Source organism: Pseudomonas sp. Pse1 (genome assembly GCF_024519635.1).
Taxonomy (GTDB): Bacteria; Pseudomonadota; Gammaproteobacteria; order Pseudomonadales; family Pseudomonadaceae; genus Aquipseudomonas.
In genome coordinates, this window is record NZ_JALJRO010000009.1 from 173015 (window position 1) to 230685 (window position 57671).

At 60.1% G+C, this 57671-nt stretch carries 50 protein-coding genes and 1 pseudogene (2 of these 51 running past the window's edge); 22 read left to right on the forward strand and 29 right to left on the reverse strand.

Annotated features, from left to right (window positions below; translation table 11 throughout):
• Positions 1-877 carry the 3' portion of a transglutaminase family protein gene (locus NR126_RS15660; protein WP_105754001.1) on the forward strand. Its footprint begins 11 nt before the window's first position, so 877 of the gene's 888 nt are visible here — the last part of the coding sequence; the start codon falls outside the window, past its left edge; the stop codon is at positions 875-877.
• A gap of 37 nt (positions 878-914) precedes the next feature.
• On the opposite strand, the gene NR126_RS15665 is transcribed toward NR126_RS15660, so the two are convergent.
• Positions 915-1100: a hypothetical protein gene (locus tag NR126_RS15665; RefSeq protein ID WP_256830582.1), complete on the reverse strand. Its 186-nt coding sequence runs from the start codon at positions 1098-1100 to the stop codon at positions 915-917.
• A gap of 68 nt (positions 1101-1168) precedes the next feature.
• Positions 1169-1756, reverse strand: coding sequence for a TIGR00730 family Rossman fold protein (locus tag NR126_RS15670; protein ID WP_256830583.1), 588 nt, complete (start codon positions 1754-1756; stop codon positions 1169-1171).
• Between the two features lie 343 nt (positions 1757-2099).
• Between NR126_RS15670 and azu the strand changes: the two genes are divergently transcribed.
• Positions 2100-2546 (forward strand): azurin, encoded by a 447-nt coding sequence (gene azu, locus NR126_RS15675; RefSeq protein WP_027617550.1) that lies wholly within the window; start codon positions 2100-2102, stop codon positions 2544-2546.
• A gap of 182 nt (positions 2547-2728) precedes the next feature.
• Here the strand turns inward: azu and nadE are convergent, their stop codons facing one another.
• From nadE to NR126_RS15690, 3 genes are all read right to left on the reverse strand, one after another.
• Positions 2729-3556: an ammonia-dependent NAD(+) synthetase gene (gene nadE, locus NR126_RS15680; protein WP_105753999.1), complete on the reverse strand. Its 828-nt coding sequence runs from the start codon at positions 3554-3556 to the stop codon at positions 2729-2731.
• 3 nt (positions 3557-3559) lie between these two features.
• Positions 3560-4786, reverse strand: coding sequence for a nicotinate phosphoribosyltransferase (gene pncB / locus NR126_RS15685; protein WP_027617552.1), 1227 nt, complete (start codon positions 4784-4786; stop codon positions 3560-3562).
• Positions 4787-4878: 92 nt separating this feature from the next.
• Entirely contained in the window at positions 4879-5778 is a 900-nt protein-coding gene (locus tag NR126_RS15690) for a LysR family transcriptional regulator (RefSeq protein ID WP_105753997.1), read from the reverse strand.
• A gap of 163 nt (positions 5779-5941) precedes the next feature.
• Between NR126_RS15690 and NR126_RS15695 the strand changes: the two genes are divergently transcribed.
• From NR126_RS15695 to NR126_RS15730, 8 genes and pseudogenes are all read left to right on the forward strand, one after another.
• On the forward strand, positions 5942-7432 hold the full coding sequence (locus tag NR126_RS15695; RefSeq protein ID WP_105753996.1) for an aldehyde dehydrogenase family protein: 1491 nt from the start codon (positions 5942-5944) through the stop codon (positions 7430-7432).
• Positions 7433-7558: 126 nt separating this feature from the next.
• On the forward strand, positions 7559-8842 hold the full coding sequence (locus NR126_RS15700; RefSeq protein WP_027617555.1) for an FAD-binding oxidoreductase: 1284 nt from the start codon (positions 7559-7561) through the stop codon (positions 8840-8842).
• Positions 8843-9203: 361 nt separating this feature from the next.
• Positions 9204-10337, forward strand: a complete 1134-nt coding sequence (locus tag NR126_RS15705) for an ABC transporter substrate-binding protein (RefSeq protein WP_027617556.1) — start codon at positions 9204-9206, stop codon at positions 10335-10337.
• Positions 10338-10562: 225 nt separating this feature from the next.
• Positions 10563-11477: a branched-chain amino acid ABC transporter permease gene (locus tag NR126_RS15710; RefSeq protein WP_027617557.1), complete on the forward strand. Its 915-nt coding sequence runs from the start codon at positions 10563-10565 to the stop codon at positions 11475-11477.
• Positions 11478-11480: 3 nt separating this feature from the next.
• Positions 11481-12787, forward strand: a pseudogene (gene livM, locus NR126_RS15715) (high-affinity branched-chain amino acid ABC transporter permease LivM).
• Positions 12780-13652 (forward strand): ATP-binding cassette domain-containing protein, encoded by an 873-nt coding sequence (locus NR126_RS15720; protein ID WP_027617559.1) that lies wholly within the window; start codon positions 12780-12782, stop codon positions 13650-13652. The pseudogene livM and the gene NR126_RS15720 overlap by 8 nt, the downstream one beginning before the upstream one ends.
• The gene (locus NR126_RS15725) at positions 13649-14365 is read left to right on the forward strand and encodes an ABC transporter ATP-binding protein (protein WP_027617560.1); all 717 of its coding nucleotides are present in this window, start codon (positions 13649-13651) and stop codon (positions 14363-14365) included. The genes NR126_RS15720 and NR126_RS15725 overlap by 4 nt, the downstream gene beginning before the upstream one ends.
• Before the next feature lie 738 nt (positions 14366-15103).
• Positions 15104-15871: an SDR family oxidoreductase gene (locus NR126_RS15730; protein WP_027617561.1), complete on the forward strand. Its 768-nt coding sequence runs from the start codon at positions 15104-15106 to the stop codon at positions 15869-15871.
• Between the two features lie 7 nt (positions 15872-15878).
• Here the strand turns inward: NR126_RS15730 and NR126_RS15735 are convergent, their stop codons facing one another.
• The 5 genes from NR126_RS15735 to ureE all read right to left on the reverse strand — a co-directional run bounded on the left by NR126_RS15735 (position 15879) and on the right by ureE (position 19548).
• Positions 15879-17012 (reverse strand): AGE family epimerase/isomerase, encoded by a 1134-nt coding sequence (locus NR126_RS15735; protein WP_027617562.1) that lies wholly within the window; start codon positions 17010-17012, stop codon positions 15879-15881.
• Positions 17013-17142: 130 nt separating this feature from the next.
• Positions 17143-17715 (reverse strand): HupE/UreJ family protein, encoded by a 573-nt coding sequence (locus NR126_RS15740; protein WP_027617563.1) that lies wholly within the window; start codon positions 17713-17715, stop codon positions 17143-17145.
• A 37-nt stretch (positions 17716-17752) separates the two neighbouring features.
• On the reverse strand, positions 17753-18367 hold the full coding sequence (gene ureG, locus NR126_RS15745; RefSeq protein ID WP_256830584.1) for an urease accessory protein UreG: 615 nt from the start codon (positions 18365-18367) through the stop codon (positions 17753-17755).
• A gap of 9 nt (positions 18368-18376) precedes the next feature.
• Positions 18377-19051, reverse strand: a complete 675-nt coding sequence (locus tag NR126_RS15750) for an urease accessory UreF family protein (RefSeq protein WP_256830585.1) — start codon at positions 19049-19051, stop codon at positions 18377-18379.
• On the reverse strand, positions 19048-19548 hold the full coding sequence (gene ureE / locus NR126_RS15755) for an urease accessory protein UreE (protein WP_027617566.1): 501 nt from the start codon (positions 19546-19548) through the stop codon (positions 19048-19050). The genes NR126_RS15750 and ureE overlap by 4 nt, the downstream gene beginning before the upstream one ends.
• Before the next feature lie 333 nt (positions 19549-19881).
• Here ureE and NR126_RS15760 point away from each other — a divergent pair, with 333 nt between their 5' ends.
• Complete coding sequence (locus NR126_RS15760; protein ID WP_256830586.1) at positions 19882-20400, forward strand: C40 family peptidase; 519 nt, start codon at positions 19882-19884, stop codon at positions 20398-20400.
• Between the two features lie 5 nt (positions 20401-20405).
• Here the strand turns inward: NR126_RS15760 and NR126_RS15765 are convergent, their stop codons facing one another.
• Complete coding sequence (locus tag NR126_RS15765) at positions 20406-21038, reverse strand: TetR family transcriptional regulator (RefSeq protein ID WP_027617568.1); 633 nt, start codon at positions 21036-21038, stop codon at positions 20406-20408.
• Between the two features lie 172 nt (positions 21039-21210).
• Entirely contained in the window at positions 21211-21552 is a 342-nt protein-coding gene (locus tag NR126_RS15770) for a hypothetical protein (RefSeq protein ID WP_027617569.1), read from the reverse strand.
• A 389-nt stretch (positions 21553-21941) separates the two neighbouring features.
• Between NR126_RS15770 and NR126_RS15775 the strand changes: the two genes are divergently transcribed.
• The 3 genes from NR126_RS15775 to NR126_RS15785 all read left to right on the forward strand — a co-directional run bounded on the left by NR126_RS15775 (position 21942) and on the right by NR126_RS15785 (position 25813).
• Positions 21942-24011, forward strand: a complete 2070-nt coding sequence (locus NR126_RS15775) for an AsmA family protein (RefSeq protein ID WP_256830587.1) — start codon at positions 21942-21944, stop codon at positions 24009-24011.
• Between the two features lie 223 nt (positions 24012-24234).
• Positions 24235-25053, forward strand: a complete 819-nt coding sequence (locus NR126_RS15780) for a hypothetical protein (RefSeq protein ID WP_105753989.1) — start codon at positions 24235-24237, stop codon at positions 25051-25053.
• Positions 25054-25105: 52 nt separating this feature from the next.
• The gene (locus NR126_RS15785) at positions 25106-25813 is read left to right on the forward strand and encodes a hypothetical protein (RefSeq protein WP_256830588.1); all 708 of its coding nucleotides are present in this window, start codon (positions 25106-25108) and stop codon (positions 25811-25813) included.
• Between the two features lie 45 nt (positions 25814-25858).
• Here the strand turns inward: NR126_RS15785 and NR126_RS15790 are convergent, their stop codons facing one another.
• Positions 25859-26389 carry a bacterioferritin gene (locus tag NR126_RS15790; protein ID WP_256830589.1) on the reverse strand — a complete coding sequence of 177 codons (531 nt, stop codon included), beginning with the start codon at positions 26387-26389 and terminating at the stop codon, positions 25859-25861.
• Positions 26390-26560: 171 nt separating this feature from the next.
• Here NR126_RS15790 and NR126_RS15795 point away from each other — a divergent pair, with 171 nt between their 5' ends.
• Positions 26561-27451, forward strand: coding sequence for a triacylglycerol lipase (locus tag NR126_RS15795; RefSeq protein WP_105753987.1), 891 nt, complete (start codon positions 26561-26563; stop codon positions 27449-27451).
• Here NR126_RS15795 and NR126_RS15800 read toward each other — a convergent pair.
• Entirely contained in the window at positions 27448-28323 is an 876-nt protein-coding gene (locus tag NR126_RS15800; RefSeq protein WP_256830590.1) for a DMT family transporter, read from the reverse strand. The genes NR126_RS15795 and NR126_RS15800 overlap by 4 nt on opposite strands.
• 95 nt (positions 28324-28418) lie before the next feature.
• On the opposite strand from NR126_RS15800, the gene NR126_RS15805 reads away from it, so the two are divergent.
• The 4 genes from NR126_RS15805 to NR126_RS15820 all read left to right on the forward strand — a co-directional run bounded on the left by NR126_RS15805 (position 28419) and on the right by NR126_RS15820 (position 35299).
• The gene (locus NR126_RS15805; RefSeq protein ID WP_256830591.1) at positions 28419-29201 is read left to right on the forward strand and encodes a helix-turn-helix transcriptional regulator; all 783 of its coding nucleotides are present in this window, start codon (positions 28419-28421) and stop codon (positions 29199-29201) included.
• 217 nt (positions 29202-29418) lie between these two features.
• Positions 29419-33750, forward strand: coding sequence for a dermonecrotic toxin domain-containing protein (locus NR126_RS15810; RefSeq protein ID WP_256830592.1), 4332 nt, complete (start codon positions 29419-29421; stop codon positions 33748-33750).
• Positions 33751-33873: 123 nt separating this feature from the next.
• Entirely contained in the window at positions 33874-34179 is a 306-nt protein-coding gene (locus tag NR126_RS15815; RefSeq protein WP_027617577.1) for a PsiF family protein, read from the forward strand.
• A 106-nt stretch (positions 34180-34285) separates the two neighbouring features.
• A complete protein-coding gene (locus NR126_RS15820) occupies positions 34286-35299 on the forward strand; it encodes an AI-2E family transporter (RefSeq protein ID WP_027617578.1) in 1014 nt (337 codons plus the stop codon).
• A 9-nt stretch (positions 35300-35308) separates the two neighbouring features.
• Here the strand turns inward: NR126_RS15820 and NR126_RS15825 are convergent, their stop codons facing one another.
• A complete protein-coding gene (locus NR126_RS15825) occupies positions 35309-36583 on the reverse strand; it encodes an Hsp70 family protein (protein ID WP_027617579.1) in 1275 nt (424 codons plus the stop codon).
• 292 nt (positions 36584-36875) lie between these two features.
• Here NR126_RS15825 and NR126_RS15830 point away from each other — a divergent pair, with 292 nt between their 5' ends.
• From NR126_RS15830 to NR126_RS15840, 3 genes are all read left to right on the forward strand, one after another.
• Positions 36876-37817: a DnaJ C-terminal domain-containing protein gene (locus tag NR126_RS15830; RefSeq protein ID WP_027617580.1), complete on the forward strand. Its 942-nt coding sequence runs from the start codon at positions 36876-36878 to the stop codon at positions 37815-37817.
• Positions 37818-37856: 39 nt separating this feature from the next.
• Positions 37857-38162: a chaperone modulator CbpM gene (locus tag NR126_RS15835; RefSeq protein ID WP_256830594.1), complete on the forward strand. Its 306-nt coding sequence runs from the start codon at positions 37857-37859 to the stop codon at positions 38160-38162.
• Between the two features lie 327 nt (positions 38163-38489).
• A complete protein-coding gene (locus NR126_RS15840; RefSeq protein ID WP_256830595.1) occupies positions 38490-43418 on the forward strand; it encodes an NEL-type E3 ubiquitin ligase domain-containing protein in 4929 nt (1642 codons plus the stop codon).
• Positions 43419-43476: 58 nt separating this feature from the next.
• On the opposite strand, the gene ureC is transcribed toward NR126_RS15840, so the two are convergent.
• From ureC to NR126_RS15910, 14 genes are all read right to left on the reverse strand, one after another.
• A complete protein-coding gene (ureC, locus tag NR126_RS15845; protein ID WP_256830596.1) occupies positions 43477-45177 on the reverse strand; it encodes an urease subunit alpha in 1701 nt (566 codons plus the stop codon).
• 88 nt (positions 45178-45265) lie between these two features.
• Positions 45266-45571, reverse strand: coding sequence for an urease subunit beta (locus tag NR126_RS15850; protein WP_027617584.1), 306 nt, complete (start codon positions 45569-45571; stop codon positions 45266-45268).
• Positions 45568-46104 (reverse strand): N-acetyltransferase, encoded by a 537-nt coding sequence (locus tag NR126_RS15855; RefSeq protein ID WP_027617585.1) that lies wholly within the window; start codon positions 46102-46104, stop codon positions 45568-45570. Before NR126_RS15855 ends, NR126_RS15850 begins: the two co-directional genes overlap by 4 nt.
• A gap of 6 nt (positions 46105-46110) precedes the next feature.
• Positions 46111-46644 carry a GNAT family N-acetyltransferase gene (locus NR126_RS15860; RefSeq protein ID WP_027617586.1) on the reverse strand — a complete coding sequence of 178 codons (534 nt, stop codon included), beginning with the start codon at positions 46642-46644 and terminating at the stop codon, positions 46111-46113.
• A gap of 9 nt (positions 46645-46653) precedes the next feature.
• Complete coding sequence (gene ureA / locus NR126_RS15865) at positions 46654-46956, reverse strand: urease subunit gamma (RefSeq protein WP_007907366.1); 303 nt, start codon at positions 46954-46956, stop codon at positions 46654-46656.
• 37 nt (positions 46957-46993) lie between these two features.
• Complete coding sequence (locus NR126_RS15870; protein WP_256830597.1) at positions 46994-47833, reverse strand: urease accessory protein UreD; 840 nt, start codon at positions 47831-47833, stop codon at positions 46994-46996.
• A 30-nt stretch (positions 47834-47863) separates the two neighbouring features.
• Positions 47864-48562, reverse strand: a complete 699-nt coding sequence (urtE, locus tag NR126_RS15875) for an urea ABC transporter ATP-binding subunit UrtE (protein ID WP_027617588.1) — start codon at positions 48560-48562, stop codon at positions 47864-47866.
• 27 nt (positions 48563-48589) lie between these two features.
• Positions 48590-49450 carry an urea ABC transporter ATP-binding protein UrtD gene (gene urtD, locus NR126_RS15880; protein WP_027617589.1) on the reverse strand — a complete coding sequence of 287 codons (861 nt, stop codon included), beginning with the start codon at positions 49448-49450 and terminating at the stop codon, positions 48590-48592.
• Positions 49447-50526: an urea ABC transporter permease subunit UrtC gene (gene urtC, locus NR126_RS15885; RefSeq protein WP_027617590.1), complete on the reverse strand. Its 1080-nt coding sequence runs from the start codon at positions 50524-50526 to the stop codon at positions 49447-49449. Before urtC ends, urtD begins: the two co-directional genes overlap by 4 nt.
• Positions 50526-52028, reverse strand: coding sequence for an urea ABC transporter permease subunit UrtB (gene urtB, locus NR126_RS15890; RefSeq protein ID WP_256830598.1), 1503 nt, complete (start codon positions 52026-52028; stop codon positions 50526-50528). Before urtB ends, urtC begins: the two co-directional genes overlap by 1 nt.
• Before the next feature lie 157 nt (positions 52029-52185).
• Positions 52186-53451: an urea ABC transporter substrate-binding protein gene (urtA, locus tag NR126_RS15895; protein ID WP_027617592.1), complete on the reverse strand. Its 1266-nt coding sequence runs from the start codon at positions 53449-53451 to the stop codon at positions 52186-52188.
• A gap of 353 nt (positions 53452-53804) precedes the next feature.
• A complete protein-coding gene (locus NR126_RS15900; protein WP_155953782.1) occupies positions 53805-53954 on the reverse strand; it encodes a hypothetical protein in 150 nt (49 codons plus the stop codon).
• A gap of 175 nt (positions 53955-54129) precedes the next feature.
• Positions 54130-55512 (reverse strand): PepSY domain-containing protein, encoded by a 1383-nt coding sequence (locus tag NR126_RS15905; RefSeq protein ID WP_256830599.1) that lies wholly within the window; start codon positions 55510-55512, stop codon positions 54130-54132.
• A gap of 102 nt (positions 55513-55614) precedes the next feature.
• Positions 55615-57671, reverse strand: partial view of a TonB-dependent copper receptor gene (locus NR126_RS15910; protein ID WP_256830601.1) — the 3' portion only. Its footprint extends 73 nt past the window's final position; the window shows 2057 of its 2130 coding nt (coding positions 74-2130); its start codon lies beyond the right edge, outside the window — the gene reads right to left on this strand; it ends in the stop codon at positions 55615-55617.

Here is a 57671-nt window from a genome sequence, read left to right on the forward strand (position 1 = left end):
TTATCAGATTCTTCATGACACCCACTACCACTACGACAGTCCGGTATCCCTGGCTCAGCAGCTCGCCCATTTGTGGCCACGCGCCTGCGCCTGGCAACGCTGTACCGAACAACAGTTGCTGATTAGCCCGGACCCGACGACTCGCCGAGACGAGCTTGATGTATTCGGTAATCCGCTGACGCGCCTGGCGTTTGAGCGACCGCACGATGAGTTGCAGGTCAATGCCCGCTTGAGTGTCGAGGTATTGGACCGTCCGACAGTGGATTTCCAACGATCACCGGCCTGGGAGGCGACTCGCAGCGCCTTGACCTACAGCGGCCGGGCTGTCACTGAGGACCTGCTGCAGGCCTGTCGTTACCGCTTCGAGTCGCCCTATGTGCACCTCAAGAGTAGCTTTGTCGAGTTTTCCCACAGTTGCTTTCCTCCGGGAAGGCCGTTGATGCTGGGCGTCCAGGCGTTGATGGAGAAGATCTTCAGCGAGTTTACCTTCGACGCCGAAGCCACACAGGTTGCGACACCCTTGGTGGAGGTGTTGGAGCGGCGACGTGGGGTCTGCCAGGATTTTGCCCACTTGATGCTGGCCTGCGTGCGTTCGCGGGGATTGGCGGCGCGTTATGTCAGCGGTTACCTATTGACGCAGCCGCCACCGGGCCAGCCGCGGCTGATCGGTGCCGATGCTTCCCATGCCTGGGTTTCAGTGTTCTGCCCGGAGTTGGGCTGGGTGGATTTCGATCCGACCAACAATGTGCAGCCTGCGCTGGAGCACATTACCCTGGCCTGGGGCCGGGACTTTTCCGATGTCTCGCCATTGCGCGGGGTGATCCTGGGCGGTGGCAGCCACGATCCGGAGGTGAGGGTGACGGTGATGCCTTTGTAGAAGCGGGGGCTTACCCACTTCTACAAAAGATCGCGATTCAGGCCTCGGGGGCCAGGTCTTTCGGTGCCTCTACCGTGTCATCTGCAACCACTTCACTGTCGGTGCCGGGGTTCAGTGCGTCTGTTTCGGCAGCCGCTTTCTTGCGTTGCAGCTTTTCCTCTTTCTTCTGCTCCTTGGCCAAGTCTCTCTGACGTTTGGCGAAGGAGTAATTAGGTTTGGCCATGGGCGATCCTCTGGGGTCGAAGGTGAGGTTGGGCGGCGCGTATTCTGCCTTTAAACAGGGGACAAGGGTTAGTTGGGTTTTTGTCCGTCCCATTTTGGCGTGACGACGGGCTGCCAGGTATCCAGCGCATCCAGCAGATCTTGCGGCGATTCGCTGGTTTGCAGCATGTCACGGTGATGGCTGCGAACGAAGCCTTCGCCGACGACATGATCAAGAAAAGCGGTGAGTTTGCTGTAGAAACCATTCACTTCCAGCAAGCCCAGCGGCTTACCGTGGTAGCCGAGCTGGCCCCAGGTCCAGACTTCGAACAGTTCCTCGAATGTCCCCAGGCCGCCGGGCAGGGCGATGAAGGCGTCGCTGAGTTCGGCCATCCGAGCCTTGCGCGCATGCATGCCGTCGACCACTTCCAGGCGAGTCAGGCCCTTGTGCCCGATTTCCTTGCTTTTCAGGCTTTCGGGAATAATCCCGATCACTTCACCGCCTGCCGCCAGCGCGGCGTCGGCGACAATGCCCATCAGGCCGACGGCGCCACCGCCATAGACCAGGGTCAATTGGCGTCGGGCCAGCTCTTTACCGAGGGCGATGGCGGCTTCGCGGTAGGCCGGGTTGGAGCCAGTGCTGGCGCCGCAAAACACACAAACAGATGTTAGAGACATGCCTTACTCCGTGATCAGGGACGAGCGCAGAGTAATGGTTGGCGCCGGGTGCTCCAAGGATTAATCCGCGCGCCGGGGTTCTTCGCAGGTGCCGCTGGCACCACAGGCGTAGGCCGCGAGCAGGCTGCATAACAGGCTGTTGATGAACATGATGGGTACTCCAGGCTTGGGTCGATGGGCTGATCTTAAGCTGGCGCGAGGTGTCTGGCTGGTAGATTGTGTCGATGGGTCCCATAGCCCGAAAGTTGTATACAATTCTTGATTCAGGTCATATGAACTTCTGGAATTTTCAGGCAGTCTCTACACCATACGGATTTTTTTAACCCTGCCTTGGAGATTCACCATGTTTGCCAAACTTGTTGCGGTATCCCTGCTGACGCTGGCCAGCAGCCAATTGATGGCTGCGGAATGCAAGGTCACCGTCGACTCCACCGACCAAATGTCCTTCAACAGCAAGGCCATTGAAATCGACAAGAGCTGCAAAACCTTCACCGTCGAGCTGACCCACTCTGGCAGCCTGCCCAAGAACGTCATGGGCCATAACTGGGTACTGAGCAAAGAAGCGGACATGCAGCCGATCGCCACTGACGGTCTGGCCGCCGGCATCGACAAGAACTACCTGAAAGACGGCGACGCGCGCATCATCGCCCACACCAAAATCATCGGTGCTGGCGAAAAAGACTCGGTGACATTCGACGTTTCCAAGCTCGATGCCAATGAAAAATACGGCTTCTTCTGCTCGTTCCCTGGCCACATCTCGATGATGAAAGGCACCGTGACCCTGAAGTAATCAGGCACACCGCGTCATCGCTCTTCGCTGGCAACCCAGCTCTCACAGGAATTTTCGGTGATCACACAATCTGTGGGAGCGGCCTTGCGCGAGAAGGGGCCATTCGCATCGACGCATGTTTTGGCCAAAGAAAAGCCCGCTGAAGCTCAACACTTCAGCGGGCTTTTTCATTCACTCACGCCTCAAGGCGCAAACGGCATCACGCGTTTGTGCTGGGTCTTGCGATAGGTGTCGCAGATGATCCGGAACGCTTCTTCGCGGACCGGCTCGCCGTGCAGGAAGGCGTCGATTTCGCCGTAGGTCACGCCATGGGACGCTTCATCCGGTTTGCCCGGGGACAGGTCCTCGAGGTCGGCGGTGGGTACTTTTTCCACCAGCGACTCGGGGGCGCCGAAGTGTCGGGCGATGGCCCGTACCTGGTTCTTCACCAAGCCACTCAGGGGGGCGAGATCGCAGGCACCGTCACCGAACTTGGTGAAGAAACCCATCACCGCCTCGGCCGCGTGGTCGGTGCCGATCACCAGGCCCTGGGCGGCGCCGGCGATGGTGTACTGAGCGACCATGCGCATCCGTGCCTTGGTATTGCCCAGGACGAAGTCCACCGCCGCCGCCGGCTTGCCTTCAAAGGCCGCGACTTCACTGGCCAGGGCCTTGACGGCCGGGCCAATGTTGACGGTGTGGCGCTCGTCGGGGGTGATGAAGTCCACGCAAGCCTGGGCTTCGTGTTCGTCGAATTGGGTCTGATACGGCAGGCGAACGGCAATGAACTTGTAGGACATGTCACCCGTGCGCTCACGCAGCTCGCGCATGGCACGCTGGGCCAGCAGGCCGGCGGTCAGCGAGTCGACGCCGCCGCTGATCCCCAGTACCAGCGTCTTGAGCCCGGAGTTGACCAGGCAATCCTGAATGAAACCGACTCGCCGGACGATTTCCGCTTCCAGGGCAGCCTGGTCGGCGAATGGCGGTTGAACCTTGAGCTGCTCAGCAATCTCACGCTGTACGGCTTGCATGAATTACTCCTTGCTTGAATGTGCGGATGGGGCGGCAGGTACTTGAAACACGTGTCGCAAATAGGCGACGAAATTCGGGTCCTTGCAGTGGGTCTTGCCCGGTTCATCGCTGATCTTGGCAACGGGCTGGCCATTGCAGGCAGCCATTTTAAGCACGATGCTCATGGGCTCGACACCGGGAATGTCGCAAGTCAGGTTGGTGCCGATGCCGAAACTGACATTGATCCGACCGCGCAGCGCCCGGAAGATCTCCAGCGATCGAGGCAGCGTCAGGCTGTCGGAGAATACCAAGGTCTTGCTCATCGGCTCGATGCCCAGCTTGTGGTAGTGGGCGATAGCTTTTTCAGCCCAGGCAATCGGGTCGCCGGAGTCATGGCGCAAACCGTCGAACAGCTTGGCGAAGTACAGATCGAAATCGTTGAGGAAGGCGTCAGTGGTGATGCAGTCGGTCAGGGCGATGCCGAGCAAGCCCCGGTACTCGCGGACCCAGCAATCGAGGGCGGCGCTCTGACTGTCGATCAGGCGTGGACCGAGTTGCTGGTGGGCCATGATCCATTCGTGGGCCATGGTGCCCAGGGGTTTCATGTCCAGCTCGCGGGACAGGTGCACATTGCTGGTGCCGACAAAACGACCGGGGAAATCGTGCTTGAGCACAGTCACCACTTCCTCCTGCACGCGGTAGGAAAACCTGCGCCGCGTGCCGAAATCAGCCACCTGCAATTCGCATAGTTCCTCGCTGCTGGCATTGGCGGTCAACCAGTCGAATTTGCGGTACAGCTGCTCGCGCGCCTGCTCCAGCACCACTTCGCGGTAGCGGTAGCGATTGCGCACTTCGCTAACAATCGCCAGCAACGGTACTTCGAACAGAATCACGTGCAGCCACGGGCCGCGCAGGCGGATAAACAGCTCGCCATTTTCGATGCCGGTATGGATGTAGCGCAGGTTGAAGCGAAACAGCCCGAGAAACCGCAGGAAGTCCGGCTTCATAAAGCTGATGCGCTCGAGAAAGCCCAATTGGTCGGCGCTGAGGCTCAACTCGGCGAGGCGTTCGATCTGAACGCGGATTTCCGCCAGATAAGGGCGCAGGTCCTCGCTGTTACGGCAGCGAAACTCCCATTCAACCTCGACGTTGGGGTAGTTGTGCAGCACCGCCTGCATCATCGTCAGCTTGTAGAAGTCGGTGTCGAGCAGGTTCTGCACGATGCGATCGGCAAACACACTCTCGCTCATAACGGGGATCTCCAGGCTGGCCGCAGCCTATGCCGTGATTCAGGGAATGGGCCCAGTGGCGCATATCCACGAGGCCCAAGGCCAGTGTTTTTTCAGTGGGGCGTCTCGACCTGCTCCAGCATCCACTTGACGAAGTCGCGCACCTTGGGGACTTCCGCCGAATGCTCCGGGTAGGCCAGGTAATAGGCATCGCTGCTGGGCATTGCATGCTGCCACGGAATCACCAGCTTGCCGTCGGCCAACTCTTCCTCCACCAGAAAGCGTGGCAGCAGGGCGACGCCGCAACCGACCTGGGCGGCGCGGATGCACATGTAAAAGGTCTCAAAACGCGGGCCGTGGTAGCTGTGCTCGGTCTGAAAGCCCTGGCTGGCGAACCAGTCGTGCCAGGCCTGGGGGCGCGAGGCGTTTTGCAGCAGGACCAGTTCACTGAGCTGGGTCGGATCGGTAAACGGGGTGGCAGGCAGGCTGCCCGGCGCGCACACCGGAACCAGCTCTTCGCCGAACAATTTCAGGCACTCGGTGCCCGGCCGTGAGCCCTGGCCGAAGAAAAATGCGAGGTCACTGTGGCCTTGCAGCAGATCGTCGGCTTCCTGTTCATTGCGCAGGTCGAGGTGAATCTGCGGATGGCGCAGGCGCCAGCCCTTGAGGCGAGGCACCAGCCAACGTGCGCCGAAAGTGGATGGCGTAGAGACCCGCAGGACTTCAGTCTCGCCGCCGTAGGAGCGCAGGTAATGCGTCGACATCTCGACCTGGGTGAGGATTTTTCGGACTTCGACCAGGTACAAATCTCCGGCCGGGGTCATCTGCAGGCGTCGACGTACCCGGCGAAACAGCAGATGCTGCAGCAACTCCTCGAGCTGGGCCACTTGTTTGCTCACGGCGCTTTGCGTCAGGTTCAACTCTTCTGCCGCACGGGTGAAGCTCAAGTGGCGGGTGACCGCTTCGAAGCACTGCAGGGCAGTGATCGAGGGCAAATGGCGTTTATTCAGCATGGGGAGTCCCTTGTTCTTGTCGCGGCGCTTTGCATGAATAAACGGAATGATATCTCGCTTAATGGTCGTTTGTTGCCACGTCTTCGTAGCGCTACAACTAGAGTCCTGATCAGCCGTGTGATTGCGGCTGCACACTTTCTGTCTTTTGCTTGAGGAGTGACCCATGGTTGCCGCATTGCTTGATCGTTTGGGAGTGAACCCGGCCCTGTACCAGAACGGCAAAGTGGCGGTGCATTCGCCCATCGATGGCAGCCAGATCGGCGCCGTGAACTGGGAAGGCGCCGCGCAGGTCGAGCAGCACATCAGCCGCGCCGATCATGCCTTCGAACTATGGCGCAAGGTACCGGCGCCGCGCCGTGGTGAGTTGGTCCGCCAATTGGGCGAGATCCTCCGTGAATACAAGTCCGACCTCGGTGAGTTGGTGTCGTGGGAGGCGGGCAAGATTACTCAGGAAGGCCTGGGTGAAGTGCAGGAAATGATCGACATCTGCGACTTCGCCGTTGGCCTGTCGCGTCAACTCTACGGCCTGACCATCGCCTCCGAGCGCCCTGGCCACCACATGCGCGAAACCTGGCATCCGCTGGGCGTCGTCGGGGTCATCAGCGCGTTCAACTTCCCGGTCGCGGTCTGGGCCTGGAACACCACGCTGGCGCTGGTCTGCGGTAACCCGGTGATCTGGAAACCTTCGGAAAAGACCCCGCTCACCGCCCTGGCCTGCCAGGCGCTGTTTGACCGCGTGCTGAAAAACTTCAGCGATGCACCACCGCACCTGAGCCAGGTGATCATTGGTGGCCGCGATGCCGGCGAAGCGCTGGTGGATGATCCTCGTGTGGCCCTGGTCAGCGCTACTGGCAGCACCCGCATGGGCCGCGAAGTGGCACCGAAAATCGCCGCACGCTTCGCCCGCAGCATCCTTGAGCTGGGCGGCAACAACGCGATGATCCTCGGCCCAAGTGCCGATCTGGACATGGCCGTTCGCGCCATCCTGTTCAGTGCGGTCGGCACCGCTGGCCAGCGCTGCACCACCTTGCGCCGGTTGATCGCCCACGAGTCGGTCAAGGAAGAGATTGTCACCCGCCTCAAGGCCGCGTATTCCAAAGTGCGCATCGGTCATCCGCTGGAGGGCAACCTGATCGGTCCGCTGGTCGACAAGCACAGTTTCGACAACATGCAGGACGCCCTGGAGCAGGCCTTGAGCGAAGGCGGCCGGGTGTTCGGTGGCAAGCGCCAACTCGAAGACCAGTTCCCCAATGCCTATTACGTCTCGCCGGCGATCGTCGAAATGCCGGAGCAGAGCGATGTGGTCTGCAGCGAAACCTTCGCCCCAATCCTGTACGTGGTCGGCTACAGCGACTTCGCCGAAGCACTGCGCCTGAACAACGCCGTGCCACAAGGCCTGTCGTCGTGCATCTTCACCACCGATGTGCGTGAAGCCGAGCAGTTCATGTCGGCGGTCGGCAGTGACTGCGGGATTGCTAACGTCAACATCGGCCCGAGCGGCGCGGAAATCGGCGGTGCCTTTGGTGGCGAAAAAGAAACCGGCGGTGGTCGCGAGTCCGGTTCCGACGCCTGGCGCGGTTACATGCGCCGCCAGACCAACACGGTCAACTATTCGCTGGAACTGCCGCTGGCCCAGGGCATTACGTTCGACTGATTAATGCTCCCCCTGTAGGAGCGAGCTTGCTCGCGATAGCGTCAGAGGCTGTGCCGACGTCATCGCGAGCAAGCTCGCTCCTACATTTGACAGGTGTATTTGTTGGGTTTCTGCTGGAGTCTGGCAATGCCGTTACGCGAAGAGTGCTTATGGGAAAAACTGACGCCGCAGCGGCCTGACCGAGCGGCGCTCAAGGGTGAGATAACAGCAGATGTCTGCGTGATCGGCGCCGGTTTCACCGGTTTGTCGGCAGCGGTGCATTTGCTTGAGCAGGGCAAGACGGTCTGTGTATTGGAGGCCCAGCGCTGTGGTCAGGGTGGGTCGGGACGCAATGTCGGGCTGGTCAACGCCGGCATGTGGATCCCGCCGGATGAAATCGAAGAAGGCTTTGGTGAGGCCATTGGCAGCCAGCTCAACCGCATGCTCGGCGCTGCACCGTCGCTGGTGTTCAGCCTGATCGACAAGTATAAAATCGACTGCCAGTTGCGCCGTGAAGGCACGCTGCACATGGCGCACAACGCGCGTGGCGAAGCTGATCTGCGCAGCCGCGAGGAGCAATGGAAGCGCCGCGGTGCTCCCGTGGAGTTGTTGACTGGGGCAGCTTGCGAGCAGGCGACCGGGACCAAAAAAATTGCCGCAGCCTTGCTCGATCGGCGTGCCGGCACGCTCAATCCGATGGCCTACACCAGTGGTCTGGCCAAGGCCGCAAGCGATCTGGGCGGTCGGTTGTTCGATCATTCACCGGTCACCCGCCTTGAGCGGCAGGGCCAGCGCTGGTCAGTGCAAACCGCTGCGGGTTCTGTGTTGGCCGAGCAAGTAGTGATCGCATCCAACGCCTACACCGAGGGCGACTGGACCGAGTTGCGGCGTAACTTCTTCCCCGGCTTTTACTATCAGGTGGCTTCGACGCCGCTGACCGAGGACGCTGCGCAGCAGATTCTGCCGGGTGGCCAGGGTTCCTGGGATACCCGCCAGGTACTCAGCAGCATTCGCCGCGACAAGGACGGCCGGTTGTTGCTCGGCAGCCTGGGCAACGGCAATCGCAAGCCGACCTGGTTTCTCAAGGCCTGGGCCGATCGGGTGCAGCAACACTATTTCCCGTATTTGAAACCGGTGGAATGGGAGTGCACCTGGACCGGCTGTATCGCCTTTACTCCCGATCATTTGATGCGCTTGTACGAGCCAGCACCAGGCCTGGTAGCTGTCACCGGTTACAACGGCCGGGGCGTGACCACCGGAACCGTGGTCGGAAAAGCCTTCGCCGACTACCTGTGTAACGGAAATCCTCAAGCGTTGCCCATCCCATTTGCACCCATGCAGCCGGTGCTGGGGGTAGGGGTGCGCAGTTGCCTGTATGAGGCTGGTTTTTCTCTGTATCACGCGGGCCAGTGCCTGCGGATTGTCATTTAAGCAGCGGAATCTGCTCGCGCCAGCGGCAGTTTTCGAAGTTGCGACTAGCCTGTAGTGGTGCGGGTTGTAGCAGTCGCGCACCAGCAGTGTGCAGTTCGGTGACGCGTGCTGTTACAGGTCGGTTGCACGTCGTTTCTGCTTATGGTTGCAATGGTGGCACGCGGAGGTTGCGCCAAAAATAAATAGTGGTTTTACCTTCTGCGTTTTAGACGGTTGCACGCCCAATGAAAATGGGCTCGAAACAGTCGAAATAACAATAAAGCAGCGACTTGTTAACGAATAAAAAACCGATGGCACGGCCCTTGCTCTAAGCATGGAGTGAAGTCGCAGTGCCAACTAAAAAACCTTGGAGCACCACCTCATGTCCCAGACGTTTTACAAAAAAGGCTTTCTGGCCCTCGCAGTCGCTACTGCGCTGGGTGTTTCGGCGTTTGCTCAGGCTGACATCAAGATCGGCGTTGCGGGACCCATGACCGGTGCCAACGCGGCATTTGGCGAGCAGTACATGAAGGGCGCACAGGCTGCCGCCGACGCGGTGAACGCTGCAGGTGGCGTCAATGGCGAGAAGATTGTGCTGGTCAAGGGCGATGACGCCTGCGAGCCAAAACAGGCGGTGACCGTCGCCAAGGACCTGACTAACCAGAAAGTTGCCGGTGTAGTCGGTCACTTTTGCTCCTCCTCGACCATCCCGGCGTCGGAGATCTATGACGAAGCGGGCATCATCGCCATCACCCCCGGTTCCACCAACCCGCAAGTTACCGAGCGCGGCCTGAGCGCCATGTTCCGTATGTGCGGGCGTGACGACCAGCAAGGCATCGTTGCCGGCGACTACATTGTCGACGTGCTCAAGGGCAAGAAAGTCGTGGTGCTGCACGATAAGGACACCTACGGCCAGGGCCTGGCAGATGCGACCAAGGCACAACTGGTCAAGCGCGGCGTGACGCCGGTGCTGTATGAAGGCCTGACCCGTGGCGAGAAAGACTTCAGCGCCGTGGTCACCAAGATCCGCGCCGCCGGTGCCGACGTGGTGTACTTCGGCGGCCTGCACCCGGAAGCCGGTCCGCTGGTCAAGCAACTGCGTACTGAAGGCCTGAAAGACGTCAAGTTCATGTCCGACGACGGCATCGTGACCGACGAACTGGTGACCACCGCCGGTGGCCCGCAATACGTCGACGGCGTGCTGATGACCTTCGGCGCCGACCCACGCATGCTGCCAGAGAGCAAGGCGGTGGTGGACGCGTTCCGCAAGGCTGGCACCGAGCCTGAAGGCTACACCCTGTATGCCTACGCCTCGGTCCAGGCACTAGCCGCCGGCTTCAATGGCGCCAAATCCAACAAAGGCGAAGACGCTGCCAAGTGGCTCAAGGCCAACCCGGTGAAAACTGTCATGGGCGAAAAAACCTGGGACGCCAAGGGTGACCTGAAAGTCTCCGACTACGTGGTTTACCAGTGGGACAAGGACGGCAAATATCACCAGTTGGAAAAACAGAAGTAAACGCGATCGGCTAGACGACATCGACTCCATGTAGGAGCGAGCCTGCTCGCGATGACGGACTGACAGGCGACATTTTTGTTGAATGTCCATCCGCTATCGCTGGCAGGCCAGCTCCCACAAGGGGATGTGGTGTTCTGCCTGACAGCGCTTCGACGTAAATCTGTATTTTTCCTAGAAGAACCGCACACCCAGGGTGTGCAGGTTCTCACTGCGTGAGATTGCGTTATGGATGGTATTTTCCTGCAGCAACTGGTCAACGGCCTGACCCTCGGGTCGGTCTATGGCCTGATCGCCATCGGCTACACAATGGTCTATGGCATCATTGGCATGATCAACTTCGCCCACGGCGAGGTTTACATGATTTCCGCTTACCTCGCGGCAATCAGTCTGGCACTGCTGGCGTACTTCGGTATTGAATCCTTCCCGCTGTTGATGCTCGGCACGCTGGTCTTCACCATTGTTGTCACCGGGGTGTATGGCTGGGTCATCGAGCGAATTGCCTACAAACCCCTGCGTAACTCGACCCGCCTGGCACCGCTGATCAGTGCCATCGGTATTTCCCTGATCCTGCAAAACTATGCACAAATCAGCCAAGGCGCTCGCCAACAGGGTGTTCCGACGCTGCTGACCGGTGCATGGCGCGTGGATATCGGAGAAGGTTTCGTACAACTGACCTACACCAAGATCTTCATTCTGGTCGCTGCATTCGCCGGTATGGCGTTGCTGACCTACATCATCAAGTACACCAAGCTCGGGCGCATGTGCCGGGCGACGCAACAAGACCGCAAGATGGCTTCGATCCTGGGCATCAACACCGACCGGGTGATTTCCTACGTGTTCATCATCGGTGCCGCCATGGCGGCGTTGGCCGGTGTGCTGATCACCATGAACTACGGCACCTTCGACTTCTACGCAGGCTTCGTCATCGGCATCAAGGCTTTCACCGCCGCGGTACTGGGCGGCATCGGCTCGTTGCCCGGAGCGATGCTCGGCGGAATCATCCTGGGGATCTCCGAATCGCTGTTCTCCGGCCTGGTCAACTCCGACTACAAAGACGTGTTCAGCTTCTCGCTGCTCGTTCTTGTTCTGGTCTTTCGGCCTCAAGGCCTGCTTGGCCGTCCTCTTGTGTCGAAGGTGTAAGCGATGTCTGCAACCCATAAGAAATCCATCGATATCAAACAAAGTGTGGTCGACGCGATTCTCGCCGGCCTGATTGCCCTCATCGTCTTCGGCCCGATTGTCGGGGTGGTGCTCGACGGCTACAGCTTCAATCTGGAACCGACGCGGGTGGCGTGGATCGTCGCCGTGGTCATGGCCGGGCGCTTTGCCCTGAGCCTGTTCCTGCAGACCAGCAAGGGCCGGCGGATTCTTGAAGGTTTCGAGTCCACCGGCTCTGGAGTACATGTGCTGGCGCCCGACTACAAGTCGCGCCTGCGCTGGATCATCCCGCTGGTGATCGCGATTGCCGTGATCTTCCCGTTCTTCTCCAACTCCTACCTGCTGGGGGTGGTGATCCTCGGCTTGATCTACGTGTTGCTGGGACTGGGCTTGAACATTGTGGTCGGCCTGGCCGGCTTGCTCGACCTGGGTTACGTGGCGTTCTACGCCATCGGCGCTTACGGTCTGGCGCTGGGCTACCAGTATCTGGGTCTGGGCTTCTGGACAGTGCTGCCGCTGGCGGCAATCACTGCCGCGCTGGCCGGCTGCATACTCGGCTTCCCGGTGTTGCGCCGCACGGTGACTACCTGGCAATCGTGACCTTGGGCTTCGGTGAAATCATCCGCCTGATCCTCAACAACTGGTTATCGCTCACCGGCGGTCCGAACGGTATGCCGGCGCCCTTGCCGACCTTCTTCGGCCTGGAGTTCGGCAAACGGGCGAAAGAGGGTGGAGTGCCGTTCCATGAGTTCTTCGGCATCGCCTATAACCCTGATGTGAAGTACTACTTCATCTACGCCGTGCTGTTCCTGGTGGTGCTGGCCGTGCTGTACATCAAGCACCGCCTGACCCGTATGCCGGTCGGCCGTGCCTGGGAAGCTCTGCGTGAAGATGAAATCGCTTGCCGGTCCATGGGCCTGAACCATGTACTGGTGAAGCTCTCGGCATTCACCATCGGTGCTTCGACCGCAGGCCTGGCTGGGGTGTTCTTCGCCACCTACCAGGGCTTCGTCAACCCGACCTCGTTCACCTTCTTCGAATCGGCGCTGATCCTCGCGATCGTGGTGCTCGGCGGCATGGGCTCGACCATTGGCGTAGTGATCGCCGCGTTCGTCCTGACCGTTGCTCCAGAGTTGCTGCGTGGCTTCGCTGAGTACCGGGTGCTGCTGTTCGGCATTCTCATGGTGTTGATGATGATCTGGCGGCCACGCGGGCTGATCCGGATCAGCCGGACGGGCGTGACCCCGCGTAAAGGTGCCATAGCGTATGAAAGGGGGCAGGGCCATGAGTGAAGTCGTACTCAGTGTAGAGAAGCTGATGATGCACTTCGGCGGTATCAAAGCCCTCAGTGACGTCAGTCTTAAAGTCCATCGCAACTCGATCTTCGCCCTGATCGGCCCCAACGGGGCCGGCAAGACCACGGTGTTCAACTGCCTGACCGGTTTCTACAAGGCGTCGGGTGGCAAGATCGAGCTCAACACCCGCGGCAAGCAAACCAATGTCATCCAGCTGCTGGGAGAATCGTTCAAGGCGACCGACTTCGTTTCGCCGAAAAACTTCGCCTCACGCCTGTACTACAAAATGTTCGGCGGCACCCACCTGGTGAACCGCGCCGGCCTGGCCCGAACCTTCCAGAACATTCGCCTGTTCAAGGAAATGTCGGTGTTGGAAAACCTGCTGGTGGCCCAGCACATGTGGGTCAACCGCAACATGTTGGCCGGCATCCTCAATACCAAGGGCTATCGCAAGGCTGAGAGCGATGCGCTGGACTGCGCGTTCTATTGGCTGGAGGTGGTCGATCTGGTGGACTGCGCCAACCGTCTGGCTGGCGAATTGTCCTACGGCCAACAGCGGCGCCTGGAAATCGCCAGGGCCATGTGCACTCGGCCGCAAATCATTTGCCTCGACGAGCCGGCTGCCGGCCTCAACCCGCAGGAAACCGAAGCGCTGAGCGCGATGATCCGGGTACTGCGCGATGAGCACGATCTGACCGTGGTACTGATCGAACACGACATGGGCATGGTAATGAGCATCTCTGACCACATTGTGGTGCTGGACCACGGCAACGTGATCGCCGAAGGCGGACCCGAAGCGATTCGTAGCGATCCGAAAGTGATCGCCGCCTACCTGGGTGCTGACGAGGAGGAGGTGGTATGAGCCAGCCGATCCTCGAACTTAAGGAGCTGGACGTGTTCTACGGACCGATCCAGGCCCTGAAGAAAGTCTCGCTGCACATCAATGAGGGTGAAACCGTCAGCCTGATCGGCTCCAACGGCGCCGGCAAGTCGACGCTTTTGATGTCGATCTTCGGCCAGCCGCGCGCCGCCGATGGGCAGATCATTTACCAGGGTGTGGACATTACCCACAAGTCGTCGCACTACATTGCCTCCAACGGCATTGCCCAATCGCCGGAAGGGCGGCGGGTTTTCCCTGACATGACCGTTGAGGAGAACCTGCAGATGGGCACTATCCCCATCGGCGACAAGTACGCGGCCGAAGACATGCAGCGCATGTTCGAGCTGTTTCCGCGGCTCAAGGAACGGCGTAACCAGCGAGCCATGACCATGTCCGGTGGCGAGCAGCAGATGCTGGCCATCGCCCGGGCGCTGATGAGCCGTCCCAAGCTGCTGCTGCTCGATGAGCCGAGCCTGGGGCTTGCGCCGATCGTGGTGAAGCAGATCTTCGCCACCCTGCGGGAGCTGGCGAGCACCGGCATGACCATTTTTTTGGTCGAGCAGAACGCCAACCACGCGCTGCGCTTGTCGGATCGCGCCTATGTGATGGTGAACGGGCAGATTCGTCTGACCGGCACTGGCAAAGAGCTGTTGGTAAACGAGGAGGTGCGTAACGCCTATTTGGGCGGGCACTGATTCGCGCGGTTATCCACAAGCCTCGACGCGCAAGCTCGGGGCTTTTTTACGTCTGGGTAAAAGCCTGCCTTGCGCCTCCACCGTTGAAATTGTGGAAAACAATTCGTACATGCTGCTAAAGCGCGACATAAAGCCGCTGCAAATGGCTGTTTTTCTGGGCTTTTGACTTGTCCCCGTTTGCTGTGGAGCGGGCTGTGGGTAACGTGGGTGCAACTCCATCAAGGCCTTATAAAACGTGGCTTCCAGGCGATTGATTGTTTTTTGATCAGTGCTTTTTTGCGAGTCGTAACCGCAGGATGTCAACCTTTTTATTGTTCGGCAAACCCGGTCAAATATGACTGGGCATGCCTGTGGATAAGTCTGTGGTTAAACTCTGGAAAGACCTCGCAAAGCGGCGTGGTTGCTGGCTTGGCGCCATTGCCAAGTTGACCGCGCGGTCGAATTGATGCGCAAGAGCTACACGGGTGAGGGGCCGGGTCAAGCAAAAAACTTTGCATTTTCCGCGCAAAGCCTTGTGGATAGCGGTGTGCAGGGTTTCGAGTTGCCCCCAGAGAATGTGGGCCGGACTGTGGATAAGGTGGGTGTAATGAGCTGCAGGCCACGGTTTTAAAGGCTTTGCGCAACCTGATCATTTTTTGTCCAATAAACCCGAGGTTGCCCACCGCAAGCGGGCCGGGCATGCTGCCGGCTGATGGTTCATTACACCGGCTGTGTAGCAGCCCGATCAAGGAGAGCACGATGTCCAACACCCTGTTTATTACCGGCGCCACGTCCGGTTTTGGTGAAGCCTGCGCCCGGCGTTTTGCTGCGGCTGGCTGGAAGCTGGTGCTGACCGGTCGTCGTGAAGAGCGTCTGAATGCCCTGTGCGCCGAATTGTCGGCGCAGACCGAGGTCCATGGCCTGGTTCTTGACGTGCGTGATCGCAAGGCCATGGAAGCGGCCATTAGCAACCTGCCACCGTCGTTCGCCACCTTGCGCGGACTTATCAACAATGCCGGCCTGGCCCTCGGCGTGGATCCTGCGCCGAAATGCGACCTGGATGACTGGGACACCATGGTCGACACCAACATCAAGGGCCTGATGTACAGCACCCGCCTGCTGTTGCCGCGCTTGATCGCCCATGGCCGTGGCGCGGGGATCATCAACCTCGGTTCGATCGCCGGCAATTACCCGTACCCGGGCAGCCACGTGTATGGCGCAAGCAAGGCATTCGTCAAACAGTTCTCGCTGAACCTGCGTTGCGATCTGCAGGGCACCGGCGTGCGCGTCAGCAACATCGAGCCGGGGCTGTGTGAAAGCGAATTCTCGCTGGTGCGCTTCGGCGGTGACCAAGCGCGTTACGACGCCACTTACGCCGGTGCCGAGCCGATCCAGCCGGAAGATATTGCCGAGACCATTTTCTGGGTGCTCAACGCACCGGCGCACATCAACATCAACCGTCTCGAGTTGATGCCGGTGAGTCAGACCTGGGGTGGCTTTGCCATCGATCGTGGCGCCAAGGGCTGAGTAGTCCTCAGGCGCAGTAGGCGGCCAGTCCGGCGTAGCAGGTCGCCAGGTGGTAAGGCGTGGTCGAAGGCATGTCCTGGCGACTGACCACGCCTTGGGCATCGAGGCATTCGTACCAACCATCACTGTGCAGGAAGCGTTGCTGCAAGGCCGTCAATTGGCGCAGCAGCGCCGCCTGGCTGTGCGGACGCAGTGTCAGCGCACGCAGGTACTCGGCCTGGGCCCAGATGCGCTGGGTGGCATCGCGTGGCGCTTCGGCCTGATCCAGCTCCAGCATGGCGGCGACCGCACCAGTCTGCGGATCGACGCCTCGTTGTTCGGTGAAGGCAAACGCGCCGGTCAACGAAGCGTGTAACGGCGATCCCTGAAGGGTGGTCGACGAATCCAGGAGGAAAAACCATTCGAACTGGTGACCGGGCTCGAACCAGTTATCCACAGCTCCCAGCGGTTTCTCCATCATCACCCCGTGTTGTGGGTCGATGAAGTGTTTGTGCATCGCTGCGCACAGCGCGTTCAGCGCATCGCTGACCGGAGCGTCATCGCGTACTGCGAGGGTCGCGAGGAAGGCTTCGGCCAAATGCATCAGCGGATTTTGCAGAGGGCCCGAGTTCAATGACGACCAGTCGCGATCAAGGCTGGCTTCGTACAGGCCGTCATCCGTGGCAAAGCGCTGGGCGATCACTTCCAGGGCGGCATTAAGTACGGACTCCACCAGCGGCTCCTTGACCCTGGACCAGTAGTGAGCGCAGGCAAAGAGGATGAAGGCGTGGGTGTAGAGGTCTTTACGGGTGTCGAGCGGTGCGCCCTGGGCATCAATGCTGTAGAACCAGCCGCCATGCTCGGCGTCGTGGAAATGCCGTTGCAGTGAGCGGAACAACGCCGCCGCCCGCTCCTCGGCACCTGTCACTTCGCCGATCAGGCTGGCGAACAGGTACAGCTGGCGCGCGCAGGCCATCGCCCGGTAGCGTTGTGGCGGCAAGGGTTGTTGCGCGGCGTCCAGCGCTTCGTAGGGCAGCGCCATGTCGGCATTCCAGCCCGGACCTTGCCACAGCGGCACGATGACCTGCCGGAAATGCGCTTGCACCGTGGCAAACAGAGCGGTCAGTTCAGGCTGGGGGGCAGAGCGGGGAGCATGGGGCATTGGCGGGCGTCGTCACGGCGGTAATGGTTGCGCGACATGGTAGCAGAGGAGCACAAGTTGCAAGCGGCAAGCCACAAGTTAATGCGCAGCCGCGTTGGCTCCTGATCGTGCTTGCAGCTTGCCACTGCTCTTATCCCACCATAAGCCAGGCGCCCATGCCGGCCGACACTGCCCCGGCTACCCGCACTAGCGGCGCAGCGGCTTGCGGCAATACCCGCACAAGCCCATAACCGGCTGCGTGCAAAGCCGCAGTGGCGAGGACGAAACCGGCGGCGTAGGTCCAGGGGCTCGACATGTCGGGCAGTTCCAGTCCATGGGCCACGCCATGGAACAGGGCGAATAGCGCTGTCGCCGTGACCGCCAGGCTTAGCGGTGGGCGTACGGCGAGCGCCACGGCCAGGCCCAGTGCCAGCACTGAGGCGGCTATTCCGCTTTCCAGCGCCGGCAGCTCCAGGCCCTCGAAGCCCAGCACGCCGCCCAGCAGCATGGTGCCGACGAAGGTGCAGGGCAGCGCCCAGCGTGCGGTGCCCTGTTGCTGGGCGGCCCACAAGCCGACGGCGAGCATGGCCAGCAGGTGGTCGAGGCCGCCGATCGGGTGGCTGATGCCGGCCAGCAGGCCATTATCACCGTGCCCCGGATGAGCGAAGGCCAGGGCCGGAGTGAGCAGTAGTGCCGCAGCGGCGAAAAGGCGATGAAGTGTCATGAATAAGCGTCCTTGTTGAGTGGCTTGTGGATAAGTGTCAGGCAGCGGTCAGCAGCCCCTGGCGTTCGATGAAGGCGATGATTTCCTCAAGGCCCTGGCCGATTTTCTGGTTACTGAAGACGAAAGGCTTGCCGTTGCGCATGCGCTGCGTATCGCTGTCCATCATCGACAGCGATGCACCCACCAGCGGCGCCAGGTCGATCTTGTTGATCACCAGCAGGTCGGATTTGCAGATCCCCGGCCCGCCTTTGCGTGGCAGCTTGTCGCCGGCCGAGACATCGATCACATAGATCGTCAGGTCGGAGAGTTCCGGGCTGAAGGTCGCCGACAGGTTGTCGCCACCGGACTCCACCAGAATCAGGTCCAGCCCGGGAAACCGGCGGTTCAGTTGATCCACCGCTTCGAGGTTGATCGAGGCGTCCTCGCGAATTGCCGTGTGCGGGCAGCCGCCGGTTTCCACGCCGATGATGCGCTCGGGGGCCAGGGCCTCGTTGCGCACCAGGAAGTCGGCGTCTTCGCGGGTGTAGATGTCGTTGGTGACCACTGCCAGGTTGTAGCGATCGCGCAGGGCCAGGCACAGGGCGAGGGTCAGCGCGGTTTTGCCGGAGCCAACCGGGCCACCGATACCGACTCGCAGGGGTTGTGTGTTCATGTGCTTCTCCTAGGAACGAAACAGGCGGCTGTACTGGCGTTCATGGGCCATGCACGCCAGGGACAGGCCGAAAGCGGCGCTGCCGCAGTGTTGGGGATCAATCGTCGAGGCATCCTGCTGGGCCTGTTGCAGCAGCGGCAGCAGTTCACTGGTCAGGCGCTGTGCGGCCTGCTGGCCCAGCGGCAAGGTTTTCATCAGCACCGCCAACTGGTTTTCCAGCCAGCTCCACAGCCAGGCAGCCAGGGCGTCCTGCGGGCTGATGTGCCAGACACGGGCGGCCAGGGCCCAAGCCAGGGCCAGGTGTGGTTCGGGATTTTGCTCAAGGAAAGCGCGGGCGCTGGCGTCCAGTTCCGGCAAGCCATTGAGCAGTTGTTGCAGGGAGTAACCCATCTGCCGGCTCTCCTGATGCAACTCGCGGGTTTCTCGACTGGCGCGGTGCTGTTCGCAGTGCTGGCTTAACAGCGGCCAATTGTCCTCGGCGGCGGCGCGACAATGGGCGAGCAGCAAAGGCGCTTCGAAGCGAGCGAGGTTGAGCAGCAACTGGTCGCTGATCCAGCGCCTTGCCGTCCCGGGATCGCAGACGCGGCCGTTATCCACAGCCATTTCCAGGCCCTGAGAGTAGCTGTAGCCACCAATCGGCAGCTGCGGGCTGGCCAGGCGCAGCAGGGCCCATGCCGGATTCACAAGCGCACGCCAAACTGGTGCAGCTTCGGCGCGTAGTTGAAGTCTTCGTCGCCGTGTCGCGAATGATGATGGCCACCGCCGTAGGCGCCATGCTCAGGCTGGAACCCGGCCTCGATGCGTTCGGTGCGGGCGCCCAGTTGCTCGAGCATCGCCTGCAGGACGTAGTCGTCGAGCAGGCGCAGCCAGCCATCACCCACTTGCAGGGCGACATGCCGGTTGCCCAAGTGGTACGCGGCGCGTGTCAGTTCGAAGGCATTGGCGCAGGTGACGTGCAGCAGTTGTTCGGGGCGCGCGCAAACGCGCACGATGCGTCCGTCCTCTGCTTGCAGGCACTCGCCGTCGTAGAGCGGTGGTTGACCGCGCTCGAGGAACAGACCGACGTCTTCGCCGTCGACACTGAAACAGCGCAGGCGGCTTTTGCTGCGGGCTTCAAAGCTCAGCAGCAGCTCTGCGGTCCAAAGGGGTTGTGGGGCGATTCGGCGACGGATTACCAGCATCAGGCAGCTTCCAGCGATGAGCAATAAGCACGCTAGAGCAAGGGGCTTGCCAACCCGCTCGGGTGTAGGAAAGTCCTGTAGGTATTGGCTATGTGCCAGGCGAGCCATGGACTACAGGTTGCGAAATGTTTCATTGTGGTGCGTGCGCAATGTTTATTGCGCCGAAACCGTGCGTCGTGTAGACGCCGGAAAAACGCACGGGAAATCAACAACTTGTTGTTCCATGCCTGATTTAAGGACTAGTCCTACAGGAATGACGGATCGGGCGTACATGTGCTTACTTTGCAGGCCACTAGGATGCCGCCCCGTGTTTAATCCGCGACGGTATCCGTTATGTGCAGGGTATTTACATTTTTAGTGCTTATTAGTCTGCTGCTCCTTACTTCAGCGGCTTGGGCCAATCTCGACTCGCGCAGCCTCACCCCAAAACCATTCGGCTCGGCGTTGCAGGCTGTGCCGCAGCCGTCCATCGAGAACGTTGTCGACCGTGCCCACGAACTCTTGGGCACGCCTTACAAATGGGGTGGCGCGACTCAGGCGCAAGGATTCGATTGCAGCGGTTTGCTGGTGTATCTGTTCAAGACCGAGGCCAATCTCCAACTGCCACGCACCACCGGGGCGATGCAACGTTCCAGTGCGGCAACCATCAAGCGCGGTGCCCTGAAACCGGGCGACGCGGTGTTTTTCAAGGGCAACGGGCGTCAGCAAATCAACCATGTGGGACTTTATGTCGGCGAGGGCAAGTTCATTCACTCGCCGCGCACAGGCAAGAACACCCGTATCGACTCATTGACCAACAGTTACTGGAAGAAAAGCTTCACCTTCGGCAAGCGCTTTCACGCGGTGCGGTGATTGGGCTATTCGGTACTGCCCAATCCCTGCCAGTGCTTGAGGCCGATGAAAATGAAGCGCAACTGCTGGGTGATCTTCGCCTGCGGGGTCAGATGCTCGGGCAGCGCCTCGGCGGGCGGATCGATGATATCGGGCAGGGTAGCGAACACACTTTTGACGATCAGGTCGGCGATCACTGACAAGCCGGCCAGGTCCAGGTGCTGCAACTTGGGCATCAACGACAGGTCGGCAGCCAGGTCCGCGCTGATGTTCTCGCGCAATTGACCGATGGCCTGCCGTACCGGCAAAGAACCGCCGTATTGCTCGCGGGCGAGGAACAGAAACTGCGAACGGTTGGCGGCGACCACGTCGAGGAAGATCCGAACCGAAGCGTCGATGATGCCGCCCATGACGAATTCGTTGTGGCGTACCAGGCGAATGGTTTCACGGAAGGTCTGGCCGACCTCGCTGACCAGCTCCAGGCCCAGTTGATCCATATCGGCGAAGTGACGGTAGAACCCGGTGGGGACAATCCCGGCGGTTTTCGCCACTTCACGCAGGCTCAGGCTGCCAAATCCCCGGCCACACTCCATCAGATGGCGAGCGGCGTCCATCAGGGCGTGGCGGGTCTGTTGTTTCTGTTCGGCGCGGGGCGGCATCGGGTGGCTGACTTCTAATCAGGGACGGCGGCGCACTCTAGCAAATCGGCTTCGCTGGCGTCGAACTGGCATTGGCAGGTGCAGGCGAGAAGGGTGTCGCGGGGAAATGCATGGTTTACAAAGTCAAAGCCCGACTCCAGGGAGTCGGGCTTTTTTCCAGGCCACCATGGGCTCAGCTCACAGTGCTGTTGCGGTCGATCACACGGTCACCACCACCTTCGGCAACCACCTGACCTTGTGGGGTACGGTCATAGCCGTCTTCAACCAGACCTTTTTCTTCCAGGCGATCACGACCACCTTCGGCAATGGTCTGGCCTTGTGGAGTGCGGTCGAAGCCATCTGCGGCTACTTTGTTGCGTTCCAGCAGACGGTCAGAACCACCTTCGGCAACGGTCTGGCTGAACACCGAGTGTTCGGCTTTGACTTGCGGGGTTGCTTGCTCGGCGGCGGGCAGGGCAAATGCGTTGGCGGCAAGGATCGAGAGGGTCAGGCTCAGCAGTAATTGGCGTTTCATGATCGTGTGCTCCGTAGGTGGGCGACAAAGTGGGTACGAAGCCAATGCTACTCTCGATAAATCGATATAAAAGTTCATAAGGACAATGGTAATAATCAACGGAATTGATGGTTCTACTGGAAGGCTCTAGAACGGGCGTTTCCGGCGAGCGTTTCAGCACTGATGTGGGTATTTTCGACTCAGGTGTGGGTCATAAAAGTGCGGGCGAGGTAACAGCTTGTTGTCGGATTGATCAGGAAAAAACCGCTTATTTGCCGCTGAATCGGCTTTTTCATTAAACCTGCGGGCCATTTGCCAGTCGTAGTTTGCAGAGACGGTCGATTTTCGGCCCGGAATTTTCAACGTGCGTCGCCGTCAGGACGCCGAGCAGTGATCAGGAGCTTTGTGCAATGACGCGCACCGGAAAAATTTTCGCCTGGGTCCTCGCCAGCCTGGTGCTGTTGTTGGCGGTACTGCTGGTGATCATCGCGTTCTTTGATTGGAACCGAATCAAACCGCCACTCAATGCCAAGGTCTCCGAGGAGCTGCATCGGCCCTTCGCGATCAATGGCAATCTGGCGGTGATCTGGAAGCGTGAACCCGACGAAGGCGGCTGGCGAGCCTGGGTGCCGTGGCCCCATGTGGTAGCAGAGGACATTAGTCTGGGCAATCCGGACTGGCTCAAGCAGCCGCAGATGGCCAGTCTCAAACGCGTAGAGCTACGGGTTTCGCCGCTGGCCCTGCTGGCGCAACGGGTGGTGATTCCGCGTATCGACCTGACAGAGCCCAATGCCCAACTGCAGCGGTTGGCTGATGGGCGCGCCAACTGGACGTTCACCTTCGATCCCAAGGATCCGGATGCCGAACCGTCGAACTGGGTGGTCGATATCGGCTCGATCGGCTTCGACAAGGGCCACGTCACGCTCGACGATCAAAGCCTGAAAACCCGCCTCGACCTGCTGATCGATCCGTTGGGCAAGCCGATTCCGTTCAGCGACATTGTCGGTGACAAGCTCGCGAAGAAAACCCTGGAGCGGGGCGCGGCCCCACAGGATTACGCCTTCGCAATCAAGGTCAAAGGTCAGTATCACGGCCAGGCGCTCAACGGCCAAGGCAAGGTCGGTGGTTTGCTGGCCTTGCAAGACTCGGCCAAACCCTTTCCGCTGCAGGCTCAGGTGCAAATCGCCGCTACCCGGGTCGAACTGGCCGGGACCCTGACAGATCCGTTGAACCTCGGTGCGCTGGACCTGCGTCTGAAATTGGCGGGCAATAGCCTCGGTAATCTCTATCCGTTGACTGGCGTGACCCTTCCCGATTCGCCGCCTTACGCCACAGACGGGCACCTGAGCGCCAATCTGCGGGCGTCCGAGGGCGCGAAATTCAGCTACGAAGACTTCAACGGCACCATCGGCAGCAGCGACATCCATGGCAACCTGACGTATGTCGCCAGCCAGCCGCGACCCAAACTCAGTGGGGCGCTGGTCTCCAATCAACTGCTGTTCGCCGACCTCGCGCCGCTGATCGGTGCCGATTCCAACGCCAAGCAAAAGGCGCGGGGTGGAGAGAGCAAGCAGCCTGCGGACAAACTGTTGCCGGTCGAAGAGTTTCGCACCGAGCGCTGGCGTGACATGGACGCAGATGTCGAATTCACCGGCAAGCGCATCGTCCACAGCGAAAAACTGCCGTTCAATGACCTGTACGCCCACGTGATTCTCAATGACGGCCAGCTCAGTCTCGAACCGCTGCGCTTTGGCGTGGCGGGCGGCAAGCTGGACGCGCAGATCCGTTTGAACGGGCACGCCACGCCGCTGCAGGGGCGTGCCCGATTGAGTGCGCGTGGCTTCAAGCTCAAGCAGCTGTTCCCGACCTTTGAACCGATGAAAACCAGCTTCGGCGAACTTAACGGCGATGCCGATATTAGTGGTCGCGGCAACTCGGTGGCGGCGTTGTTGGGGAGTGCCAATGGCGATCTGAAGATGTTGATCAATGACGGGGCAATCAGCCGCGAGTTGATGGAGTTGGCCGGGCTGAACGTGGGCAACTATGTGGTCGGCAAGATCTTTGGCGACAAGGACGTGAAGATCAATTGTGCGGCCGCCGATTTCGGTATCAAGGATGGCCTGGCCACCTCGCGTTTGTTCGTGTTCGACACCGAGAACGCAGTTATCTACATCGATGGCACGGCCAATATGGCCACCGAACAGTTGGACTTGACCATCACTCCCGAGTCCAAGGGATGGCGTTTGATTTCCTTGCGTTCACCCTTGTATGTGCGCGGCAAATTCATCAAGCCGGATGCCGGGGTCAAGTCGGTGCCCTTGATGCTACGCGGTGCCGGGATGGTTGCGCTGGGTGTCATTGCGGGACCGGCGGCCGGGCTGCTGGCGCTGGTGGCACCCAGTGGCGGTGAAGCCAATCAGTGCGCGCCGCTGTTGGAGCAGATGAAGATGGGGAAGGCGCCGAAGACGGTGAAGGGGTAAGAAGCTGCATAATCACTGTGCTGGAAAAACAAATGACGTTGAATGGGCGCTGATAACGGACTGGATGCGCTCCATGCGGGTGAAGTGCGAGGTTTGTTAAGTGCTTGGTAATTTGTTGTTGTAAATGTGCGTTGGTGTCGGTGATTGTATTTGTTTAGTTTGTGGGTGACAGTCATTTGGCTGTTGTTCAGAAACCAACTATCATTTGAGTAAGGATATTTAAATGAGCAATCTTATGCCCGGTATCGAAGAGCGTATTGCGTTTTTTGATAGTGCTGTACTTGCACCCTTTCATGCTTCCAGGACTATCAGGTCCTTTGCAGGGGAAGATGAAGGTCTCAAGGAGGAAGGCGTCAAAGAAGAAGGCGGCCTGCTGCTTGTGGGTGACGACAAACCAGTCACACTTGCCTTTGCCGATAATCTTGATGGCGACATCGCGCAAGCGGCACGAGACAGTATCACCTATGCAGAGCGGTACGCCGACGGTAATGCCAACAAAGCCGAAACGCCAATGAGGTGGCACGCCAAGTATGCAACTGCCATGAAATATTGTGGCTGGTCCACCACCGGCTATAAGTATGCCAGTCATACCGTCAAGCAGAAAAGTATAACCATGGAGTCCATTGTCCTGGATATTATCGGTGCCGTTGCCGGGCCCAACAAAGCGGCAATGTTGAAGCTGTTGGGCGACGCCTTCGGGACGATAAAGTCCAACGATGGACTGATCACATTGTTTGACAAGAACAGTAAAAGCGGTAAAGACGCCGATTTTCGGATCGTTCCCTGCCTGTCATCAGCCAAGGGAACGGCCATTAGCGCGTTGCTCGCAATGGACTGTGAACTGAAGACAGAGCAGGGTGGGGCCTGGTTCTGGAAATGGAACATGTCCGAAGTGAAAATGAAAAAAGCCGCTGCGGTTATCGAACTTAATATAGACGAACATGAGCGGGTCAGGGACTGGATTCTTGAAGCGTTGGGTGCGAACAGTGAGGCCTTCTTCAAGTCGGCCAAGCTCGCGAGCTACGATGATTCAGATAGTTGAAGTTGCAGGCGGGCTAGTGGTTTAGCCCGCACTTGCTTCTCTGGAGATGTTTATGGGAAAGGATGACCTGTTACTCGTAGACGGTGGGCTGGTGTATGTTCCGCAAGGTTTTTCATCATCGTATCAAGGTGATGTTATTCGTGCGTTGCTCTATTGTTCTCTGTACGCAAAATCAAAATTCAATGTGTTTGCTGAGGCGCAAAGTTGGAGTGCGCGACATAATAAGGCCTTGCTTAATCTCAAATGGAATCGAGAGCACGATCGAACGATTGTAGTTGAACAGGATGGTGCGGGTTTTGTTCTGAGTAAGTTGCTTGAGGAGAAACTCTACCCCGTTCTGGGTGGCGGTCCTGCGCAAGACTTTGAGTCGGTAGTCGCCGGTGTCGAGCAGTTATCGACGGAACATGGAAGTTGGAAGGCGCTTAGGGCGGCTACGGTACTGCAAAACAGCGGGGAAGAGGGCGCCCCGGCCTCACAGGTTGTGCTGCGGGTTAATTTGCTCGGCGCAGCAGCGAGTATCCACTCGGTATTTATTCATTTCAAAACCAATGAGGAGGTTGGCGCTGGCTTTTTCAACCAGCCTTTTGAGGCGGTGGATAATCTGCGCATAGACTTTACGCAATATTCAATGAACAGTGAGGCCTATGAAAAAGGAGGGATTCGCACGCTGGTGCTGGAGCAACTCCTGGATGCACTCAATAAAAAAGTGCTCAGCCTGGGATCCACGCCTGCTGATGACAAGTTTGTCGGTCTGCTTTGACTGCTGGCCTTGTTGTGGTGCACCACAACAAGGCTTTTCCAACCCCTACAATCCTTTCAGCAAATCCGCCATATCATCCGCATGCTCTTCTTCCTGAGCCAGGATGTCTTCGAAAATCCGCCGCGTAGTCGGATCCTTTTCGCCAATGTACTGAATAATCTCGCGGTAGCTGTCGATCGCGATACGCTCGGCGACCAAGTCTTCGTAGACCATCTCTTTGAGGGTGTTGCCCGCCACGTATTGGGCGTGGGAGTTTTTCGACAGCAAGTCGGGATTGAACTCCGGCTCGCCTCCCAACTGCACAATGCGCTCGGCGAGTTTGTCGGCGTGCTGGGCTTCCTGGGTGGCGTGCTCTAGGAACTCGTCGGCGGCGACTGCGGCTTTCAGGCCTTCGGCCATGAAGTAGTGGCGTTTATAACGCAGCACGCAGACCAATTCGGTGGCCAGCGATTCGTTGAGCAGGCGTAGCACCTCTTCGCGATTGGCGCTGTAGCCTTCAGTCACGGCACCGTTCTCGACGTGGATGCGGGCGCGCTGGCGCAGGGTGTTTACATCGGATAACTGGATGTCACTCATTTCGGTTTCCTCGGGCTGATTCGGCAGGCATACGCTCTATTGGCGTGTTCTTTAGGTGTGAGTGGCGGGCCGTAGGAAAAGTTTTATCGGATTTTTCGTTGTCATAGACTGATCGTGAAGCTGTCATCAGCCCTGACGATGCTGGAACGCCCACTACAAGGAAGTCTGTCCATGACGCAGGACACCGCGACGCGTTACCCCTTGGTATTGGTCCCGGGCATGCTCGGATTTGTGCGTCTGGTGCTGTATCCGTACTGGTACGGCATCATCCCGGCCTTGCGCCGTGGCGGTGCCAATGTGATCGCTGTGCAGGTGTCGCCGGTCAACTCCAACGAGGTGCGCGGTGAAGAGCTGCTGCTGCAGATCCAGTCGATCCTGCGGGAAACCGGCGCAGATAAAGTCAATTTGATCGGCCATAGCCAAGGCTCGTTGACCGCTCGTTATGCCGCCGCCAAACGGCCCGACCTGGTGGCATCGGTGACCTCGGTCGCCGGTCCCAACCATGGCTCGGAATTGGCGGACTACCTGCATCGCCACTACCCGCCCGAGAGTGCCAAGGGGCGATTCTTGAGTGGCGTGTTGAACGTGGTCGCCTGGCTGATTGGGCTGCTGGAAACCGGACATCACGTGCGCAAGTGGCCGGTAGACGTCCACGCTTCCCACAACTCACTGACCAGCGCCGGCGTGGCGCTCTTCAACCAGCATTATCCACAGGGGCTGCCCGAGACCTGGGGCGGGCAGGGCGCCGAAGAGGTCAACGGCGTGCGCTATTACTCCTGGTCGGGCACCTTGCAGCCGGGCAAGACCGACCGTGGCGGCAACCTGTTCGATGGCAGCAACCGCAGTTGCCGCCTGTTTGCCCGCACCTTCGTGCGCGAGGCCGGGCAGTGCGATGGCATGGTCGGGCGCTACAGCTCGCACCTGGGCACGGTTATCGGCGATGACTTCCCGCTGGATCACTTCGACATCGTCAACCAATCGCTGGGGCTGGTGGGCAAGGGCGCCGATCCGGTGCGCTTGTTTGTCGAGCACGCGCAGCGTTTGAAAGCGGCGGGGGTTTAGGCGCGACCGAGGACCCGGGTCCAGCGCTCCGAGACAATCACTCCGCCCAGGGTCAGGGCGCCCCCCACCAAGTGGAACAGCGCAAGCTGCTCATGCAGCACCACAGCGGCAATCAGTGCGGTGAGCAATGGCAGCAGGTTGAAGAACTGCGTAGTGCGGCTTGGGCCCAGGCGCACCACGGCCTGCATCCACGCCAGTGGCGCAACCATCGAGGCCAGCAGGCAGGCGTACAACACCAGCGGAATGTTGTGCAGGGTCGGGCCGACCTTGTCCGAGATGACAAACAACGGCAACAGCACCACCACCGCCACCAGCACCTGCAGGTACAGCAGCACCAGGGGCGGCAAGCGCAGTTGCCATTTCTTCAGCAGGGTGCTGTAGACCGCATAGGCCAGGGTCGCGATCAGCATCATCGCGTCACCCAGGTTGACCCCATGCTCCAGCAGCGTGCCGAGGCTGCCGGACGACACCACGACCAGCACGCCGGCGAACGACAGCAGCGCACCGACCAGGGCGCCAGCGGTCAAGCGCTGGCCAAGGCTGATGATGGCCATTGCCAGCGACATCAACGGCATCAGCGACAGGATGATGCCCATATTGGTGGCCGTGGTCAGGCTCGCGGCAAAGTACGCCAGACTCTGATACACCGCCATACCGAGCACGCCGAGGATGAAAATCTTGCCCAGGCTGGGGCGTATCAGCGGCCAGTGGCTGATGACGGGTTTGAGCATGAACGGGGTGAACAGCAGGCCAGCGAGCAGCCAGCGATAGAAACCGATCTCGGCGGGGAAAATCGCCCCGGCCGACATTTTGGTGATGACGGTGTTGCCCGCCCAGATGAAGATGGCCAGCAGCGGATACGCGTATTGCATGGGGAAAACCAGAGCATTGATGAAGGGTGATTATCCGTTGTCTGGTTCAATGCTTATACTTCAAACCAGACAAACAACCTATGCATACGGACAACATGCCCCGTCAGCCCATTGATGTGCTGGATTTCAGCGAACTGCCGGCCCCGGTGTACTTTCGCTACGCCGATTTCGACGCACACCGTTTTGCTTCTGCGCATCGCCATCCGTGGGGCACCCTGGAATATTCGGCCCATGGTGTCTTGCACATGGAAGTCGCCGGGCGGCGCTTCATGTCGCCACCGCAGTACGCCGTGTGGGTGCCGCCGCAGACCGAACACAGTTTTTACAGTGATCAACCGATCAGCTACCGGGCGGTCTGCCTGGCGCCGTCGATCTGCCGCGATTTGCCGGGGCAGGGATGCACCCTGGTCATCAGTGACATCATCAAGGCGATCCTCCAGGACTTTGCCGGCCGTGACGTCAAGATCCCTGAGCATGCCGCCGACGCCCGTCTGGCGCAGGTCCTGGTCGACCAACTGCAACAGGCACCGGTGCATGAAGGTTTCCTGCCTTATGCCAGCAGCGCGGGACTGCTGGGCATTCTGGAAACCCTGCAAGCGGCGCCCGGTGATAACCGGACCCTGGCGCAGTGGGCTGACGGGATTCATGTCAGCGAACGGACCCTGGCTCGGCAGTTCGTCAAAGAATTAGGCATGAGCTTTGGCCAGTGGCGCCAACGGTTGCGATTCGTCGCCTCGATCGAGGCACTGGACAGTACTCGCAGCATTCAGGAAATTGCCTTCGACATGGGGTACAGCAGCGCATCGGCGTTTATTGCCATGTTCCAGCGTCAGGCAGGGTGTACGCCGGAGTACTACCGTCGCTATAAAGTTCTTTGAATAACCCGGAATTAAACTAATCACCGCTCAGGATTAGACAAGTCTTACGTCATTGTCGGAATCTAACTTCATCTGCACTGATTTGAGCGCTGTAGGGTTTGCCGGGGTCTTTTACGGTAGGCAGTAGTCGCTGTTAATGGGCGTAGCTCGTGGTGTTGATTGGGCCACTGTCTACGTAGAAGGACCCGCTCAATTCATTTCAAGCGGGTATTGTTCAATGTCGTCAACTTCAAATAAAGATGTATTAGCGGGCATGGGCTCGCCAGTCAGCATTCACCGCGATTTTTTCAAGAAAGCTGTTCCTGTCTGGTTGGCCAAGGCTGACCCTGCGCGCGTGGCGTCTTTACAGACCAGCCGAATCGTCTTGCCTGATTGGGCCAAGACACTTTCCGAAGCCGAACAGGCCGATCTGAGGCGCGCGATCAGCGCCAGCTGGTCGGCGCAGACCGCCGTCGACAAGATGTTTGCCGAACTCCAGGACGCCTATGCCTTCGGTGAGCCACGGCTTCGCCAGAAAATCATCGAAATGTATGGGGTGGATGTCGACGTCAAGGAGACCTTTGTGAAGTTGTACCGCGGCGGTGTCGGGAAAACCCTTTCCCTGCTCGATGCCGCGTTGCAGAACTTCTCCGCGTCAGACAAATTCCGCGACTCGAATTATATGGGGCGGCCGTCGGCTGACGGGCGTTATGAGATAAAGCCGATTGACCAGAGCATGAGCATCAGGCAGTTCACGCAACTGTGCCGAACATTGGACCTGGGCAAGCAGTATCAAGACTATCTCAATGAATACATGAATGTTTCCGACCCGTTTTCCGTAAGGGTGGTGAAACTTCGTGTTATTGAAAGCCATCGCTGTGCTTTCAAGGCCGCCCTGGAACTTGCTCGATTGAGAGACCACATCAGCCCTGACGCCTATCGGGTGGCCAATGGTTTGTATAACGGTCATAAAAACTTGTTTCTCGACGGCGCCCCCGTGCGTTTTTACAACTTGCAGATAATGGACTCGCGATTGTTCGGGATCGTGCTGATCGCTCCCGATTTGCAGGCCCCGGCGAGTGGCAACCGGCGAGTCATTGCTTACGTGCCGCACGACCCGGAACACCCGTTGAAGGAGTACCCTTCTTCCCTGGAGTTCCTCAATGACCTGACCCGCAAACTTCGCGACACTTCGGCACCGACCGGCGGCAAGCCGAGCTATCAGCAGTTTTTCAGTCGATTCGTTGCTCACCGTCAACGCGGTCACTTCTTTGCCAATCTCCGGCAACGGCTGAATAAGGTGATCTGGCACCCGTACGAGCCCGGATCCAACGTGCCCAGTTGGCGGGAGACGCCGGTAGAGTCGCCCAGGCTGCATTTTGGTGTACTGGCCTTTGGAGACGACAACATCCAGCGCTTCCGCGGGGATCTCTGGGAGTATCTCTATGAACAACAGCTGAACAAAGTTTTCAGCGATGCTCGCGAGTTGCTGATCTCCACCGCCGATGCCGACGACGAGGCCTACTGGCATTGGATAGACGACCTGGAAAACATCCTCTCCGAGGTTTTTCAGGCCGCGTTGATGGTGGTGACGCCTTTTGTGCCCTTTCTGGGCGAGGTGATGCTGGCCTACACCGTCTATCAATTGACCAGTGAGGTGGTGGAAGGCGTGGTCGACCTCTCCGAAGGGCAGTACGCCGAAGCGGGCGAACACCTGATTGGCGTGGTGCAGAACCTGGCGCAGGTTGCCGCTTTCGGCGCCGCATTCGCTGGCGCCAAACTGGTGCTGTCACCCTTGATCGAAAGCGCCGTGCCGGTGACGCTGAGCAGCGGCAAGGAAAGGCTCTGGACGCGAAACCTCGAGCCTTATCAACACGACCTGAGTCTGCCTGCCGAATCGAAACCAGACGAGCGAGGATTGCATCAATATCAGGGCAAGGCGGTGCTGCGTCTGGATGACCTTCATTATCAACTGAAGGGTGATCCTCAGAAAAATCAGCTTCGGCTCGTCCATCCGCAGCGTCCCGACGCTTATCAACCGCTGGTGCACCATAACGGTAGAGGCGCTTTCGTGATTGAGGGTGAACGACCGTCGCAGTGGAATGAGCAAACCTTGATGGCACGCCTTGGGCCTGAGGTCGACGGCTTGCAGGATGCCGGCCCGGCCATTCGCACGATCAGTGATTCACCGATCTCGGCGATGCGCCGCATGTATGCCAATAACGAACCGCCCTTGCCGCTGCTCAGTGACACGCTGACGCGCATGCACATTGATCGCTCGCTGCAGTCGTTCTGTGAGCAGATCGCCAGCTCCCGGCCTGAGGAGTACTTGCAGGCCGATATCCCGACTCAACTGCAATTGCTCGACGGCTTGTGGCCCAGTGAACGAAGGGTTCAGGTGCTTGCCGCAGATGGCCGGACCGTCCTTGGCGAACTGGGTTCGTCCAGCGCGCCACGTGAGCGGGTCTATGCCGACCAGTTGCTGAATCAGGATTTGCTGCAAACCCTGTTAGCCCATCTGAGCGAAGAGCAAATCGAGCAGTTGATTGTGCGTGAGCTGGGCGCCTCGACGCTGACACCGCAAGCGAATGCGCAAACGCTGAGGGCGGAGCTGGCACAGCGGGCGGTGTACAAGCGCGGTCATTTGTTCGAGCGCCGCTATGCGGCGCATGAGCGGCAATGGGGCGCGTCGATTCAGTGGGTGCGCGATCAGGTGCCGGGCTTGCCAGGAGCGGTGGCCCAGGAGTTGCTGGCCATCGCCAGTCCTGTGGAGTTGCAGGCCGTGGCCGGCGGGCGTCTGCCTGCGCGGCTCGAAGGGCTGGCGCGCTTTGCCCTGGAGGAGGTGCGCGTCACGCGGGCTTACGAGGGGATTTATCTGGCCTCGGTCGAGAGCTTCGACACCGACAGGCTGGTGCTGCACTCCGTGGAAAATCTGCCGGGTTGGCCAAAGGATTTGCTTATTCAAGTCAGGCGTTATGGCGCAGAAGGGCAACTGCTGGACAGCATCGGTCCACAGGAGGCTCGACTCCAACGCACGATCGTCCTCGGCGCGGATGGCGGTTTTGAAGTGTCAGATGAGCAGGGAGTCGTGCTGGGGGAGCGCAATGATTTTCACGGGGCCATTTTATTGGCCTTGCCGGATGTTGATCTGATGACCCTGGGGTTCGCTCGCAATCAGATGCAAGGGTTCAAACAGGCCGTTCGCGGACACTTGCTGGCGCGTGAAAAATTGCCACAGGTGTTGGGTCGCTATCCCGAGACTGCGCCACCGCCCTATGACCCACGCCTGTTGCGTCTGCGAGGAGGCGCTCCGGGGGATGTCAGGCCGTTGTCAGACGCGGAAATGCTGAATATCTCCGGCGATCACCTGCTTTTTTATGCTTATGGCAACGCACAGATACCCCCGGCGATAGAGGCCAATTATCGCCAGGCGATCAGTTTGGTCCATGAGCGCTTTGGGATTGATGGGCTTAACAACCTGGAGACGGCCTACGTTGAAGGGGTGACGGATACCCTGGATATGGTCATTCTCAGGCAGAGCATTGAGTCTTTACCCGAGTTGCGCGGCTTGTTGGCGCCGGAGAAATTCTCCGAGCTGCTGGATAACCTGTTACGGCGTCCGACCATTCCCTTGGCCGCTGAACAACGCGCCTTGGCCCAAACCGGGCGTTATCTGCAGGCAACCGGACGATTAGCCGAGTATCAGGCGCTGCTCGATTCTGTACGGGAAGGCGAGGGCCCGGCGGACGTCAAAGCTAACTTGGCTGACTATGCTGAATTGTTAGGTCAAGACCCGGTAACGCCTACTCCGATCATTGAAGTGGACTCGCAAACCATGGCCAACCTGCGCCTGGCGCAGCGCACGATCGAACGCAGCAGGGAGCTGCTGCCCTTGTCTGGCAATCAGAAGCCGAGTATCTGGGAGAAAGGCGGCTCGGCTATCGCCAAGCTGAAAAACCTCAGGAAAATCGATCTGGCGACAGGATTGCCCACCGCCAATCTGACCATCGCCGAAGCGGCCAGGGGGGCGATTGAAATCAAGGGTGGCAACTGTTCGGAAAATTCGAAAGTGACTTTCTCGATCCTGGCCAGCCAACCCCGTGACAGTGCGATTCATATTGTCAAAGCGCCTAGATATGACCATCAATTCGTCGTTATCGGTGACTTGAAGGGGCCAAAAGAGCAATTGGTTGTCGCTGACTCCTGGCCAGAGTTTCCCGCCGCCCACCTCGCCAGCGAGTGCTACTTCAAATATGACATAGAGAATCCGGTGATAAGCCTCCCCCCAGGACCTGCCATCGCCGAGTACAGCTTCATCGACGATGCTGCCCCTGGGCCGGCGGTGCTTCCTCCGCGCGGTACGGATGATTCGACCTTGAGGTCGATCAAGGTCCCCAAACTGCATTTGAACGGCGCGTATGCCCAATGGACCTCATTGGAAGAGCTGGGCAGCACATACGCGGAGCCGCAGGGGCAAGCTGTTTCCTTCCAGCGGCATGACGCTGCGGTGATTGAGCGGCGAATCGACGCTTACGGCCAGTACTTGACCGCGCTCAACCCCGAGAAGTGACGCGCAGGATCAGGGGCCACAAAGCTGTTGCCCCTGATCGCTACCGAGCTGTAGGTGTAACAGGCTTTGTCTACACTCCAGTGCAAGCTGCGCCGGTCGGCGCAGTAATCAGGAGAACATGTCATGAAGATGTTGCGTATCCCGCTGTTGATGGTCGGCCTGTTGCTGTGCGCCCAGGGCTTTGCCGCCACGGCGCAGCAGGACAAAATGACCACCTGCAACGCCGACGCCACCACCAAGGCCCTCAAGGGTGATGAGCGCAAAGCCTTTATGAGCAATTGCCTCAAGGCGACCCCGGCCGCCAACGACGCCAAGGCGCTGACCCCGCAGCAGCAGAAAATGAAAACCTGCAACGCCACGGCTGCCACCCAGGCGCTGACCGGCGATGCGCGCAAGACCTTCATGAGTGACTGTCTGAAGAAAAAGTAAGCCACCTGGCGCCGGGGCATGCTCTGTGCAGTCTGCGGTGTACTCGCTTCAAGACGCGAACGCTGGCAGACTGCCAATCCTTTCACGCTGTTTGTTTTGAGGCTGTATGCCAACGTTTTCTCAGCGTCACGTGTTGCTGTTGGTCAGTTGGGTGATCATTTTCGGTGGTTTGCTGCTGGTCCTGCCATTGCGCTTGCTGCCCAGCCTGCTGGCCGGGTTGCTGGTCTACGAACTGGTCAACATGCTGACCCCGCAATTACAGCGCCTGATCGAAGGGCGGCGGGCACGCTGGCTGGCGGTGGCGTTGCTGGGCACCCTGGTGGTCAGTGTGCTGGCGTTGATCTTTGCCGGCGCTTTCAGCTTTCTCCTGCATGAAGCGGAAAACCCCGGCGCCTCACTGGACAAATTCATGGGCGTGGTCGATAAGGCGCGCGGTCAGTTGCCGCCGTTTGTCGATGCCTACCTGCCCGCCAGCGCCGCCGAATTTCGCGTGGCCATCGGCGAATGGTTGAGCAAACACCTGAGCGAGCTGCAATTGGTGGGCAAGGATGCCGCCCACATGTTCGTCACGCTGCTGATCGGCATGGTGCTGGGCGCGATCATCGCCCTGCAGCGGGTGCCGGACGTGACCAAGCGCAAACCCCTGGCCGCCGCCCTGTTCGACCGCCTGCACCTGCTGGTCCAGGCGTTCCGCAACATCGTCTTTGCGCAGATCAAGATTTCCCTGCTCAACACCTTCTTCACCGGGATCTTCCTCGCGCTGATCCTGCCGATGTTCGGCATTCACCTGCCACTGACCAAGACCCTGATCGTCCTGACGTTCCTGCTGGGCCTGCTGCCGGTGATCGGCAACCTGATGTCCAACACCCTGATCACCATTGTCGGCCTGTCGTTATCGATCTGGGTGGCAATGGCGGCGCTGGGCTACCTGATCTTTATCCACAAGCTGGAATACTTCCTCAACGCACGGATCGTGGGTGGGCAGATCAGTGCCAAGTCGTGGGAGTTGCTGCTGGCAATGCTGGTATTCGAAGCCGCGTTCGGCCTGCCAGGGGTGGTGGCAGGGCCGATTTATTACGCGTACTTGAAGAGCGAGTTGAAGCAGGTGGGGATGGTTTGATCCGCTGGATCAGTCCATGGAGCCGTAACGCTTGGCCGCCTCGATCGCCAAGCCGCTACCAATACTGCCAAAGATGTTGCCTTCGACATGTCGAGCGTTTGGCAGCATCGCCGACACGCTGTTGCGCAGCGCCGGGATTCCGCTCGAACCACCAGTGAAGAACACCGTATCGACCTGGTCAACGCGCACATTGGCGTCGCTCAACAGTTGGCTGACGCTGCCGCGCACCCGATCCAGCAAGCCGTCGATGGCTGACTCGAACAGTCCCCGGCCGAGGTCTACGGCCAAGCCCGCCTCGATGCGATCCAGCGCTACGTGGCGGTTGTCGGCATGGGTCAACTGGATCTTGGTTTCTTCCACTTCCATCGCCAGCCAATGCCCGGCGCGCTGCTCGATCAGCTTGAACAGGCGGTCGATGCCGCCGGTGTCCTCGATGTCGTAGCGCATGCTGCCCAGGGCCAACTGGGACTTTTGCGAGTACACCGAGTTGATGGTGTGCCAGGTCGCCAGGTTCATGTGGTGGCTGGTGGGCATGTAGGCGCCGCTCTTCATTCGGCTGCCGTAGCCAAACAGCGGCATCACGCCCTGCAGGCTCAATTGCTTGTCGAAGTCGGTCCCGCCGACGTGCACGCCGCCGGTGGCGAGGATGTCGTCCTGGCGGTTATCCACAGTCCGTCGCTCTGGCGACAGGCGCACCAGGGAGAAGTCGGAGGTACCGCCGCCGATGTCGACGATCAGCACCAGCTCTTCTTTATCGATGGTCGACTCGTAGTCGAATGCCGCGGCGATCGGTTCGAACTGGAACGACACGTCCTTGAAGCCGATCTTGCGCGCCACTTCCACCAGTGTGTCTTCGGCTTCCTTGTCGGCCACCGGATCGTCATCGACAAAAAATACCGGCCGACCCAGTACCACCTGCTCGAACTCCCGACCGGCGGCGGCCTCGGCGCGGTTCTTGAGTTGGCCGATAAACAGTCCGAGCAAGTCCTTGAACGGCATCGCCGTACCCAGGACGCTGGTGTCGTGCTTGATCAGCTTGGAGCCGAGCAGGCTTTTCAGCGAACGCATCAGGCGCCCTTCATAACCTTCCAGGTACTCGTGCAGCGCCAGCCGGCCGTACACCGGGCGGCGTTCTTCGATATTGAAGAAGACCACCGACGGCAAGGTGATCTTGTCGTCCTCCAGCGCAATCAGCGTTTCCACGCCGGGGCGGAGCCAGCCGACAGTGGAGTTGGACGTGCCAAAGTCGATACCCAAGGCACGGGCTGGAGATGCATTGTTCATGTCTTTCAGGTTCCGGTTAAAAAACGGCCGCGCAGTGTATGCCAGTGCGCCGCAGAATCGAAGGCCGACTATCCGCTAAATCTCGGCTTTAAATGCCTTGAAAGACTATCCTTGCTCCCCAAACTTACAGGCATGGCTTGGCAGCCACGGCGCGATCAGCTGATTCGTGCGGCTGCCGATAAACTTCTGACGCGCTGTCCGGTCACAATCCTGAGATCGGTCAAGCCTGCTGCAGCTCACGAGCGCATGCTGGCAGGCGGCGCGATATCGATAACGGATGGTGATTCCCGCGATGGACTTCAAAGACTATTACAAGATTCTCGGTGTGGAACCGACCGCTGACGACAAGACGATCAAAGCCGCCTATCGCAAGCTGGCGCGTAAATATCACCCTGACGTCAGCAAGGAAAAGGATGCCGAGGCCAAGTTCAAGGACGCCTCTGAGGCTTATGAAGCGCTGAAAAGTGCTGACAAACGCGCCGAATACGACGACCTGCGGCGTTACGGCCAGCACGGGCAACCTTTTCAGGGACCTCCGGGCTGGCAGAGCCGTGGCGGCTTTGGTGGGGGTCAGGACACAGGCGACTTCTCGGACTTTTTCAGTTCGATCTTTGGCAACCGGGGCCCGGGCTTCGGTGGCGGACAATCCGGGCGCAGCGCCGGACGGCGAGGGCAGGACGTGGAAATGGAGCTGGCGGTGTTTCTCGAAGAGACCCTGTCCAACGAGTCGAAGAAGATCAGTTTCCAGGTGCCGCAGTACAACGCCGCCGGGCAACACGTCAGCAATACCAGTAAAAGCCTGAACGTGAAGATCCCGGCCGGGGTTACCGATGGCGAGCGCATCCGCCTGAAAGGCCAGGGCGCACCGGGCATCGGTGGCGGCGCCAATGGCGACTTGTACCTGACCATTCGCTTTGCGCCGCATCCGAAATTCGATGTGGAAGGCGAAAACCTGATCATCACGTTGCCATTGGCACCGTGGGAGCTGGCGCTGGGCACCGAAGTGGCCGTGCCAACCCTGACCGGCAAGATCAACCTCAAGGTTCCGGCAGGCAGCCAGAACGGCCAGCGCATGCGCGCCAAGGGCCATGGCCTGTTGAACAAGGCGGGTGAGCGCGGCTACCTGTTTGTGCAGCTCAAAGCCGTGATGCCGAAAACCGCCGACGACGAGGTCAAGGCCTTGTGGCAGGAATTGGCGAAGAAAGCCGCGTTCAACCCACGCGAGCATTTTTGATCGAGAACATTCGGTTCCAGAAAACTGGAGACACTGACTATGAGCAGCCCCCTGATCGTTCAACTGGACATGGCGCAATTTTGTGAGGCGACCGATCTACCGGCCGTCTACGTGATCGAAATCGTCGAACACGGCATCCTCGAACCCCAGGGGGCACAGCCCCAGGACTGGCGCTTCAACGATTATGAACTGCTGCTGGCCAAACGCGCCGCCAAGCTGCGGCGCGATCTGGAGCTGGAGTGGGAGGGCGTCGCCCTGGCGCTCAACCTGCTGGAAGAAGTCCAGCAACTGCGTTCCGAGAATCAGATGCTTAAACAGCGACTGGCGCGCTTGGTGGTGCTATGAAACTGAGCGTGGCCGAGTGTGAGTTGAGGGTTTTTTAAGTGTCGGCTGTGCGTTATATATATATTTTATATATTTGAAACTTTGACGGCTTGGGTGATATTTGCGTCGCTATTAGTTGGGTATTTGATTTATTAAAGATGACGGATGTTTGCTAGGTTGGGCGCTCATTAAATAAGCATGAGTGTCCGACATATGGCTTTATCAGGTGTAACTTCTGTGGGTGATGCCCCGGCTTCATCATTCGCGGACAAGGGGCGACACTACCAGTTTGTCAAAGACAAACTTCCGCCCTGGCTGGTCAGCGCAACACCGCACAGGCAGCGCGATTTGCGCAAGGTTGGACTGAAGATCCCCTACGGGTACGCCCAGGCTTCTGCCGCGCATAAGCAGGCGTTCAAAACCAGCAGTCAGCAGGGTTTCTCCTCGCAAAGCAGCGTTGATAAGGTGTTGGCCGGCCTGCAAGAGGTCAAGGCTTTCGCTCGCCCGTTATTGCAAGCCGCGATTGTTGAGCAGTTCAAGATCACGGTGGATGTAGATCGCACTGTCTTGCGTCACAAGGTCGCCAATCCCCAGCCCCTTTCCGATGCCATTCAACTGTCCAGCAGTCTGTTGGATGCGGCCTTGCACAACTTCACCGAAGACGACGAAACAGCCATCTATGGCAGCACTCGCAGTGTGGGCACTGTTTTGTTGCTGTCACCCCAGGGCAAGTTGCCATTCAGTGCCGAGCAATTTGCCGGGTTGTGTCGAAAGTTGGATCTGGGCGCCAAGTATCAAGCCCATGTCAATTCGGTTTTGGGTATGGGTAACAGCGCTGATGAAGTTCAACTGCAAGCCAGTATCAAACTCAGCCAGCAAGACACTTTTGCGACCGCAATCGAACTGGCCCGACTGCAGGGCGATATTCACGGAGATGATGTTTATACGTTGTTGCACAAGGTCAAGAACCAGGCGCCTCACCTGGTGCTGGATGGCAAGCCGGTTCAATTGAATGGCTTGCGCCTGCTGGGTGACACCGACTTGAGCGGGGTGCTGCTGATCGGCCCGCAGCGTATCGCCAGCGACGTGGTGCAGCGGCTGATTGTCTACATTCCCCATGACCCGGTGAGTCCTATCAAGGAGTACGCCTCTGCGCAGCAGTTTCACCTGGCGTTACGCGAGAAACTGCGCGATCCGGCCTATCAGCAGTTCTTTAGCCGGTTCATCAAACAGTCGGACAAGGCGCGTTTCTTTCAGCGCCTGAACGATCGTCTGACCCCATTCAAGGCAGTGTCAGGCAGTAAGGTGCAGGTGCGAGTCCCTGACCCAAACGCCAGGATTGCCATGGAGGAAACGCCGGTCACTGGCAACTACTGGGTGTTCCTGGTCAATCAACAACTGAACAAGTTGCTGGACGATACCAGCAGTCTGGCGGTGTCCACCGCGGACGCTGATGCCCAGGCGCGGCATGACAAGATGCTGAGTTACTTGGGGATTGCGCTGTCGGTGCTCAATATCGTGGCGTTGTTTGTCCCGCCCTTGGGCGTGGCGATGATGGCCGTCATGGCGGTGCAATTGACCGATGAATTGGTCGAGGGTGTCGAGGCGCTGGCGCAGGGGGAAAAGGACGAAGGATTCGCCTACCTGATGGATGTGGCGCAAAACGTCGCCCAGCTGGCGCTGATGGCGGCGGCAGGGGGCGGGAGTGGCGAGCAGGTCACGGGTGTGGGGCGCTCGGAGTTTTTTGCGAGTCTGAAGCCGGTCACCCTGGCCAATGGCGAGGTTCGTTTATGGAAACCCGACTTGGCGCCCTATGAACACAAAGGGGCGCTGCCGGAGGACCTCAAACCCAATGAGTTGGGGTTGTTGCAACATGACGGTCAGGAATTCCTGCCCTTGGCTGACAAGCGATATGCAGTGAGCAAGGACCCTGTCAGCGGCAAGTATCGAATTGCCCACCCGGAGCAGGCGGACGCTTATTTCCCTGAGCTGCACCATAACGGCAGTGGCGCCTGGCGCCACGAACTGGAGCGCCCGCAGACTTGGCAGGGGCCTGAGCTGATGAGGCGCCTGGGACATCGTGTCAGCGACTACAGTGACGTCGAGCTGGAGCAGGTTCGGCGGGTCAGCGGTGTCGACGAAAGTATCCTGCGCCGGATGCATCTGGAAAACCAGGCACCGCCCACGGCACTCGACGATACCCTCAGGCGATTTGACGCCTACCGCCAGGTCGAACGCTTTATCGCTGACCTGCAGGGGGGCGAGCCACGGGACGTCAGAGAGCATTCGATCAATCAATTGCATGTCCTGACCCGCTACGGCCAATGGCCGGAGGCATTAGCGGTACGCCTGCTCGACGCACAGGCCGCAACGGTCCGGGAGCTCACGGCGCAGGGCGCGCAAAAGATCACTCGCGTAGTGAATATCCAGGCCCGGCAACTGACCGATGGCCGCCTGTTGCAAACCTTGCTCGATGCCCTGGAGCAGACAGACACCAACGCCCTGCTGGGAAGGAAAGCTGACAGTCCACTCGATAAGCAGGACACGCAAATCGCCCGCTTGAAGGAACAGATCGTCAAGCTGGCGCAGGTGCATAAAGTCGAATTTTTCAATGATCTTTCTAGCGTCGCCGACTCAAGCAGTGACCCCAGACTGACAGTGCTGCAATCACGCTTTCCCAGCGTATCGCGCCAGGCAATCGAGGAACTCCTGGCCAGCGCCAACCGTGCCGAGCAGCGGCAAATGGCGCGCTGGAACTTCACCGATAGGCTGCAGACCAAACCCATTCCATTGCGCCTGGCCGAAGAGTTGCGCAGCCTCCAGCGAGATGTGCGGCTGTCGCGAGCCTATGAAGGGCTGTTCCTGGAGGGATTGATCAATCGCGATGCCGAAGTTCTCGTCCTCAATTCACTGGAGAAGCTGCCGGGTTGGTCGGGTGATGTGCGCCTGGAAATTCGTGAAGCTGAGTTCAATGGCGATCTGCGGGTCAGCATCGGCGCCGAAGAGGCGGCCAGTCGCAAGGTTCTGGTGCGCGTTGAGCAGGGGCGGTACGAGGCCCGCGATCAGGACGATGGGCATTTGCATGGTGCCGATGATATCTATGCCGCCCTCCAGCACGCCTTGCCCGATGCACAGCGCCAGGCTATAGCATTGCCGCATGTGGGGCAGGGGGCTGAGTTGAAAGCCTTGATCAGGCAGCATCTGCTGACACCTGTCGAGCTGCGTACGCGCTTGGGCATGCAACCGGTCAAGCCCGGGTTCAGAGCACCAAAGCGTCTGGCCGATGGTCGGCTGGGCTATCCATTGAGTGGGCGTGGCGCTGGTGTGAGTCCGCAGCAGGCCGCGGATGAGGCGCGGGTACGCAATCTTTTTCCCGGCTACACCGATGGTCAGGTGAGTCGTTTTCTGCTGACCCTGGGGCAGGACCGTGAGTTTTATCTGGTCAACTTCGAGGCGGATTACCAGCGCTTGCTCGAGAGCACTCGGCAGTGGCTGGCATCGCCTACCTCTCGCTCGCTGGCCGATGGCAGCGAGGTTGCGGTCGACGCGCACGACAAACAAGCGGTGGTTGAGTTGCTCAAGCGCAGTTGGCGCAAACTCAGCACCCGCTATAGCGCCTTTGGCTACCCGCGTGGCTATGAACTGGTGTTGCGCGGCCGCACGGTCGGGGCGCTGCCGATTCTGGAGACCAGTTTCAGCGGTGTGGAGTTTGTCGACATGAGCGGTATGGACCTGATGGCCGCGCCGAACGAGTTTCTCGATTCTTTTCCCGATGTGCGCTGGCTGGATCTGCACGCAAACCGAATGGCCGACATCCCAATGCGCCTTGGTCAAATGGATAATCTGGTCGGCCTCAATCTCTCCGGTAATAACCTTCGCTTGAGCGCCGAAGAAGCGGCATCAGTGTCGAGTCTGAAAAAACTGAAGAAACTGCAGCTCAGCCATAACCCGTTGGAGCGCGTGCCGGATTTCAGTCAAATGCGCGAGTTGAGCGAGATTCGCTTGCAAGGCACCGGGATCAGCCAGTGGCCTGATGGTTTGATGGGGCTGAATTCGCTGGAAAAACTGGATTTGCGCGATAACCAGATCACCGAGTTTCCCTTATGGGCGGTGAGTCCGCCGCCCGAGCAAGTCGATGCGATCGACCGTCTGCTGAAAATCACCGAGTTGAACGGCAACCCGCTGTCACCACAGGGCGTGCAGCAGTACGCGGACATTCTGGAGCGTATTTATCGGCGGGAAAACGAGCCCGGCCTGATCCCGGGGCCGGTTGATGAGCCTGCCGCACGGGGAGCCGAAGGAGGTGTTCTGGCGTCTTCCACGCAGCGGCTCGAGCGCTGGTTAGGTGAAGTACCAGAGGCGCAATTGGCCAGGCGCAAGGAGCTCTGGCAACGGCTCGACACTGAATCGCTCGACCGAGAAGAGGCGGGTGGGGAGCTCGGACGCGGCGTCAGTGAAAGCGAAGAGTTTTTCCGTTTGCTGGAGAAGCTCAGTCAATCCGCAGAGTTCAGGAAAGCCTACGGCGATCTGCAGGCTCGGGTCTGGATAGTTCTCGAGGCGGCGGCAGACAACACGCAATTGCGCGAGGAGCTATTCAGGGCGGCCGGCGAGCCGCAGACCTGCAGTGATCGCGCAGCGTTGATGTTCAGTGATCTGGAAGTCAGGGTGCAGATCCATAAAGCCCTGGCTCGGGTGGGGGAGGAGGGCGCGGGTCGCGAACTGCTCAAATTGGCCAAAGGCCTGTTCCGTCTCGATCAGGTCGAAGCCTTTGCGCTCAAGGACATCCGCGAGCGGGTGGCAATTATCATGCACTCGGGTTTGACCAAGCGCGAAATTGGCCGGCAGTTGGTACTGCTGGATCAAATTGAAGTTCGCCTGTCCTATCGGATCAGTCTGCGACAGCGGCTCGATTTGCCGGGACAGCCTGTTCAGGCCGATTACACCGGCGTGCAGTATGTGCCCGAGCCCAAGCTGGCGGAGGCGGAGCGGCAGATCAAAAGCCTGAAGAATTCGCTGGCGGAGATCGACTCGATTACGCAACGGGATTTCTGGCGCGAGTACCTCAAAGACAAATACCGCTCACGCTTTGATTTGGCCTACGAATCAATCATTGAGCGCATGGAGCACCTTGAGCTGATCAAGGAGACGCTGACCAGCGAGGTCTATAACGCACGCTACAAAGCGCTGCGCGACGAAGCCGAAGCCGTGCAGGTCAAGTTGATCAATCTGTTGACTCCTCAGGAAATACTCAACCTGGAGGAAGAACAGACGCCGTAACCGAAAAAGGTGGTGAACAAGGCCCCGAATGCGCGCATTTGGGGCCTTGTCCGTATGGCTAGAACAAAAAGTAACGCTGCGCCATTGGCAGCACGTCCGCCGGTTCACACCACAGCAATTCACCGTCGGCCTTGACCTGGTAGGTCTGCGGATCCACCTCGATGTCCGGCAGGTAGTCGTTGTGGATCAGGTCGGTTTTCTGCACGTCGCGGCAGCCCTTGACCACGGCGATGGTCTTCTTCAGACCCAACTGTTCCGGCAACCCAGCCTCGTGCGCGGCCTGGCTGATGAAGGTCAGGCTGGTGGCGTGCAGCGAGCCGCCGAAACTGGCGAACATCGGTCGGTAGTGCACCGGTTGCGGGGTCGGAATCGAGGCGTTGGCGTCACCCATCAGGCTCGCCGCAATGGCGCCGCCCTTGATGATCAACGTCGGCTTTACGCCAAAGAATGCCGGACGCCACAACACCAGGTCGGCCCATTTACCCACTTCGATCGAACCCACTTCATGGCTGATGCCGTGGGTAATCGCCGGGTTGATGGTGTATTTGGCGATATAGCGTTTGGCGCGGAAGTTGTCGTTGTCCGCACCATCGCCGGGCAACGGGCCGCGCTGCTTTTTCATCTTGTCGGCAGTTTGCCAGGTGCGGGTGATGACTTCGCCAACCCGGCCCATGGCCTGGCTGTCGGAGCTGATCATCGAGAACGCGCCGAGGTCGTGCAGGATGTCTTCGGCGGCGATGGTTTCGCGCCGGATGCGGCTCTCGGCGAAGGCCACGTCTTCGGCAATGCTTGGATCCAGGTGGTGGCAGACCATCAGCATATCGAGGTGTTCGTCGATGGTGTTGCGGGTGAACGGCCGGGTCGGGTTGGTCGAGCTGGGCAGCACGTTGGCAAAACCACAGGCCTTGATGATGTCCGGAGCGTGCCCGCCACCGGCGCCTTCGGTGTGATAGGTGTGGATGGTCCGGCCTTTGAAAGCCGCGAGGGTGGTTTCGACGAAGCCCGACTCATTGAGGGTGTCGGTGTGAATCGCCACCTGCACATCGAACTGATCGGCCACGCTCAGGCAGTTGTCGATGCTTGCCGGGGTGGTGCCCCAGTCTTCGTGCAGCTTGAGGCCTATGGCGCCGGCCCTGACTTGCTCGATCAACGGCTCTGGCAGACTCGCGTTGCCTTTGCCGGTGAGACCGATGTTCATCGCGAAGGCATCGGCGGCCTGGAGCATGCGCGCCAGGTGCCAGGGGCCCGAGGTGCAGGTGGTGGCGTTGGTGCCGGTGGCCGGGCCGGTGCCGCCGCCGATCATGGTGGTGACACCGCTCATCAGCGCCTCTTCGATTTGCTGCGGGCAGATGAAGTGGATGTGGGTGTCGATGCCGCCGGCGGTGAGGATCATGCCTTCGCCGGCAATCACTTCGGTACTGGCGCCAATCGCGATGTTCACGTTGGGCTGGATATCCGGGTTGCCGGCCTTGCCGATGGCCGCAATGCGCCCATCCTTGAGCCCGACATCGGCCTTGACGATGCCCCAGTGATCGATGATCAGCGCGTTGGTGATCAGGGTGTCGACGACTTCTGCGGCGAGTAATTGGCTTTGGCCCTGGCCGTCACGGATGACCTTGCCGCCACCGAATTTCACTTCTTCGCCGTAGGTGGTGAAGTCCTTCTCGACCTCGATCCACAGCTCGGTATCGGCCAGGCGGACCTTGTCACCGACGGTGGGGCCGAACATGTCGGCGTAGGCTTGACGGGAGATTTTCATGGGGTTGCCTTGGGATTCAATTGAGGTTGAGACCGCTCGCGGTGCTCGCTATCGCGGGCAAGCTCGCTCCTACGGGGGCAGGCGTTGTTTAGAGGTCGCCCATGATCCTGCCGGCAAAGCCGAATACTCGGCGCAAGCCCGCCAGTTCGACCAGCTCGACTTCTCGACTCTGTCCTGGCTCGAAGCGCACGGCGGTGCCGGCGGGGATGTTCAGGCGCATGCCACGGCTGGCGGCGCGGTCGAACATCAGCGCGTCGTTGGTCTCGAAAAAGTGATAGTGCGAGCCGACCTGGATCGGCCGGTCGCCACGGTTGGCCACGGTCAGGCTCAGGGTGCGGCGACCGGCATTGAGTTCGATCTCGCCGGGTTGGATCCGGTATTCGCCAGGAATCATGCAGGTTGTCCCAGGGTCTTGAAGTAGATGGCGGTCGGCGCGTAATGGCCGGCCGGACTTTGGCAGTAGTTCGGCAACTCGCCGACACGGGTATAGCCCAACGCCTGATAGAAAGCCTCTGCCGCCGAACCGGCTTCGGTGTCCAGATAAAGTAGGCCGCGCTGATGCTGGCGGGCGGCGAGCTCCAGGGTGCTCATCAATTGCTGTCCCAAGCCGCGCCGGCGCGCCTGGTGCAACACCAGGAGCTTCTGCACTTCGGCGCGATTGCGCCCGTTGGCTTTCTGGCATAGCCCCAGTTGCACGCTGGCGAGGACTTTTTCGTCGTCGACCACCACCACCCACAGCAACAGGCTGCCGTGCTCAACATCGGCCTGCACGCTGTTGATGTAGGCGTGCGCCTGGGTCTCATCGAAATCAGCGAGGAAACCAATCGACGCACCGTGCTCCACCGCATCAAGCAGCAGGTTGATAAGACCCCGGCGATACTGCGCAAAGCTCTCGGCGTTGACCCGGCGTAGTTGGGCAGCGTTCATCGTGGCTTACTCCTTGTTGACGAAGGGAGGCTCTGAGCCTGGGTTGAGGGTCAGTTGCATGAAGGTCAGGTCCAGCCAGCGGCCGAACTTGGTGCCCACTTGTGGCATCTGCCCGGTGGTGATGAAGCCGATCCGCTCATGCAGACGGATGGACGCGGCGTTACCGCTTTCGATGGCCGCCACCATCACATGTTTGTCGCAGCCTCTGGCGCGCTCGATCAGTGTCTCCATCAGCCGTGGGCCGAGGCGGTTGCCGCGCTGGTCGCTGCGCACATACACCGAGTGTTCGACGGTGTGGCGGAAACCGTCGAACGGCCGCCAGTCGCCGAAGGAGGCGTAGCCCAGCACGCGCTCGGCGGTGTCGACGATCACCAGGATCGGATAGCCCTGGGCTTGGCGCGCACTGAACCAGGCCTGGCGATTGCCGAGGTCGACGGCCTGCTCATTCCAGATCGCCGTCGTATTGAGCACGGCGTCGTTATAGATGTCGCGAATCGCCGGCAGGTCGGCGTGCAGGGCATCGCGGATGGCATAAGTCATGAGCGGATCTCAGGCGATGGGTTGATGGACGGTGACCAGCTTGGTGCCGTCGGGAAAAGTGGCTTCGACCTGGATCTCGGGAATCATTTCCGGGATGCCTTCCATCACCTGTTCACGGCTCAGCAGGGTCGTACCGAAGTGCATCAACTCGGCCACGGTCTGGCCGTCGCGCGCGCCTTCGAGCAGTGCGGCGGAGATATAGGCCATGGCTTCCGGGTAGTTCAGTTTCACGCCGCGAGCCAGCCTGCGCTCGGCCACCAGGCCGGCGGTGAAGATCAACAGCTTGTCTTTTTCGCGTGGGGTCAGGTCCATCGTTGAGAATCCATGGTCGGCAGATAAAGGGGCATGTTCAGGTGTTCCAGATGCGTGGCGCGAGTGCTTCACGGCCCAGCAACGCCGGGCGCAACAGCCTCCACAGCGCAATCAGCCAGCCGCGCGCCAGCAATGCTTCACTGGCCAGGCAGCGCGCAACCAGCAGGCCCGGCAACTGGGTCAGGTCGCCGCGTACTGGATGATCCAGCGCACGGCAACGTTCCAGCAGTTCGCTGTCGATCTCGCCGGTGACCAGCAAGGTGGCGAACACCGGCTGACCGTCCAGGCCGATTGGCGAGTCGAGCAAACCGTCGTTGCCGACAATGCGTTGGCGCTCATGCCAGAGCAACTGGCCGTCGCGTCGGATGTTCAATTGCGACTGAAAGTGCCCGCGTTCGAAGCGTTCGTCACTGGCGGGGCGGCCGAGGGCAATCACGTCCCAATAAAACAATCGGGCGTCGCCCTGCAGGTCGATCGAAGTGCTCAGTTCCGCTTGGGCTGCGCTGAAGACGATGGTTTCCTGGGGCAACCATTCCAGTGTGGCACCGGCCGCCACCGTCACCTCGAGTTGCTGATAGGCGGGGCTGTTGGCGCGATACCACTTGGCGGCGCCGGGGCTGGTCAGTTGCGCCCAGGCGTCGCGCTCGACGCTGGCGCTGATGTCCAGCCGGTCGCCACCGGCGATGCCGCCAGGCGGGTGCACGATGATGTGCTGGCAGACCTGCGGACCCTCGGCGTACAGGTGTTTTTGCACCCGCAGCGGTCCGCTGTGGCGGCGCAGGATCGGCCGGGTGCTGTCACCGAAGCGGGCGTAGCCGAGTTGCAGTTCGGCGTGCCAACTGGGCGTGAATAGAGCATGAGGGGCAGGGGCAGTCATATTTTCTAATTATCGTCAGGACGCTACAGACTAAATCGTTACCAGGCCGCGTACACCTTCGGCCTCCATGTTTTCGCCGCGACCTTGCTGGACGATTTCCCCGCGCGACATCACCAGGTACTGGTCGGCCAGTTCGGCGGCGAAATCGTAGAACTGCTCCACCAGCAGGATCGCCATGTCGCCGCGCGCCGCCAGTTGCTTGATCACCGCGCCGATCTCCTTGATCACCGAGGGTTGAATGCCTTCGGTGGGTTCATCGAGGATCAGCAGCCGCGGACGGCTGGCCAGGGCTCGGCCGATCGCCAACTGTTGCTGTTGTCCGCCGGACAGGTCGCCGCCGCGTCGCTGCTTCATTTGCAGCAATACCGGGAACAGCTCGTAGATGAACGCCGGGACCTCCTTGGCTTCGCTGCCGGGGAAGCGTGACAGGCCCATCAGCAGGTTTTCTTCGACCGTCAGCCGCGGAAAGATTTCCCGCCCCTGGGGCACATAAGCGATCCCGGCCTGCACGCGCTGGTGCGGCTTGAAACCGGTGATGGCCTTGCCCTCCCAGTTCACCGCGCCTTCTTTGGCTGGCAGCAGCCCCATCAGGCATTTGAGCAGGGTGGTCTTGCCCACGCCATTACGCCCCAGCAGGCAGGTGACTTCGCCGACTTTCACCTCAAACGTCAGGCCGCGCAGGATGTGGCTACCGCCATAGTATTGGTGCAGTTTTTCGATTTGCAGCATGTTCAAATTCTCCTCCTACAGATCGATTTATCGGCCCAGATAAACCTCAATCACCCGCTCATCATCCTGCACCTGCGCCAGCGAGCCCTCGGCCAGCACACTGCCCTGGTGCAACACGGTGACGTGGTCGGCAATCGAGCCGACGAAGCCCATGTCGTGCTCCACCACCATCAGCGAATGCTTGCCGGCCAGGCGCTTGAACAGTTCGGCGGTGAACTCGGTCTCGGCGTCGGTCATGCCGGCCACCGGTTCGTCGAGCAGCAACAGTTGCGGGTCCTGCATCAGCAGCATGCCGATTTCCAGGAACTGCTTCTGGCCGTGGGACAGCAGGCCTGCCTGGCGCTGAGCCGACGCAGTCAGGCGGATGGTGTCGAGCACTTCGTCGATGCGATCTTTCTGTTCGCCGCTGAGCCGCGCCCGCAGGCTGGCCCACACCGACTTGTCAGTCTTCTGCGCCAGCTCGAGATTCTCGAACACGCTCAGGGCTTCGAACACCGTCGGCTTCTGAAACTTGCGACCTATCCCGGCCTGGGCGATTTGCACTTCGCTCATCTGGGTCAGGTCCAGGGTTTCACCGAACCAGGCCTTGCCGTGAGTGGGCCGGGTCTTGCCGGTAATCACGTCCATCAAAGTGGTTTTTCCCGCGCCATTGGGACCGATGATGCAGCGCAATTCGCCAACACCGATGTACAGGTTGAGGTTATTCAGGGCCTTGAAACCATCGAAGCTGACGCTGATGTCCTCCAGCGTGAGGATGGTGCCGTGGCGGGTATTCAGGCCTTTTTCGGTGCGCTGGCCGAGGCCGATGGCGTCGCGGCTGCTGCCGGCATCCTTGTTCGGTTCGAGGATGGGTTCGAGCATGAACTCGGCGGTCGCGGTGACTCTCATTGCTCACCTCTTTTTTTCATCAGGCCAATCACGCCTTTGGGCAGGTACAGGGTCACCACGATGAACAGGGCGCCAAGGAAGAACAGCCAGTATTCGGGGAAGGCCACGGTGAACCAGCTCTTCATGCCGTTCACCACGCCGGCGCCCAGCAGCGGGCCGATCAGCGTGCCGCGACCGCCCAAGGCGACCCACACCGCCGCCTCGATCGAGTTGGTCGGCGACATTTCACTGGGGTTGATGATGCCCACCTGCGGTACGTACAGCGCGCCGGCCAGGCCACACAACACCGCGCTCAGGACCCAGACGAACAGCTTGAAGCCGCGTGGATCGTAACCGCAAAACATCAGACGGTTTTCCGCATCGCGCAGCGCGGTGAGCACCCGGCCGAACTTGCTGCGGGCCAGGCGCCAACCGATGAACAGGCTGCCCACCAGCAGCAGCACCGTGGCGAGAAACAGCACGGCACGGGTGCCGGGTTCGGTGATGCCGAAACCGAGGATGCTGCGGAAATTGGTGAAACCGTTGTTGCCGCCAAACCCGGTCTCGTTGCGGAAGAAAAGGAGCATGCCGGCGAAGGTCAGGGCCTGGGTCATGATCGAGAAATACACGCCCTTGATCCGTGAACGGAAGGCAAAGAACCCGAACACCAGCGCCAGTAGACCCGGTGCCAGCACCACCAGGCACAGGGCCCAGAGAAAGCTGCTGGTGCCGGCCCAATACCAGGGCAGCTCGGTCCAGGACAGGAAGGTCATGAACGCCGGCAAGCCATCGCCGGCGGCTTGGCGCATCAGGTACATGCCCATGGCATAGCCGCCGAGGGCGAAGAACAGGCCGTGGCCGAGGGACAGCAGACCGGCATAACCCCAGACCAGGTCCAAGGCCAGGGCGACAATCGCGTAGCAGAGAATCTTGCCGACCAGAGTCAGGGTGTAGGCCGAGACGTGCAGCGCACTGTCGGCCGGCAACAGCGACAGCAGCGGCAAGCTCAGCAGCAGGGCGAGCACCACGATGCCCGTGGCGATCGTCAGCCGTGGTCCGGCTTTTTGCGTGGCGGTAATGAGCAGGGGCTGGTTCATCAGTCGATTACCCGTCCTTTGAGTGCGAAGAGGCCTTGCGGGCGTTTCTGGATGAACAGAATGATCAGCGCGAGGATCAGGATCTTGCCCAGCACCGCACCGATCTGCGGCTCGAGGATTTTGTTGGCGATCCCCAGGCCAAAGGCGGCGAACACGCTACCGGCCAGTTGTCCGACGCCACCGAGCACCACTACCAGGAAAGAATCGATGATGTAGCTCTGGCCGAGGTCGGGGCCGACGTTGCCGATCTGACTCAGCGCCACGCCACCGAGGCCGGCGATCCCCGAACCGAGGCCGAAGGCGAGCATGTCCACGCGCCCGGTGGGCACGCCGCAGCAGGCGGCCATGTTGCGGTTCTGCGTCACCGCGCGCACATTCAGGCCGAGACGGGTCTTGTTCAACAGCAACCAGGTCAGCACCACCACGAACAGGGCAAAGCCGATGATCACGATGCGGTTGTACGGCAACACCAGGTTGGGCAGCACCTGCACTCCACCCGACAACCAGGCCGGGTTGGCCACCTCGACGTTCTGCGCGCCGAACAGCAGGCGCACCAACTGGATCAGCATCAGGCTAATGCCCCAGGTGGCGAGCAGCGTTTCCAGAGGCCGGCCGTAGAGGTGGCGAATCACCGTGCGTTCCAGGGCCATGCCGATCCCGGCCGTCACGCAGAAGGCCACCGGCAGGGCGAGCAGGGGATAGAACTCGATGGCGTTGGGGGCGAAGCGTTGCAGCAACAACTGCACCACATAAGTGGAGTAGGCGCCGAGCATCAGCATCTCGCCATGGGCCATGTTGATCACCCCCAGCAAGCCGAAAGTGATGGCCAGACCGAGGGCTGCCAGCAGCAGAATCGACCCCAGGGACATGCCGCTGAAAGCCTGGCCGAGCAACTCACCTACCAGCAGCTTGCGCTTGACCTGGCCGAGGCTGGTCTGCGCGGCGGTGAGCACCCCGGCATCGCTTTCGACGCCTGGTTCCAGCAGGCCTTCGAGGCGCGTGCGGGCCAGTGGGTCGCCGGTTTCACCGAGCAGGCGCACGGCAGCCAGGCGCACTGCCGGATTACTGTCGACCAGTTGCAGGTTGGCCAGGGCCAGGCTCAGGGCGGCGTGAACGCCTTCGTCCTGCTCGGCGGCCAGACGTTGATCGAGGAACGGCAACTGCGCCGGTTTGGCGCTCTTCTGCAGTTGCTGCGCAGCGCCAAGACGCAATTGTGCGTCCGCCGCGAGCAGTTGATGACTGGCCAAGGCAGTGTCGATCAGACCCCGTAGGCGATTGTTCAGGCGCAGGGTTTTCGGCTGGCCATCGATGCTCATCTCGCCGCGCTGCAAGCCTTCGATCAGTTCGATGCGCGCCGGGTCGGGCTGTGCGGCCCAGGTTTCAAGCAGTTTGGCTTGCAGCGCGGGATTGGCGGCGGCGAAGTCTTCGGCGTCGCCGGCGTGGGCGGCCATCGGCAATAACAGGGCGATGGCGAGAATGAATCGGTAGAGGGCAGTGGGCATTTCAAATGTCCTGGTCATGCGCGGACCTTGTAGGAGCCGGCTTGCCGGCGAAGGGGACCTGACATTCACCATCAAGTCGCCTGTCAGGCCCTCATCGCGAGCAGGCTCGCTCCTACAGTAGGTGTATGTCGGCCTGAGGGGCCGACACCCAGTGGCTTCAGTTACTCTTCACCGCATAATCCGGCTTCTTGTCATTGCCGGCGATGAACGGGCTCCACGGCTCGGCGCGTACTGGACCTTCGGTCTGCCAGACCACGTTGAACTGCCCATCGGCCTGGATCTCGCCGATCATCACCGGCTTGTGCAGGTGGTGGTTGGTCTTGTCCATGGTCAGGGTGTAGCCCGACGGGGCGGCGAAGGTCTGGCCGGCGAGGGCCTCGCGAACCTTGTCGACATCGGTGGACTTGGCTTTCTCTGCGGCCTGCGCCCACATGTGGATGCCGACATAGGTAGCTTCCATCGGGTCGTTGGTCACCGCTTTATCGGCCCCCGGCAGGTTGTGTTTCTTGGCGTAGGCTTTCCAGTCGGCGACGAACTTCTGGTTCACCGGGTTATCCACTGATTCGAAGTAGTTCCACGCCGCGAGGTTGCCCACCAGCGGCTTGGTGTCGATACCGCGCAGTTCTTCTTCGCCCACCGAGAATGCCACCACCGGTACGTCGGTGGCCTTCAGGCCCTGGTTGGCCAGCTCTTTATAGAACGGCACGTTGGAGTCGCCGTTGACCGTGGAAATGACTGCGGTTTTGCCGCCGGCTGAGAACTTCTTGATGCTGGCGACAATGGTTTGGTAATCGCTGTGACCGAACGGGGTGTAGACCTCTTCGATGTCTTTGTCGGCGACGCCTTTGCTGTGCAGGAACGCGCGCAGGATTTTGTTGGTGGTGCGCGGGTAGACGTAGTCGGTGCCCAGCAGGAAGTAGCGCTTGGCACTGCCGCCTTCCTCGCTCATCAGGTATTCCACCGCAGGAATCGCTTGCTGGTTCGGCGCGGCGCCGGTGTAGAAGACGTTCGGCGACATTTCTTCGCCTTCGTACTGCACCGGGTAGAACAGCAGGCCGTTGAGCTCTTCGAACACCGGCAACACCGATTTACGCGACACCGAGGTCCAGCAACCGAAGACCACGGCGACCTTGTCCTGCGTCAGCAACTGCCGGCCCTTTTCGGCGAACAGCGGCCAGTTGGAGGCCGGGTCGACCACCACCGGTTCGAGCATCTTGCCGTTGACCCCACCCTTGGCATTGATCTCGTCGATGGTCATCAAGGCCATGTCCTTGAGCGAGGTTTCGGAGATCGCCATGGTCCCGGACAACGAGTGCAGGATGCCAACCTTGATGGTCTCGGCGGCCTGGACAGTCCAGGTCATGCCCATCGCGGCAATCGATGCCGATAGTGTGAAAGCCTTGAGCAAGCTGCGACGCTTCATTGTGCGATCTCCATGAACATTTTGAATTTTTCTGGGTTGGCAGATGCGGACTACTGAAGGGGCTTTAGCAAGGGTTGTGCCCGGTCGCGAAAAGACCGGGAAATGTCGCTTTGAAGCGAGAGGGAGGGCGCGCGGCGCACCGAGATGGGGCTTTCGCGGGGCCGCGTGCGCGGGTGTGCGCGGCATTGGTGCTTGGCGGTTGTAGAGCGCGCGATCAAAGGCGCCCGACGGTCGGCAGGGTTATTGTTTGATGCAGGTCTCCATGCCATGGCCGCCGCCTTCATACTCCGGGCCGTAATAGAACTTGCTGAAGGAAACGTTGCCGTCGGCCGTCGTTTCAACGATGGCGATACCTACGCCGTAGCTTTCAGCGAGGGATCGGTATGAGAGAAGTAAACCGCCAGGGCATTGTCCTTGCCGGCGGCAAAACCGTTGTAAAGCGAGTTGTCGGTAGGGGCGGGGAGTGAAATGAATGCAAGGGAGGCTGCGATCTTCTTTATCAAGTTGACCTCCTTTTTTTAGGAAAGATGGGGGTCAATGTTTGCGATCGCAGGTTATTAAGTTGAATTAAAGAGTGTCGAGAGCAAGCTCGCGACAAGATTTTTCTACCTCATTAAAGTTTACAAGTTGCATGGCCGGGCTTCTTCCAGCGCCGGCCATTGCAGATTTTTCGGCGGCTCAGGATGAAGAGGAAGCCGACTCGACTCGTCGATTGCCCCATGTCTGCAGCATCCGATCCAGTACCCACACCACCACCAGCGAAGCGCCCACCAACGGGAAGGCCACGGCCAGTGCGAGCATGATGAACACACCGGTTTTCCAGGTGGGCAGGTCATGCCGCAGCGGCGGTACGCCGAACTTGCCTTGTGGGCGGCGCTTCCACCAGATCACCACGCCGCTGACGGCGCTGAGCAGGATCATCAGGCAAATCAGCAACACAATGAGTTGATTGACCAGGCCGAACATCTTGCCTTCATGCAGCATCACGCCCATTTCCGTGGCGCGGGCCACCGGGCCGTAATGTTCCCAGCGCACGTCGGCCAGCACCTTGCCGCTGTACTGGTCAATGTGCAGGGTCGCATCGTTGCGTGGATCGTCGGCGAACACGGCGATGGTGAATACGCCGCTGGCCGTCGTCGGGAAGGTGATGCTGTAGCCCGGCTCGACCTGGCGTTGCACGGCAATCGCCTGGACGTCCTGCAGGCTGACGGTGGGTGCCGCCGGTGCATGGCTGGCGTTGTTGTGAGCCATGTGTTCGGCATGATCACCGGACATCGGCATCGGCGTATTTTCCACGGCCCAGGGCACGGTCTGGCGAGCGGCGGTATTGAGGTCGCGGGCTTGCTCATCGGAGGTCGGCACGTTGTCCCACATGGCGGCCGGGAATTTGTTCCAGACCTCTGAGTAAGTCTTGCCCCAGAAACCGGTCCAGGTCATGCCGCTGAGCAGCATCACCAGCAACAGCGTCGCGCCCCAGAACCCGGTGACGGCATGCAGGTCACGCCACAGCACCCGGCCACGACTGCTCAGGCGCGGCCACAAAATACCCGCGCCGCCCTTGCCCCGTGGCCACCAGAGGTAGACGCCGGAAACCACCAGCACCACGCCCCAGCCGGCGGCCATTTCCACCAGCCGGTCACCGACGGTGCCAATCATCAGCTCGCCGTGAATCGCCCGGGCGATGGCCTGCAGGTTGTACTTGGCGTCCTGATCGCCAAGGATCTCGCCCCGGTACGGATCGACGAACACATTGAGTTCACTGTCCGCGGTCTTGACCACAAACTGCGCGCTGCGCTCGGCGTCGACGGCAGGCAGGTACTGGGTCACCTGACCTTTCGGGTAAGCCGCTTGCACCCGGCTGAGCATGTCGTCGGCGCTGAGGCTGTGATGGCCGGCCGGTACATTCATCAGGTTGCCGTACATCAGCGGATCGAGTTGCGGCTTGAACAGGTAGAGGGTGCCGGTCAAAGCCAGCATCACCATGAAAGGGGCAACGAACAGCCCGGCATAAAAATGCCAGCGCCAGGCCAGGTTGTAGAAGGACACTTTAGGTTGGCTCATCATTAGCACTCCGCTCGGCTATGCATCTTTTATGTTGTTGTGTCGGTTCGCGAGTTACCCGGCGCCTGCGAACGGGATTGTCCGCAGGTGCCGGCGAAGCCTTTAGAAGCTCATATCCACCTTGGTCCAGAAGGTGCGCCCCGGTTCATTGATCGCTTGTGGATCGCTGGCCGGGTAGCCGAACCCGGCATTCCCGGCCAGGTTCAGATGTTCGGCGTAGTCCTTGCCGAACAGGTTGTCGATACCGCTGCTGACCTTCCAGTGCTGGTCGATGCGGTAAGCGCCATTGAGGGAGAACACCGCGAAGCCCGGACTCTTGTCATAGTCCTTGCCCACCACGTTGCCCTTGTTCTGATCGATACGGTTTTGCGGCGCGACTACCCGCCACAAGGCCCCGGCACTCCAGGTGTCCTGGCTGTAGGTCAGGCCGAAGCGCGCGTCCAGCGGCGGCATCTGTGGCAGTGCGGTGTCGTGGGTGGTGTCCTTGCCCCAGGCGTAGGCCAGGGTGGCGTCGGCTTTCCAGTTGCTGGTCAGGTTGTAAGCCGCACCGAGTTCACCGCCCATGATTCGCGCATTGATGTTTTCGGCGCGCGAGCTGGTACCCATGGCGGTCGGGGTGTAGTCGAACAGGATGTAGTCATGCACGGTGCCGGCATAGGCCGAGACCCAGGCTTCGAGGTCGCGGCTTTTGTACTGCAGGCCGATGTCCAGTTGCGTGGTTTTCTCCGGCTTGATCGCGTCGAACGCATTCAACGAGCCCACCGGCCCCGAGTTCGGCGAGAACAGCTCCCAGTAATCCGGGAAGCGCTCGGCATGACCGAGGCCGGCGTAGAGCGTGGTCGGGCTGTCCGCCAGATCATGCTCGTAGCGGATGAAACCGCTGGGCAGGGTGTCGGCGCGGGTATCGTCGGCGGTCGGGTTGGGCATGCTCATCATCCCGGAGCCGATACTCTGGCGGAAATCCTTGGCCGAGGCGCGGTCCAGGCGCGCGCCACTGATCAGCCGATCACGCTCGGCGGCGTACCAGGTCAGCTCGCCGAACACCCCGTAGTTATGGAAGTCGGCGTCCTTGGTGTAGGGCAGGTCCTTGTAGGTGTCGATGCCCATGGCGCTGCGCTGGCGATGTTCGTTGGTCTGCGCATCGAGACCGCTGATCAATTGCAGATCGGCCCAGCGCCAGGTGGCCTTGACGCGGGCGCCGAGGGTGCGGCGATCGACGTTGGAGGCCATGGGGCCGGCCATCATCCCGGTGCCGGACGGCGTGCGCAGGGTGTAGTTGTCCATGACGTGGTCGGCGTAGTTGTAGTAGACCTGCGCCTCGATTTGCTCCAGCACGTCGCTGATGTTCGACTGCTGGAAACGCAGACCCAGGCTCTCGCGTTTGAACTGCGAACCGTCCATGCCGCGTCCGGCATAACGTGCTTCGCCGTCGCCCTTGCCGGCGGTCAATTCGAGCAAGGTGTCGGCGTTCGGCGTCCAGCCCAGCGCCACGTCACCGTTCCACTTGTCGTAGCGCGACGGCACGGTGTCGTTGTTGCCGTCCTTGTAGTCGTCGGAGTGTGCGGTGTTGCCGATCACCCGCACGTAGCCCTGCGGACCGCCGGCGGCAGCGTCCACGACCTTGTCGAAGCGCCCGCTGGAGCCGCCCAGCACGCTGGCGTTGATCCGGCTGCCGAGCTCGCCGAACTGTTCCGGCTCGCGGTCGAACAGGATGGTGCCGGCCGAGGCGCCGGGGCCCCAGAGCACGGTTTGCGGGCCCTTGATTACGGTCAGGGTGTCGTAGGTTTCCGGTGAAATGTACGAGGTCGGCGCATCCATCCGCCCGGGGCAGGCGCCCAGCAGCATGCTGCCATTGGTCAGGATGTTCAGCCGCGAGCCAAACATGCCGCGCAGCACCGGGTCGCCATTGGTGCCGCCATTGCGCACCAGGGCAAAGCCGGGAATGGTTTTCAGGTAGTCGCCACCGTCGCTGGCCGGCACTGGTTGGCGCGGGTCCTTGGGGTTGGTGACGACGGTCAGTGGCGAGCTGGGAGCGATGCCGGTGATCACCGTCGGGCTCAGCTCTTCGCTGTGTTGGGCATGCTCGGCCGCGGTTTCGCCGGCATGGGCCATAGGCGCCAGCAGCGCGCCGCAGAACACCGCGAGGGCGTGTTTGAGGC

Excerpts from the sequence above, each read along its gene's own strand:
- NR126_RS15705 (WP_027617556.1), top strand. The coding sequence starts at position 9,204 with ATGTCCCAGACGTTTTACAAAAAAGGCTTTCTGGCCCTCGCAGTCGCT.
- NR126_RS15735 (WP_027617562.1), bottom strand. The coding sequence starts at position 17,012 with ATGCCCCATGCTCCCCGCTCTGCCCCCCAGCCTGAACTGACCGCTCTG.
- NR126_RS15870 (WP_256830597.1), bottom strand. The coding sequence starts at position 47,833 with ATGACTGCCCCTGCCCCTCATGCTCTATTCACGCCCAGTTGGCACGCC.
- NR126_RS15720 (WP_027617559.1), top strand. The coding sequence starts at position 12,780 with ATGAGTGAAGTCGTACTCAGTGTAGAGAAGCTGATGATGCACTTCGGC.
- urtA (WP_027617592.1), bottom strand. The coding sequence starts at position 53,451 with ATGAAGCGTCGCAGCTTGCTCAAGGCTTTCACACTATCGGCATCGATT.
- NR126_RS15740 (WP_027617563.1), bottom strand. The coding sequence starts at position 17,715 with ATGACACTTCATCGCCTTTTCGCCGCTGCGGCACTACTGCTCACTCCG.
- NR126_RS15790 (WP_256830589.1), bottom strand. The coding sequence starts at position 26,389 with ATGAGTGACATCCAGTTATCCGATGTAAACACCCTGCGCCAGCGCGCC.
- azu (WP_027617550.1), top strand. The coding sequence starts at position 2,100 with ATGTTTGCCAAACTTGTTGCGGTATCCCTGCTGACGCTGGCCAGCAGC.
- NR126_RS15730 (WP_027617561.1), top strand. The coding sequence starts at position 15,104 with ATGTCCAACACCCTGTTTATTACCGGCGCCACGTCCGGTTTTGGTGAA.
- NR126_RS15780 (WP_105753989.1), top strand. The coding sequence starts at position 24,235 with ATGAGCAATCTTATGCCCGGTATCGAAGAGCGTATTGCGTTTTTTGAT.
- urtB (WP_256830598.1), bottom strand. The coding sequence starts at position 52,028 with ATGCCCACTGCCCTCTACCGATTCATTCTCGCCATCGCCCTGTTATTG.
- NR126_RS15775 (WP_256830587.1), top strand. The coding sequence starts at position 21,942 with ATGACGCGCACCGGAAAAATTTTCGCCTGGGTCCTCGCCAGCCTGGTG.
- NR126_RS15695 (WP_105753996.1), top strand. The coding sequence starts at position 5,942 with ATGGTTGCCGCATTGCTTGATCGTTTGGGAGTGAACCCGGCCCTGTAC.
- urtC (WP_027617590.1), bottom strand. The coding sequence starts at position 50,526 with ATGAACCAGCCCCTGCTCATTACCGCCACGCAAAAAGCCGGACCACGG.
- NR126_RS15815 (WP_027617577.1), top strand. The coding sequence starts at position 33,874 with ATGAAGATGTTGCGTATCCCGCTGTTGATGGTCGGCCTGTTGCTGTGC.
- pncB (WP_027617552.1), bottom strand. The coding sequence starts at position 4,786 with ATGAGCGAGAGTGTGTTTGCCGATCGCATCGTGCAGAACCTGCTCGAC.
- urtD (WP_027617589.1), bottom strand. The coding sequence starts at position 49,450 with ATGAGAGTCACCGCGACCGCCGAGTTCATGCTCGAACCCATCCTCGAA.
- NR126_RS15810 (WP_256830592.1), top strand. The coding sequence starts at position 29,419 with ATGTCGTCAACTTCAAATAAAGATGTATTAGCGGGCATGGGCTCGCCA.
- NR126_RS15855 (WP_027617585.1), bottom strand. The coding sequence starts at position 46,104 with ATGAACGCTGCCCAACTACGCCGGGTCAACGCCGAGAGCTTTGCGCAG.
- ureA (WP_007907366.1), bottom strand. The coding sequence starts at position 46,956 with ATGGACCTGACCCCACGCGAAAAAGACAAGCTGTTGATCTTCACCGCC.
- NR126_RS15825 (WP_027617579.1), bottom strand. The coding sequence starts at position 36,583 with ATGAACAATGCATCTCCAGCCCGTGCCTTGGGTATCGACTTTGGCACG.
- NR126_RS15820 (WP_027617578.1), top strand. The coding sequence starts at position 34,286 with ATGCCAACGTTTTCTCAGCGTCACGTGTTGCTGTTGGTCAGTTGGGTG.
- ureC (WP_256830596.1), bottom strand. The coding sequence starts at position 45,177 with ATGAAAATCTCCCGTCAAGCCTACGCCGACATGTTCGGCCCCACCGTC.
- NR126_RS15835 (WP_256830594.1), top strand. The coding sequence starts at position 37,857 with ATGAGCAGCCCCCTGATCGTTCAACTGGACATGGCGCAATTTTGTGAG.
- NR126_RS15670 (WP_256830583.1), bottom strand. The coding sequence starts at position 1,756 with ATGTCTCTAACATCTGTTTGTGTGTTTTGCGGCGCCAGCACTGGCTCC.
- NR126_RS15805 (WP_256830591.1), top strand. The coding sequence starts at position 28,419 with ATGCCCCGTCAGCCCATTGATGTGCTGGATTTCAGCGAACTGCCGGCC.
- NR126_RS15725 (WP_027617560.1), top strand. The coding sequence starts at position 13,649 with ATGAGCCAGCCGATCCTCGAACTTAAGGAGCTGGACGTGTTCTACGGA.
- NR126_RS15830 (WP_027617580.1), top strand. The coding sequence starts at position 36,876 with ATGGACTTCAAAGACTATTACAAGATTCTCGGTGTGGAACCGACCGCT.
- urtE (WP_027617588.1), bottom strand. The coding sequence starts at position 48,562 with ATGCTGCAAATCGAAAAACTGCACCAATACTATGGCGGTAGCCACATC.
- NR126_RS15860 (WP_027617586.1), bottom strand. The coding sequence starts at position 46,644 with ATGACTTATGCCATCCGCGATGCCCTGCACGCCGACCTGCCGGCGATT.
- NR126_RS15690 (WP_105753997.1), bottom strand. The coding sequence starts at position 5,778 with ATGCTGAATAAACGCCATTTGCCCTCGATCACTGCCCTGCAGTGCTTC.
- NR126_RS15905 (WP_256830599.1), bottom strand. The coding sequence starts at position 55,512 with ATGAGCCAACCTAAAGTGTCCTTCTACAACCTGGCCTGGCGCTGGCAT.
- NR126_RS15770 (WP_027617569.1), bottom strand. The coding sequence starts at position 21,552 with ATGAAACGCCAATTACTGCTGAGCCTGACCCTCTCGATCCTTGCCGCC.
- NR126_RS15795 (WP_105753987.1), top strand. The coding sequence starts at position 26,561 with ATGACGCAGGACACCGCGACGCGTTACCCCTTGGTATTGGTCCCGGGC.
- NR126_RS15765 (WP_027617568.1), bottom strand. The coding sequence starts at position 21,038 with ATGCCGCCCCGCGCCGAACAGAAACAACAGACCCGCCACGCCCTGATG.
- NR126_RS15760 (WP_256830586.1), top strand. The coding sequence starts at position 19,882 with ATGTGCAGGGTATTTACATTTTTAGTGCTTATTAGTCTGCTGCTCCTT.
- NR126_RS15850 (WP_027617584.1), bottom strand. The coding sequence starts at position 45,571 with ATGATTCCTGGCGAATACCGGATCCAACCCGGCGAGATCGAACTCAAT.
- NR126_RS15700 (WP_027617555.1), top strand. The coding sequence starts at position 7,559 with ATGCCGTTACGCGAAGAGTGCTTATGGGAAAAACTGACGCCGCAGCGG.
- NR126_RS15665 (WP_256830582.1), bottom strand. The coding sequence starts at position 1,100 with ATGGCCAAACCTAATTACTCCTTCGCCAAACGTCAGAGAGACTTGGCC.
- NR126_RS15800 (WP_256830590.1), bottom strand. The coding sequence starts at position 28,323 with ATGCAATACGCGTATCCGCTGCTGGCCATCTTCATCTGGGCGGGCAAC.
- NR126_RS15710 (WP_027617557.1), top strand. The coding sequence starts at position 10,563 with ATGGATGGTATTTTCCTGCAGCAACTGGTCAACGGCCTGACCCTCGGG.
- ureG (WP_256830584.1), bottom strand. The coding sequence starts at position 18,367 with ATGAACACACAACCCCTGCGAGTCGGTATCGGTGGCCCGGTTGGCTCC.
- ureE (WP_027617566.1), bottom strand. The coding sequence starts at position 19,548 with ATGCTGGTAATCCGTCGCCGAATCGCCCCACAACCCCTTTGGACCGCA.
- nadE (WP_105753999.1), bottom strand. The coding sequence starts at position 3,556 with ATGCAAGCCGTACAGCGTGAGATTGCTGAGCAGCTCAAGGTTCAACCG.
- NR126_RS15785 (WP_256830588.1), top strand. The coding sequence starts at position 25,106 with ATGGGAAAGGATGACCTGTTACTCGTAGACGGTGGGCTGGTGTATGTT.